This window comes from Pseudobacter sp. (genome assembly GCF_051955275.1).
In the GTDB taxonomy this organism is placed as follows: Bacteria; Bacteroidota; Bacteroidia; order Chitinophagales; family Chitinophagaceae; genus Pseudobacter.
In genome coordinates this window covers 1-42,669 of the sequence record NZ_JBQCGW010000232.1, presented here as the reverse complement: position 1 = coordinate 42,669, position 42,669 = coordinate 1, and the positions used below count along the sequence as shown (strand labels likewise).

33 protein-coding genes are annotated in these 42,669 nt (G+C 49.6%); 25 read left to right on the top strand and 8 right to left on the bottom strand.

Features of this window, described 5'->3' with window-relative positions; all coding sequences use genetic code 11:
• From ACTHMC_RS20380 to ACTHMC_RS20370, 3 genes are all read left to right on the top strand, one after another.
• A partial coding sequence (locus tag ACTHMC_RS20380; protein WP_440415906.1) for a DUF2147 domain-containing protein occupies nucleotides 1-429 on the top strand: 429 nt, incomplete at its 5' end.
• A gap of 17 nt (nucleotides 430-446) precedes the next feature.
• The gene (gene xth / locus ACTHMC_RS20375) at nucleotides 447-1,238 is read left to right on the top strand and encodes an exodeoxyribonuclease III (protein WP_440415904.1); all 792 of its coding nucleotides are present in this window, start codon (nucleotides 447-449) and stop codon (nucleotides 1,236-1,238) included.
• 43 nt (nucleotides 1,239-1,281) lie between these two features.
• Nucleotides 1,282-2,130: an NAD(P)-dependent oxidoreductase gene (locus ACTHMC_RS20370; protein ID WP_440415902.1), complete on the top strand. Its 849-nt coding sequence runs from the start codon at nucleotides 1,282-1,284 to the stop codon at nucleotides 2,128-2,130.
• A 161-nt stretch (nucleotides 2,131-2,291) separates the two neighbouring features.
• Here the strand turns inward: ACTHMC_RS20370 and ACTHMC_RS20365 are convergent, their stop codons facing one another.
• Nucleotides 2,292-2,810 (bottom strand): DsbA family protein, encoded by a 519-nt coding sequence (locus ACTHMC_RS20365; RefSeq protein ID WP_440415900.1) that lies wholly within the window; start codon nucleotides 2,808-2,810, stop codon nucleotides 2,292-2,294.
• A gap of 8 nt (nucleotides 2,811-2,818) precedes the next feature.
• Nucleotides 2,819-3,289 (bottom strand): redoxin domain-containing protein, encoded by a 471-nt coding sequence (locus tag ACTHMC_RS20360; protein WP_440415899.1) that lies wholly within the window; start codon nucleotides 3,287-3,289, stop codon nucleotides 2,819-2,821.
• A gap of 228 nt (nucleotides 3,290-3,517) precedes the next feature.
• Here ACTHMC_RS20360 and ACTHMC_RS20355 point away from each other — a divergent pair, with 228 nt between their 5' ends.
• Nucleotides 3,518-4,246, top strand: coding sequence for a hypothetical protein (locus ACTHMC_RS20355; protein ID WP_440415898.1), 729 nt, complete (start codon nucleotides 3,518-3,520; stop codon nucleotides 4,244-4,246).
• A gap of 157 nt (nucleotides 4,247-4,403) precedes the next feature.
• Here ACTHMC_RS20355 and ACTHMC_RS20350 read toward each other — a convergent pair whose 3' ends face one another.
• Nucleotides 4,404-5,039 carry a DUF4142 domain-containing protein gene (locus ACTHMC_RS20350; protein WP_440415897.1) on the bottom strand — a complete coding sequence of 212 codons (636 nt, stop codon included), beginning with the start codon at nucleotides 5,037-5,039 and terminating at the stop codon, nucleotides 4,404-4,406.
• A gap of 280 nt (nucleotides 5,040-5,319) precedes the next feature.
• Between ACTHMC_RS20350 and ACTHMC_RS20345 the strand changes: the two genes are divergently transcribed.
• The 4 genes from ACTHMC_RS20345 to ACTHMC_RS20330 all read left to right on the top strand — a co-directional run bounded on the left by ACTHMC_RS20345 (nucleotide 5,320) and on the right by ACTHMC_RS20330 (nucleotide 8,764).
• The gene (locus ACTHMC_RS20345) at nucleotides 5,320-6,012 is read left to right on the top strand and encodes a DUF421 domain-containing protein (RefSeq protein WP_440415896.1); all 693 of its coding nucleotides are present in this window, start codon (nucleotides 5,320-5,322) and stop codon (nucleotides 6,010-6,012) included.
• Nucleotides 6,009-6,692: a DUF421 domain-containing protein gene (locus tag ACTHMC_RS20340; RefSeq protein ID WP_440415895.1), complete on the top strand. Its 684-nt coding sequence runs from the start codon at nucleotides 6,009-6,011 to the stop codon at nucleotides 6,690-6,692. The genes ACTHMC_RS20345 and ACTHMC_RS20340 overlap by 4 nt, the downstream gene beginning before the upstream one ends.
• Before the next feature lie 372 nt (nucleotides 6,693-7,064).
• Nucleotides 7,065-7,760 carry a BclA C-terminal domain-containing protein gene (locus tag ACTHMC_RS20335; protein ID WP_440415894.1) on the top strand — a complete coding sequence of 232 codons (696 nt, stop codon included), beginning with the start codon at nucleotides 7,065-7,067 and terminating at the stop codon, nucleotides 7,758-7,760.
• Between the two features lie 41 nt (nucleotides 7,761-7,801).
• The gene (locus tag ACTHMC_RS20330; protein WP_440415893.1) at nucleotides 7,802-8,764 is read left to right on the top strand and encodes a T9SS type A sorting domain-containing protein; all 963 of its coding nucleotides are present in this window, start codon (nucleotides 7,802-7,804) and stop codon (nucleotides 8,762-8,764) included.
• A gap of 138 nt (nucleotides 8,765-8,902) precedes the next feature.
• Here the strand turns inward: ACTHMC_RS20330 and ACTHMC_RS20325 are convergent, their stop codons facing one another.
• The 3 genes from ACTHMC_RS20325 to ACTHMC_RS20315 all read right to left on the bottom strand — a co-directional run bounded on the left by ACTHMC_RS20325 (nucleotide 8,903) and on the right by ACTHMC_RS20315 (nucleotide 14,174).
• A complete protein-coding gene (locus tag ACTHMC_RS20325; protein WP_440415891.1) occupies nucleotides 8,903-12,118 on the bottom strand; it encodes a choice-of-anchor tandem repeat GloVer-containing protein in 3,216 nt (1,071 codons plus the stop codon).
• Between the two features lie 89 nt (nucleotides 12,119-12,207).
• The gene (locus ACTHMC_RS20320; protein WP_440415889.1) at nucleotides 12,208-12,963 is read right to left on the bottom strand and encodes a LytR/AlgR family response regulator transcription factor; all 756 of its coding nucleotides are present in this window, start codon (nucleotides 12,961-12,963) and stop codon (nucleotides 12,208-12,210) included.
• 167 nt (nucleotides 12,964-13,130) lie between these two features.
• Nucleotides 13,131-14,174, bottom strand: coding sequence for a LacI family DNA-binding transcriptional regulator (locus tag ACTHMC_RS20315; RefSeq protein ID WP_440415888.1), 1,044 nt, complete (start codon nucleotides 14,172-14,174; stop codon nucleotides 13,131-13,133).
• Nucleotides 14,175-14,440: 266 nt separating this feature from the next.
• Here ACTHMC_RS20315 and ACTHMC_RS20310 point away from each other — a divergent pair, with 266 nt between their 5' ends.
• From ACTHMC_RS20310 to ACTHMC_RS20255, 12 genes are all read left to right on the top strand, one after another.
• A complete protein-coding gene (locus ACTHMC_RS20310; RefSeq protein WP_440415887.1) occupies nucleotides 14,441-17,635 on the top strand; it encodes a SusC/RagA family TonB-linked outer membrane protein in 3,195 nt (1,064 codons plus the stop codon).
• Nucleotides 17,636-17,656: 21 nt separating this feature from the next.
• Complete coding sequence (locus tag ACTHMC_RS20305; RefSeq protein ID WP_440415886.1) at nucleotides 17,657-19,471, top strand: RagB/SusD family nutrient uptake outer membrane protein; 1,815 nt, start codon at nucleotides 17,657-17,659, stop codon at nucleotides 19,469-19,471.
• Between the two features lie 22 nt (nucleotides 19,472-19,493).
• Nucleotides 19,494-20,867, top strand: coding sequence for a pectate lyase (locus tag ACTHMC_RS20300; protein WP_440415885.1), 1,374 nt, complete (start codon nucleotides 19,494-19,496; stop codon nucleotides 20,865-20,867).
• 1 nt (nucleotide 20,868) lies between these two features.
• Nucleotides 20,869-21,627 (top strand): rhamnogalacturonan acetylesterase, encoded by a 759-nt coding sequence (locus tag ACTHMC_RS20295; RefSeq protein WP_440415883.1) that lies wholly within the window; start codon nucleotides 20,869-20,871, stop codon nucleotides 21,625-21,627.
• Nucleotides 21,628-21,629: 2 nt separating this feature from the next.
• A complete protein-coding gene (locus tag ACTHMC_RS20290; RefSeq protein ID WP_440415881.1) occupies nucleotides 21,630-22,580 on the top strand; it encodes a pectinesterase family protein in 951 nt (316 codons plus the stop codon).
• A 5-nt stretch (nucleotides 22,581-22,585) separates the two neighbouring features.
• Nucleotides 22,586-23,557 (top strand): pectinesterase family protein, encoded by a 972-nt coding sequence (locus ACTHMC_RS20285; RefSeq protein WP_440415880.1) that lies wholly within the window; start codon nucleotides 22,586-22,588, stop codon nucleotides 23,555-23,557.
• Entirely contained in the window at nucleotides 23,554-25,218 is a 1,665-nt protein-coding gene (locus tag ACTHMC_RS20280; protein WP_440415878.1) for a glycoside hydrolase family 43 protein, read from the top strand. The genes ACTHMC_RS20285 and ACTHMC_RS20280 overlap by 4 nt, the downstream gene beginning before the upstream one ends.
• The gene (locus ACTHMC_RS20275; protein WP_440415877.1) at nucleotides 25,215-27,785 is read left to right on the top strand and encodes a glycoside hydrolase family 88 protein; all 2,571 of its coding nucleotides are present in this window, start codon (nucleotides 25,215-25,217) and stop codon (nucleotides 27,783-27,785) included. Before ACTHMC_RS20280 ends, ACTHMC_RS20275 begins: the two co-directional genes overlap by 4 nt.
• Nucleotides 27,782-28,699: a hypothetical protein gene (locus ACTHMC_RS20270; protein ID WP_440415876.1), complete on the top strand. Its 918-nt coding sequence runs from the start codon at nucleotides 27,782-27,784 to the stop codon at nucleotides 28,697-28,699. The genes ACTHMC_RS20275 and ACTHMC_RS20270 overlap by 4 nt, the downstream gene beginning before the upstream one ends.
• Nucleotides 28,700-28,710: 11 nt before the next feature.
• Complete coding sequence (locus ACTHMC_RS20265) at nucleotides 28,711-30,360, top strand: UxaA family hydrolase (protein WP_440415875.1); 1,650 nt, start codon at nucleotides 28,711-28,713, stop codon at nucleotides 30,358-30,360.
• Nucleotides 30,361-30,591: 231 nt separating this feature from the next.
• The gene (locus ACTHMC_RS20260) at nucleotides 30,592-30,915 is read left to right on the top strand and encodes a hypothetical protein (RefSeq protein ID WP_440415874.1); all 324 of its coding nucleotides are present in this window, start codon (nucleotides 30,592-30,594) and stop codon (nucleotides 30,913-30,915) included.
• Nucleotides 30,916-30,942: 27 nt separating this feature from the next.
• Entirely contained in the window at nucleotides 30,943-32,031 is a 1,089-nt protein-coding gene (locus ACTHMC_RS20255) for a DUF2891 domain-containing protein (RefSeq protein ID WP_440415872.1), read from the top strand.
• Between the two features lie 183 nt (nucleotides 32,032-32,214).
• Here the strand turns inward: ACTHMC_RS20255 and ACTHMC_RS20250 are convergent, their stop codons facing one another.
• Nucleotides 32,215-32,820 carry a hypothetical protein gene (locus ACTHMC_RS20250; RefSeq protein ID WP_440415870.1) on the bottom strand — a complete coding sequence of 202 codons (606 nt, stop codon included), beginning with the start codon at nucleotides 32,818-32,820 and terminating at the stop codon, nucleotides 32,215-32,217.
• 129 nt (nucleotides 32,821-32,949) lie between these two features.
• Between ACTHMC_RS20250 and ACTHMC_RS20245 the strand changes: the two genes are divergently transcribed.
• From ACTHMC_RS20245 to ACTHMC_RS20225, 5 genes are read left to right on the top strand one after another with little or no spacing between them, the layout of a single operon-like run.
• Nucleotides 32,950-33,510: an RNA polymerase sigma factor gene (locus tag ACTHMC_RS20245; protein ID WP_440415868.1), complete on the top strand. Its 561-nt coding sequence runs from the start codon at nucleotides 32,950-32,952 to the stop codon at nucleotides 33,508-33,510.
• Nucleotides 33,511-33,552: 42 nt separating this feature from the next.
• A complete protein-coding gene (locus ACTHMC_RS20240; RefSeq protein ID WP_440415866.1) occupies nucleotides 33,553-34,587 on the top strand; it encodes a FecR family protein in 1,035 nt (344 codons plus the stop codon).
• A 19-nt stretch (nucleotides 34,588-34,606) separates the two neighbouring features.
• The gene (locus tag ACTHMC_RS20235) at nucleotides 34,607-38,149 is read left to right on the top strand and encodes a SusC/RagA family TonB-linked outer membrane protein (protein ID WP_440415865.1); all 3,543 of its coding nucleotides are present in this window, start codon (nucleotides 34,607-34,609) and stop codon (nucleotides 38,147-38,149) included.
• Nucleotides 38,150-38,167: 18 nt separating this feature from the next.
• On the top strand, nucleotides 38,168-39,553 hold the full coding sequence (locus ACTHMC_RS20230) for a RagB/SusD family nutrient uptake outer membrane protein (RefSeq protein ID WP_440415863.1): 1,386 nt from the start codon (nucleotides 38,168-38,170) through the stop codon (nucleotides 39,551-39,553).
• A 35-nt stretch (nucleotides 39,554-39,588) separates the two neighbouring features.
• Nucleotides 39,589-41,931 (top strand): amidohydrolase family protein, encoded by a 2,343-nt coding sequence (locus tag ACTHMC_RS20225; RefSeq protein ID WP_440415861.1) that lies wholly within the window; start codon nucleotides 39,589-39,591, stop codon nucleotides 41,929-41,931.
• 12 nt (nucleotides 41,932-41,943) lie between these two features.
• Here ACTHMC_RS20225 and ACTHMC_RS20220 read toward each other — a convergent pair.
• Nucleotides 41,944-42,669 (bottom strand): SusD/RagB family nutrient-binding outer membrane lipoprotein (locus ACTHMC_RS20220; RefSeq protein ID WP_440415860.1); only part of this gene is annotated, 726 nt, incomplete at its 5' end.

Below are 42,669 nucleotides of genomic sequence, written 5' to 3'. Positions count from 1 at the left end.
AAACAAATCGTGTTGCTTACCCTTACCCTGGTGTTTTCAGCGGCAGCCCGCAGCCAGCAGGCCGACCAGGTGCTGGGCCAGTGGCTCAGTGAGGACAAAGATGGAAAGATCGAGATCTATAAAACCGGCGATAAATATTTCGGCAAACTCATCTGGGCATCAAAAATGTATGAAGCAGATGGAAAGACCTCGCGTAAAGATGAAAAGAACAACGATGCTTCATTGCGCAGCAGAAATCTGAAAGACCTGGTTCTGCTGTCCAATTTTATTTACGATGATGGTGTGTATACTGATGGAAAGATCTATGATCCTAAAAGCGGCAAGACATACAGTTGTAAAATGACCTTGTCAGGCGAGAAGCTCAATATCCGTGGATATATGGGGCTCTCGATACTGGGCAGAACAACCGTGTGGAGCCGCGTTAAATAAGATAATACCTTACTGATATGAAGATCGCTACCTATAATGTGAATGGCGTGAATGGCCGCCTGCCTGTTCTCCTCCGCTGGTTGAAGGAATCACAGCCTGATATAGCCTGCCTGCAGGAACTGAAAGCACCGCAGGAGAAATTTCCATTACAGGCTGTGGAGGAACTGGGATACCAGGTGATCTGGCATGGACAGAAAAGCTGGAATGGCGTAGCCATCCTGAGCAGGGTGGGAGAGCCGAAAGAGATCAGGAAGGCGTTACCGGGAGATCCTGAGGATATGCATAGCCGGTATTTGGAAGCGGACGTGGCCGGCATCCGCATCGTATGCATTTACCTGCCCAATGGTAATCCTGCGCCGGGCCCAAAATTTGATTATAAACTCGCCTGGTTCAAAAGGCTCACCACACATGCAAAGAAATTACTGGCCGAAGATATGCCCGTGATCATCCTCGGCGATTTCAATGTGATCCCGACCGAAATGGATGCATACAAACCTGAGAGCTGGGTAAAAGATGCCCTGTTCTTTCCTGAATCCCGGCAGGCTTATGCCAAACTGGTGGCGCAGGGCTGGACGGATGCGCTCCGCACCATGCATCCGGATAAAAAGATATTTACATTCTGGGATTATTTCAGACAGGCCTATGCACGGGACGCGGGCATCCGGATCGATCACTTTCTCCTGAGCCGTCACTTCGATAAAAAGTTAGTAGCCGCAGAAGTTGATAAATACGTGCGGGGATGGGAGAAAACAAGCGACCATGCACCCGTATGGATCGAAATCAAACACAATGTAAAGAAGGGTAGCTGAATTATATTGGCAGCATTCCCTACTTTTGACCAAACTATTAATCATGATCGCATTTTTAGGGATGGGACTGCTCGGTTCCAACTTCACAAAGGCATTGCTGAAAAAAGGGCAACAGGTACAGGTTTGGAACAGAACAGCAGATAAGGCAAAAGCGCTGGAAGCTGAAGGTGCAAAAGCATTCGATTCCATCGTGGACGCGGTGAAAGGAGTGAAGCGTATCCATATCACCCTGTCGGATGACGCTGTGGTGGATGCCGTGCTGGCTCAGGCCGCACCGGGATTTGAACCCGGGGCCGTAATACTCGACCATACCACCACTTCCGTGGAAGGCGCTGAAAAACGTACCAAAGAATGGGCTGCTAAAGATATAACCTATGTGCATGTGCCCGTATTCATGGGGCCAGCCAATGCCCTCGAAGGCAGCGGTGTAATGCTGGTCTCTGGCAACCAGGAAGTAGCGGCTCAGATCCTTCCCTGGCTGGAAACCATGACGGGCAAGGTGATCAACCTGGGCGACCGTCCAGGTAAAGCAGCAGGTGTGAAACTGCTGGGTAATATGTTCCTCATTACGCTTACCGGAGGTTTCTCCGATATGCTGGCAACAGCCAAAGCCATGGACCTGCCCGGTTCCGTGATCACCGACCTCTTCAGCGAATGGAACCCCGGCGCGGCCGCTCCTGCAAGGCTGAAGCGGATCATGACGGCGGATTACGACAGCCCCAGCTGGGAGCTCCAGATGGCCCGCAAAGATGCCAGGCTGATGATGGAAGAAGCTGCAAAAGGAAATAAAACGCTCACCGTGATCCCGGCGATCGCTAAAGAGATGGACAAATGGCTGGAGAAAGGAAACCAGAATAAAGACTGGTCGATCATCGCTTCGGAGAATCTGTAAGAATTAATTTCGCAGTGTCCAGTAGCTCGCCTCCGGCGAGTTACTTATTTTTTCGCCTCTGGCAAACCAATCAGGTGTTGCACCCGGTTGGTTCGCCAGAGGCGAACTTCATAGTGGTCACTCGCGGGGACGCGGCGATTGCAGCACCCTGAGTAAATTTATCATCCCTTTAATGCAGCTGCCAGGGATTCATAGGTTTCATTATAAGTGGTCACCAGCTGCCCATTCAGAAAGAATGTAGGAGTGCCATTTACGCCGCTGCGCAGACCGCTCACAAAATCACGCTCTACCTTATTCATCAGCTCCTTATCCAGCAGGTCCTTCCCGAATCGGGCCTGGTCCATGCCCAGCTCCGCTGCAAAATCAAGGATGGCATCTGCGCTCAGTGTTTGCTGGTGCTCGAAAATGATATCATGCATCTCCCAGAACTTATCCTGTTTTGCCGCCGCTTCCGTGGCAAGTGCCGCCATCATGGCCATGGGGTGTACTTCCTGTAATGGAAAATTCCTGAAAACGAATTTGACCTCTCCTTTGAATTCCTTCAGCAGTTTTTGTACGAAGGGGTGGGCTTTTGCGCAGTGCGGGCACTGGTAATCTCCATATTCAACCAGTACTTTTTCCGCATGCAGGTCGCCGGTGATATGGTCTTTATCACCTACCGGCACTCTTAATGTTGACATACGTTGTATTATTTATTTTGGTTGTTCATTGCATCGAGGGCATCCAGTATGCCATCGGCTCCCGGGTTGATGCCATCAGGGGAGAGATAACTCCACTGTATGATGCCTTCTTCATCTATTACGAACAGGGCGCGGCGACTCTCTCCGTTCTCTTCGTTATAAGCACCGTATTTGCGGCTCACATCTCCCTTTGGCTCAAAATCGGCCAGGAGTGGGAAATGCAGCTTCCGGTTGTCTGAGAATGCCAGGTGACACCATTTGCTGTCTACTGAAATACCCAGTACTTCTGCGTTGTAGCCTCGGAAGATTTTCAGGGTTTCATTGTAGAGTGCCATCTGGTCGCTGCACACAGGGCTCCAGTCGGCCGGATAGAAAGCAAGTACCAGGCGCTTCCCCTTGAAGTCATCAAGCGATAATTTCTGATCAGGCGTTGAGAATAATGTAAAATCAGGTGCAGGTGTATTTTTCCCGAGGATCATATGATTCATGTTTATAGATTATGGAAAGATATTGGGGATCTGCGGGCAGGCAACCGGGGATAGTGTACAATTTAAGTAAACTTCCTGATTGCCGGCTCAGGTTATCAAAACTTTGTGATTGCATTCAGATTGATAAGTCAACGGTTAATACTTTATTAATGCCGCATCGCAGCCGCTGCAATTATCTTACATCAATTGATGCGTTAGCTTGGCTTCAAAATCTATACCATGCTAGCGATCATACAAACACTGGAAGCCAAAAAGAAAGAATTGTGCAATTCAGAACTTTGCAGGCTGGTCGGGGACGATAGCCTTACCCCGGAATCAAGGCTCAGCTTCACGCCCGCCATGTTATTCTTTGTGATGGGGTTCAAGGATATCCTTGCTGAAATGCAGGTGGAAGGCAGCTCCGATCCCATGCAGCAGAGCGTGAACATTCATTGTGAAGAAGACTCTTACCACTGGAAATGGTACCTGAAGGACCTGGAGCGGATCAGTTATGGAAAAGAGTTCCTGGCTATCGATCCAACAGACATGATCACGGAGATCTGGTCTGAGCCCTGGGCGGCAGTGCGCGAAGTGGTTTACAAAAGCATCCACCTGGCCAAAACATTCAACACGCCATTTTACAAACTCGTGCTCATAGAATCACTGGAAGCAACATTCGATTGTTTCAATGAACCGGTGTTCAAACTGGTACGTACAATGGGAAGAGAGGAGGAACTGGAGTATTTCGGGCAGGTACATGCGCATTCCGAAGCAAACCATGCCATGGAAAAAACTAATGAGGAGCATGAAAGCGCTTCTTACAACAATTATCAGCCATCCATCGAAGAGTCTGGCAATGCGGTGCATATCATCAATGCAGTGTTTGCTGCCTTTACAGACGCGTTCGGCGTGTGGTATCATCAGGGAAAGGCAAATATGATGAAGCAGCTCGTTACTGCTTCGGTCTAACAGAAAATCAGCACCTGTTTTCACGGGTGCTGATCCTTTACTTCCTTTCGCCCATTTTTTGCCGTCGCCTTTTGGAGGCGCCGTACAATAACACCACCACAATGATGATGATGATTGCAAGCAGGGCAATGAAAGGTATTACCATTTTAAATTGATTTTACTTCAGTGATTTCTGGATGGCTTTCGCTGAATCCAGGTGCATGCGCAATACAGGCAATGTACGGGTGGCGAAATCCTTCAGCGTATTGTCTGATGAACTGGCTGCTGCTTTTTCAAATGCCTTGATGTCTTTCTCGTGATCGCTGGTCATCATTTTCATATATGCTTTGTCAAACTCAGCGCCTTCCATTTTTGTGAGATGGTCCACATGTTTCTGATGTTCCTGCGCAAGTGTGCCCGGAAGCTGAAAGCTTTTGGCTGCTGCAATATTGCTGAGCTCCGTATTGGCTTTACTATGGTCTGATACCATCATGGCTCCGAAATCTTTCACACGCTGGTTGCTTGCTTTCTGCTGGGCAAGCTGACCGAGATTGACTTCCATCATTCCTCCCGATGCTGCTTCTGTAGCAAAGGCGCTGCTGTTCTTGTCGAGCGGCGTATTGTCAATGGACTGCGCGCTCATGTCTGTATTGGGCTGCTGTCCTGAAGAAGCAGTGGTGTCGTTATTGGAATTTTCCACAGGCGCCGTTGCCAGGTTACCGGTGCTGTCCATCTTATTGTCTGCTGTGGTGTTTGAATCATTACAGCTGCAGATGATTACTGCGGCTATTGCAAGGATCGATAAATGTTTCATAGTATGCTTATTGATTGATAAGATATAGTTTATAATTACCATGCCAGCAGAACTGAGCCTTTAGAGCTTTGCGTTTTGTACAGCAGGTTCAACAGGGGAGTTGCAATCAGTGATTTTGCCCTTAAAGCTCCCCGGGACAAGACTTTGACTACTTAGTTCCACCATGCCCGATATTGACGCTTATCTGCAATTGCCTCATTTAAAGCTGCTACATTTAACAGACCGGAGGAAAGGTGGCAGCGGTATGTTTTTTATACATACATTATTCCAATCAGGGAATATGGACAAATCATCTATCAAGCTCTCAGACTGGCAGCGAATCCTGTTTGGTGAAGCGCCGCCTGCATTTCTTCTCGAAGCACTGGTCCGGACAGTCATAATTTATTGCATACTATTGTTTGTGATCCGTCTTTCAGGCAAGCGGATGAGCGGGCAACTGACCAGTACAGAAATGGCAGTGATGCTGGTGTTGGGCGCTATCGTTTCTGCCGCCATGCAGTCGCCCGACCGCGGCATCATCCAGGGGATCTTTTTGCTTTTCCTCATTCTTGGCTTTCAGCAGTTGCTGAGCAACTGGATGCGCAGAAACGAAAAAGTTGAAGCGGTAGTGCTGGGGAAAACAGTCATTCTTGTAAAGGATGGGGTTCTTCAGCTGGATGTGATGGATAATGAAAGTGTATCGCGTGAACAATTATTTACTGCGCTCAGAAATGAAGGCATTTATAACCTGGGAGAAGTGAAACGGTTGTACCTGGAAGCAACCGGCAGCTTCAATATTTATAAAATGGAAAACGCCAGGTCTGGACTTGATCTGCTGCCCGATGCGGATTTTTCTATTCATAGTATACAACTTAGAACCCAATCGCAGGTATGTCATACCTGTGGTAACAGCAGTATCCGGCAACATGCAAATGGTTACTGTGCTGTTTGTGGCGACCATAACTGGGTGCCTTCTGTAAATAAAGTTGTATGAAGAAGGAATCAATATATCTGGACGACCTGATGCGGATCCTCCGTGGAAATGTGCCCTGGGAGTTTTATATAGAACTGATCATTCGCTCGCTGGCGGTTTACCTGATTCTTGTATTTGCGTTCAGGCTGATGGGCAAGCGATTGTCATCAAGACTGACACGTACTGAACTGGCAGCCGTTGCTTCGCTGGCTGCGGCCATCGGGATTCCTTTGCAGCAACCGGACAGGGGATTATTGCCGGGATTACTGGTGGCGGTCATTGTAGTTATTATACAAAGATTTGTATCGTCCCGTGCAGCAAAGAGCCGCACATTTGAAAAAGCAACGCAGGGAACGATGAGCATACTGGTGAAAGATGGAAAACTTCAACTGGAAGCATTGAAACGCTGCCATATGAGCCGTGAACGGATCTTCTGCCGCCTTCGCAGCCATAGTATCAGGCATCTCGGAGAAGTGAAGCGGCTTTACCTGGAGGCTAATGGTTCCTTTACTGTGATCAATGAGACCGGACCTGGCCCCGGTCTCTGCATTCTCCCCGAAGTTGACCAGGACTTTATCAACGAACTTCCGCTCTCCGCTGTTGAAGTATGCAGTTATTGCGGCAATGCCAGACAGCAGCATGAGGTTCACTGCCGGTCATGCCACCACGAAGAATGGGTCAATGCCAGAGGCAGGGCCTGAAAAGTTACAGATTACCCGGTATGCAGGCAGATAAATTGCATGAGAATCTCCGGTTTATGATCATTGAAAATGCTGCAGCAGTCCTTTCAGCATCATGTATTTGAGTAGTTTTACTTTTATAAACGTATAAGCTATAAAACACTGACCTGATGCGGGTATTAGCTGATTTTGTTGCTTATATTTCTGTTCTTTATCAAAGTTACTCTGTATATTTATCGCGTTATTTTCTGATGAGCAGAACTGGTTCATCGGTCCCTCCAAAATATCATGGTTTCTGCAAGTAGCAAAAGTTCAGGTACACGTATGCCTTGACAGTAATGGTCTTTACACAACCATTCTGTATCTGTATTTTTTAACCATTTGATATTTGCTATGAAAAAACAACTATGCATCCTCGTGACATTGTTTATGGCAACAATTGTCAACCTGAATGCCCAGGTGGGTATCGGAACTACTTCACCAGCGGCAAGTTCTATTTTAGATGTGACTTCAACAACCAAGGGCGTTCTCGTACCCAGAATGACACAGGCTCAGCGTACTGCAATCGGCACACCTGATGAAGGTCTGATGGTGTATCAGACAAATGCTCCTATCGGTCTCTGGATGTACATCAATGGTGCGTGGACCAGGCTGGCTTCCACGCTGGATATCAATTTCAACGGAGCAAGTACAGGTTATGCTGCAAGCACCGCCGGTCAGGTCATCGCAGTAGTACTTGGTGGTACGGCTGTTCCTCTTCCCGATTTCCAGAACCTTGGTACGAATGTTACTACCAACGGTGCCAGTAACCTTTTTACTGTTAGCCAGGCAGGCCGCTATCGTATCGCGTACAGGGTGAATACTACTGCAGCGCTGCTTATGTCGAGCCGCATTTCGGTCAATGGTATTCCAAGCGTTCCGCTGACTGTTACACCTGCACTTTCTGTCAGCACTTTCGCTGCCGAAGCGGTGGTGACCCTTACAGCAGGGGCTACTGTTCAATTGCAATTGTTCGGTCTGCTCGGAGCTGCCGTATTATTGAACAATGCTCAAGGCGCAGCATTGACCATTGAAAGAGTTGGTGACTAATTGTCTTTAATAAACAATTTATTTCACCAAAAATTCTGACAATGCGATACCTATTACTTTTAATATGCAGCGCGTTGCTTTGGCTGCCTGGGCAATCCCAGTTGAGTGTAGGGCCAACGGATCAGTTGTTCATAGGAAGCGGTACAACCTTCTTTGTGGACAGCCTGGTGCTGATACCCTCCGCCAATACTACGGTCAGCAACACAAATCTCACAAAGAGCTATACGTCCATTACCGGACCAGGTGGCGCTCAGAGTATCACCAGGGTATACAATTTCTCCAATCCCCTTCCTACGTACAATGGCACGGTAGGTATCATTTATGATGATGCCGAACTGGCCGGTAACCCGGAAGGAATGTTGCAGGTTGCATACCGTACAGGGCCTACCTGGACCACCACTGCCACCAGCACGGTTGACCCCGTTGCCAACTTCGTGTCTTACACAGCTACCGGACAGATCTACAGCCAGATCACCGCTACACAGGCAGGAGCTATTCTGCCCGTTACCTTCACCCGTTTCTCTGCTGACCTGAAAGGCAATTATGTGCAGCTGAACTGGTCAATGGGAGATATTGAAGGGCTTACTGACTTTGATGTTCAGTATAGCGACAATGGCAGGAACTGGACTTCCGTCGGCACCGTACCCGGAATTGCCAACACCCGTGATTACAGCTATCAGCATAATGATGCGAATTTCACCAATCGTTTCTACCGCATAATGGCGAACGAACTGAGTGGCGTACGCACCTACAGCAAGCTGGCAGCCGTTCGTAAAGGAGAAGAAACCACTTCCATGAGCATTATCCGTAAGGGTAGTGGTGTTGTGCTCTTCTTCAACGGCAAAACGCCAAACCTAATCCAGGTGTTTGATGTGAACGGCCGCATGCTGATGAGCCGCAACGTTCAACAGCAACAGGTTGAGATCAATGGCATCGCTTCAGGAGCTTACATCATCCACTACGTGGTTGATGGTAAGAAGAACTCGAAGATGATCCAGTTATAATACCATTCCTCCAATTGGGATAAAATAACAATCCCCGGCAAATCGCCGGGGATCGTTATTTTATCATACTATTACGCTGTGCTTTTTTGTTTGTTCCTGCAATATTATTCAATCACCTTTTGGGAGTTGTGATATTGTTTATTGTTTTACAAACCTGCTGCTCTGCCGGCCCTTCTCATCCTGCAATATCAGTTGATACATCCCCGCGGGGATTCCTGCAATATCCACTGTTAACTGCTGAACTCCTTTCTGTACTGCTATATTCCTCTGAAACAGGCTTCTGCCCTGCATATCGTATATTGATAACCGGTAGTTTGATTTTGCAGGCGCCGATACCTCCACCGTCATCACCGGTCCTCTCACCGGGTTAGGCAGTACCCTCACTTCCAGGCTACCAGGTACAGAACGGTTCAACTCGATGATGGATGAATACTCCGGTGCAACATTCGGCTCCTGCATCTGCAACCTGTACCAGGCCTTTCCTGCAACAGGGTGTTCATCCTTGAACTGGAAAGGAAGACTGCAATCCGCCTGCGTGGCCATTGCCAGTCCAATAGCCGTGAAATGGACCCCGTCCGTGCTTCTTTCAACAGAGAAGTTCACATCATTGGTACAGGATCCTTTCCATTGCAACAGGTTGTGATCCGTTTTTACAGAACCTTTGAAATATTCCAGCTTTACCGGTAAGGCAGTGTATGCCTTGCTGGCAAAGTAAAAAGAAGAGAAGCTGCTCACCTGAAGAGTATACACATAATCCAGCCCCCAGAATGCCGCTGTGCTGCTGACAGGGAAGGCATTGGCGGTAACCTTTTCCGCGCAGGCTTCCTCGTTCTTGAAAAGCGTGATATCCGTGTGGTTATTGATACCTGAGCCTGCAGTGGCTTTCAGCTTGTTGAACTCCGCTGTGCGGACATACAGGCGAAGGCTCACCGGTGTGGCAGGCTGTTGGTCCACATTGATGGTGATATTGCGGTCCAGGTACAACCTGCCCGCCGCATCCTTCCTCGTTTCACCATTATGCGTATAGAAACTGATGCTTACATTCCCCAGTACATTACCGTTGGCATTGATCTCTGCCACGGCATTGCCTGCTTCATCCGTAAATGCCACCCATTCATTGGCATTGGCTGCCATGATACTGGTGGTGGCTACGGGTACGCAGGAGCCGGGTGTGCCTGGTGCAACCAGGGCGGGAAGACTTAACAATTGCCCGCTTTGCGGATGACGTCCGTTCAATCCTGTGAAGCTGGCTTTATTGGTGAACTGGGCAGTTACCGGATTGTATTCGAAGAGGCTGCCACCATCATCTCCTGCATCACCTCCCCATTTGGTCATTCCATATAGCTTGTTGTTGAGCACTGTGAGACTGTTGAAAGGCATATAATTGTCCGGGTGCTTGAAAGTATGCAATTTGCTGAAGGTGAAACTTGCCGGATCGTAACTGAAAAGAGAGCCCTGGAGGCCAATCCCGTTGCCGCCCTGGTTGGCCATTCCATATAGCTTGTCGTTCAGCACCGTCAGGTTATTGGAGCTGTGATTCCCGCTGTTCACATCAAAATGATATCGCACGATATAACCATTGGCGTCAGGGTTGTACTCGAATAAGGTGCCGCCGTCGGAATTACCGCCATAAGTGGTGCAGCCATACAGCCTGTTCTTATAAAGCGTCATCTGGCTTCTTGGTTTTGTTCCGAAGCTGGGGCCTAAATGCACCTTTACTGCATAGGTACTGCTCGCCAGGTCATACTCGTAAATAACTCCATTGTCTGTATTCCCTCCACGGTGTGTGGTGCCATACAGTTTGCCATTGTATACAGTAGGAAGGCCAACCGGGCCACTGCCTGTGGTTGTGGAAAATGTATGTCTGACCGTATACTGATCATTATTGGGATTGAATTCAAAAAGAACACCGGTACTTCCATCCGGTTCTCCGAAGGCAACACCATAAATTCGGTTGTTGTAAAGCATCAGGTGATTGTCCGGGATAGTTGCGCCTGTAGCAGGTTGCATATGGTAGCGGATGGCGAACTGGCCGGTTGCCAGATCGTAGGAATAGATCCCGCCTCTTCCGTTATTGCCGGCTTCCTGGGCCAGACCATAGATCTTTCCAAGGTGATATACATGCCTGCCTGTGGGCTTGTAGAAGCCGTTACCCAGATCAAGTTTTTTTACCAGGCTGCTGCTGGCCGGTGTATATTCGAATATAGTTCCGTGATCATGTTTCCCTCCACTCTGGCAATTGCCATAGATCTTACCGCCGAGTATTGCAAAATCGCCTGTGGTTGTTGCTCCCAGCATGCCTCCAAAACTTCCCTTGTCGAGTATGGTATTGGTAGCCGGATTGTATTCATACATAACGCCCTTTCCGTTAGCACCTCCGGTTGCACTTCCGTAAAACCTGTTATTGTACACCACCACAGCACTGCCGGGGCCGCTTCCACCTACAGTGGTGAACGTGGCTTTGTTGACGGTTGTGTTCAGTGCCGGATCATACTCATAGATCCTGCCAAAGTCATTATTTACATCGTCCTTTGTGAAGCCATAGATCTTATTATTATAAAGTGTGAGATTGGTGGAAGACGGTATACCCGTTACATTGGCCAGTGTGTTTTTGATGATGAAGTTATTGTTGGAAGGATCGAATTCCATCATATGATCCCCCGATCCGTAAAGTTTGTTGTTGTACACCAGAAGGTCTGTAGTGATCACCTTACCCGCCGCAGCATCAAATGAAATGAGCCCTGCCGGATGATAGTTGGTGAGATCAAAAGAATAGATGAGGCCGTCATTGTTGTTGCCTCCTCTGTCTGACCAGCCATACAGTTTACCATTGTAGTAAGTGAGGTTCGACATGGTAGAGGAACTGACGAAATCAGCAAAATGGAAAAGAACGGTCAGGGCTCCTGAAGCCGGATCGAACTCGTACAATTGGGCGGTACTGCCGTCATTGGAAGGCGGCTTCATCACACCGTACATTTTATTTCCCACAACAGTAAGGTCAGTTGAAAAGCCTGCCTTGGTTATGGTTGAGAAGTCGGCTTTTTTAGTGATGGTATTGGCGGCCGGATCATACTCTGTGATGCCCCCTTTTCCCAGAAAGCCGAAGAACGCGTTGACCCGGTAGAACTTGCCATTATAGGCGGTAAATCCACTGCCATAGGCAAATGGCGTTTCTAATTCAAAAGTTTTCCTGGTTGTAATACCCGTGCCATCAAATCTGGCAGAGAACAGCACGCCCTGATCGTTGTCCCCGCCAAGCGGCGTTGCGCCCCAGAACTGGTAAATGCCCTGTGCGTCAGCTTCTGCAACCATCAGGGTAAGCAGTAGAAAGAATAGAGTGTATAACTTTTTCATAGCACCTGTTTAATTGAGCCGCAAAATAGACAGCTCCAGCAGGCCCATGAGGTACCCTTTAATGGATGGGGGATTTGAGTTAACGGAAATTACAGCGCCCGGGCTGAAAGTAATTGCAGAAAGGCTTCCTTCTTTTTGGGTGAGATGGCCAGCTGTGTGTCATCATTCATTACAGCATAACCTCCGTCGGTCCTGAGGTATTTCTTTACTTCCTTCAGGTTCACTATATGAGAGTTCTGAATGCGGAAGAACCCATGTTCGCCCAGCAGGTTTTCATATTCCTTTAAGTTCCGGCTCACCATGATGGTACGCCCATCCTTCAGATGAAAAATGGTGTAAGCTCCATTGGCTTCCAGCCGGAGTACAGCAGCAACAGGTATAAATTCAAGCCCCTCAGCGGTTGACAGACTGATGGTATAGTCCTGTTGCTTTTTTACCAGGTTCTGTAATAATAATTGCAAAGATTGCTGCGGTTGGTGATGGCTCAGTTGTTGAATGGCCCTTTGCACCGCAGATTGCAGTTCCTGCACGTCGATGGGTTTAAGCAGGTAATCCAGTGCACTGAATTTGATAGCCTTGATGGCATAATGATCATAAGCCGTGGTGAAGATCACCTGGAAGTGGATCTCAGCCGTTCTTTGCAGGATATCGAAGCCGGTGCCGGGATGCAGCTCTATGTCCAGGAAAAGCACCTGCGGTTTCGTCAGGTGAATGGCTTTTATCGCTTCTTCCACAGAAGAGGCGCTGCCAACCACCTGTAAGGCAGGACAATATTCCTCCAGCAGGTTCTGCAGGAGCTCGCGGCTGCGTGTTTCATCTTCAACAATGAATGCAGTGAATTTCATTAGCGCAAACTAAAGATTTTTTGCGAAACAGGGGGCAGTCGCTCGCCTCCCGGCGAGTGACTTTTACTCTGTTGCCTCTGTTGACACGGTGTTCGCCGGAGGCGAACAAATATAGATCACTCGCCGGGAGGCGGGCGATTGGTGCAGCCTGCGTATAGTCATTGGCGTTATTTCAACTTCTTTTTTGGAGCGGAGGAATCTCCGATGAGCAACTGAGGCGAGAGCACTCTCTTTTCTAACTGCTTCACCGGTCGCTTGCTTTCGATGAGCTGCAGCAGCAGCTCGGTGGCAGCCTGGCCGATCTCGTAAGCAGGTTGGCGGATCACGGTGAGGGAGGGATTGAGCAGTTCTGCAATATCCGTATTGGAAAACCCCACCACGGCAATATCTTCCGGAACGCGGATACCACGCCTCCTGAACGTTTTGAGTAAACCTGTGGTGAGCTTGTCACTGGTCGCAAAAATGGCATCAGGTCTTTGTTTCAGGGTGAAGAGGCGGTTAACCGCATCCTCGATCTCGGAGAAGATCATGCCGCCATAGAAGCAATGTTTGATATAGGTGTCGCTGGGCTTGAGGCCGTTCTTTACCAGGGCTTCGCGGTAGCCGCCCAGCCTTTCGCTGGTGATGCTGAGGAACTCAGAATTGGCAATGGCCGCAATCCGGCGGTAGCCATTCTTCACCAGATGTTCCGTGGCCTCATAGGCACCCTTGAAATTGTCCACAATAACGCTATGCGTTTTGATCTCTTCCGTGATCCGGTCGAAGAATACGATCGGCAGGCCGCGCTCATGGAGGGCCCTGATATGGCTGTAATCATTTGTCTCGGTGGAAACGGAGATCAGCAGGCCATCCACGGACCGGGACGAGAGATACCGCAGATCTATCACTTCCCGTTCGTAGCTTTCATGACTCTGGGAAATGATCACATTATATCCCTTGCTGTAGGAGATGGACTCGATGCCATTGATGATCTGGGAGAAGAAATTATTGGCCACTTCGCAAACCACTACCCCGATGGAGCGGCTTCTTTTCTCTTTCAGGCTGAGCGCAATGGGATTGGGCTGGTAATTGAGCTTTTCCGCACAGTCAAGTACCAGCTGCTTGGTCTCCTGGCTGATCTCATAACTGTCACGCAACGCCCTGGATACCGTTGAGGTGCTTAATCCCAGTGCCCTGGCGATATCTTTTATAGTTACTGCTTCAAATTTCATAATCGGTCGGGATGCGTTGCAATCAGTTTTACAGAGGCTAAATATACACTTTTTAGCCACTGGTAAGTTAGTAAGTTATCCGTCTCCCGCCCCAGGCCAGCAACTGGCATCGTTGCCGGGAACGATTGCGTAAATAAAATGCGGAAAGCCCCGGATTATTAAGAAATATCTGACTAGCATTGAAGAGAGAAATAACTGTATAACGGACACTTATACAGTTAAATACTGACTGTTTATTTACGTTTGCTCAATATAAAAAAAGCCATATGAAGCACCTTTCTCTGCTGTTGCTCCTGGTAACAGGGATGCAGATCATTTCTTTGGCGCAGACTGCTCAGATCAAAGGCCGGGTCACTGACGACAGTACCGGCACTGCGTTAACGGATGTTTCTGTAAGCCTCTCCGGTACTGCTGCCGGAACCAAAACAAATGCTCAGGGGGAGTTCGTTCTGAACGTCCCTGCCAATGCCCCTAAAAAATTATCGCTGAATGTATCAGCACTCGGTTACGCCTCACAGGTAGTGAGTGTGGAAGCCGGCCGCACCATCAACGTTCAACTCAGACGGACTGCTACCGAACTGGAAGACGTTGTGGTGATCGGTTACGGTACTGTCCGCAGAAGGAACCTCACAGGCTCCGTTTCTTCCGTGAACTCAAAGCAACTCAGAGATGTGCCGCTTTCTTCCGCTGCAGAAGCCCTCGCCGGCCGCCTTGCCGGTGTGCAGGTAACTACCACGGAAGGTGCGCCCGGCGCTGATGTACTGATCCGCATCCGCGGAGGCGGCTCCATCACACAGGATAATTCACCCATCTACATCGTGGATGGTATCCAGGTGGAAAATGCGCTCTCTTATATCGCGCCACAGGATATCGCCAGCATCGATGTACTGAAAGATGCCGCTACCACCGCCATCTATGGCGCACGTGGCGCCAACGGCGTTGTGATCATCACCACCAAATCTGGGAGGGTAGGCAAGACCAATGTTTCCTACAACGGCTCATTCGGATGGAGGGAGATCTCCAAAAAAATGGACGTGCTCAATCCCTACGATTTTGTGATGTGGCAATATGAAAGAAATAAACTCATCGGTGATACCAGCTTCAACCGCAACTATGGTTCTACCTGGGATACACTGAATGTGTACAAGAATATCAAGGGAATCGACTGGCAGGAAGAAGTGTTCGGCAGAAAGGCCGGTTACCAGAACCACAACGTTTCTGTAAGTGGAGGTAACGAGAAAACAACATTCAACCTCAGTCTGACCAGCAATACAGAAGATGGGATCCTGCTGGAAAGCGGATTCGACAGGAAACTGGTGAACTTCAAACTGGACCATAAAGTGTCCAATAAGGTAAAGATCGGTCTGACCGCCCGTTACCAGGACCAGATCGTCAGCGGCGCAGGTACCACCAACAGCGGAACACGTACCACTAACCGCCTTCGTAATGCCATCCAGTACAGGCCCTTCGAAACGGCCACCTCTCCGGGCATAGACGTATTTGATGACGAGCTTTACAGGAACGCTGCCAACCAGACCAATCCCGTTCTGATGACACAGGCCGAGTACCGCAAACAGTTCACAAAAGCGGTTAACCTCAGTGGCTATTTCCAGTTCAACCTCCTGAAGAACCTCGCATTCAGATCAACGCTTGGATATGATAACAATAATATGCGCACCGATCTCTTCTGGAGCAAGATCACCAATACAGCCCGCAACAATGCTTCACTGCCGGTTGCCAGAATAGATCAGCAGAATTCAACCACTTTCAATATCTCAAACACATTACAGTATACGCTGCCCAAGTTCGGAGATCATGCTATCGATATCCTGGTTGGACAGGAGATCTATGAAACAAAGGCAAAGTCAAATACCATGGAGACCAGGTTCTTTCCGGCTGATATCTCAGCCGATAAAGCGCTTGCCAATATGGGACTTGGTTCACCTCCCTCCGGATTCCAGCAACCCAGGAACGTGAGCAATGAAACGCCACCCAGCAGGATCTTCTCGCTGTTCGGAAGGGCCAGTTACGACTGGAACAACAAAGTGATCGCACAGTTCACCATGCGGGCAGACAGGTCCAGCAAATTCAAGTATGACAATGGCCTGCTCATCTTCCCTTCTGGCTCCATCGCTTACCGCTTCATCGAGGAAACATGGTTCAGCAATATCAGCTGGCTTACAGATGCCAAGATCCGCGCAGGTTACGGTATTGCCGGCAACAACCGTATAGGAGACCTGCTGTACCTGCAACTTTATGGTGTAACGGGTGAGTATGCGCTCAATCACAGCATCCTTCCCGGTTTTGCTCCGTCGGCCCTGGCCAACGAGGACCTGAAATGGGAAAAAACAATTTCAAGAAGTGTGGGTCTCGACCTGGGTTTTGTGAACAACCGCATCCAGTTCTCTGCCGACTATTATCATAATAAAGGAAATGACCTCCTGCTCTCCGTAGCCATTCCTCCAACCAATGGTTATCCTTTCCAATTGCAGAATGTCGGCTCCACTTCCAACAGGGGATGGGAATTCCAGATCAATGCCATTCCTGTACAACGCAAGGATTTCAACTGGAACTCCAGTTTCAATATCTCTTTCAACAAGAACAGGGTGGAGAACCTGGGTGGCCTCAAACAGCAGACACGCAGTGCCGGCTGGCAGGGGTCTGATGGCGCCGATGATTATCTCGTGAGAGTGGGAGATCCCATCGGACTGATGTACGGATATGTGACTGACGGTATGTTCCAGGTATCCGACTTCGATTACAATAGCGGTACAGGCGCTTACACGCTCAAAGCAGGTGTTCCCAATCCCAATGCCATCACCGGTCTGGTAAGGCCTGGCACCATGCGCATCAAAGATATCAATGGAGATGGAAGGATCACCAGCGACAGTGACCGTGTAGTCATCGGCAATGCCAACCCCAAATTCACCGGCGGCTGGAACAACCAGTTCTCTTACAAGAACTGGGACCTCAGCGTATTCGTGAACTTTGTGGTTGGGAATGATGTGTACAATGCCAATAAGATCGAATGGACTGACGGCAGCTTCCCGCACCTCAACATGCTGTCCGTAATGAAAGACCGCTGGAGGAATATCGATGACAACGGTAACCTGGTGACAGATCCCAATGAACTGGCGAAAATGAATACCAATGCAAAGATCTGGACACCCAACAATGCCAACCGTTTCTTCCTCACTTCTTATGCCATCGAAGACGGATCATTCCTGAGAGTGAACAATATCACCCTGGGGTATACGCTGCCGAAACGTCTTACCACCAAAGCGTATATCTCTAATCTTCGGGTATACGCTACTGTTAATAACCTGTATACCTGGACCAACTACACTGGTTATGATCCGGAGGTTACGGCCAGGAGATCGGATCCGCTCACACCTGGTGTAGACTTTGCGGCTTATCCCCGCGCCACCACCTGGGTATTCGGACTGAACTTAACTTTTTAATACTATTAAACTGCTTTTTATATGAAAACCCGATTTTATCACTTCAAGGTATTGCACCTGCTGCTGGCCGTCATCACGCTGGCTGGTGGATGTAAGAAATACATGGACGTGAAGCCGGTTTCACAATCCGATCTTGGTCAGGCATTCTCCGATGTGTCCAATGCCACCACCGCCCTGATCGGTGTGTACGATGAGCTGATGGGAGATAACGGATACGGGATCCGTATCAACCTGTATTATCCTTACGACTCTGATGATTTCATGACCTCAGGTGGTCTGGATAACGGACGCCGTGGCATCGGAAGGTACCAGCTGCTTTTCTCCAACAGTGAGATCCGCAACCCCTTCCTGCAACTCTACCGTGGTGTTGAAAAAGCGAACCTCTGCATTGAGCAGATCCCGCTGATGAAACAATATAATACAGGTACTGATGCGGAGAAAAGAGACCTTAGAAGGCTGCATGCGGAAGCGCTTACTTTACGCGCACAATTCCTCTATGAGCTTATCAGGAACTGGGGCGATGTACCTGCACCGATGGAGCCTGCCTATAAACGGACTGACCTGTATGTGCCACGCGCCAACAGAGATTCCACGTACGATAAACTGATAGCAGACCTGAAGACTGCCATCGACATGCTTCCCTGGCGTACAGAAGTGGCCAGGAATGAACGCATCACCAAAGGTGCCGCCAAGGCCCTGCGGGCCAAACTGGCCCTGTTCCGCGGTGGTTATTCGCTTCGCAATGAAACGAAGACCATGGAGCGCCGCGCAGACTATCTCGACTTCTACAAGATCGCCCGCGATGAGTGTGCCGATATCATGGCCAGGAGAGATCAGCACGACCTGAACCCCAACTTCACCAGTATCTGGAAAACCCTCAGCTCCTTTGCATACGATCCGCAGGGAGAGATCATCTTTGAAGCGGGAGCAGGCGGAGGAAACAGTAACTCGGACAGTCGCATGGCCAACTATGACGGCGTGCGTACGGATGCTGCCTCCCGATATGGTCCCGGTGGCGGCGGTATCACTGCTCTGCCAACCTATTTCTATGCATTTGATTCTGTAGATACCAGGCTTGAAGCTACTTTCGGTATTTACCAGGTACAGTCTACCAACGTGAAAAGGCCGCAGGCCCTCACATCCGTTACCAATGGAAAGTACAGGAGGGACTGGCGCAATCCGCTGCTGCCCGGCTCCGCACTCAACGTAGGGTACAACTGGAGCTTCATCCGCTTCTCCGATGTATTGCTGATGTATGCAGAAGCGGTGAATGAGATCAACGGCGCGCCTACTGCTGAGGCCATCAGTGCCTTTGAAGAGGTGCGCAAGCGCGCCTACAGGGGCAATACGGATAAGATCGGCACCACACCGGTTGATAAGGCAGGCTTCTTCGATGCAATTGTGAACGAGCGACTGCTGGAGTTCGGCGGCGAAGGGATCCGCAAATACGATCTTATCCGCTGGAACCTGATCAACGCAAAACTGAATCCCACTACCGGTCAGATCCGCACAGACCTGCGTGATCTCCAGGCCGGCAACGGTAAATATGCAAATGTGCCTACGCTGATCTATTACAGGAACAGCGGGGAAGAGTATACCATTTTCGGATCTTTGTACAAACCCGTGGTTACACCGGCGCCTTCCGGATTTACATCCGTGAACTGGCGGCAGGATATTATCAGAACAAACAATACCCTGAACGTAGGAACATCCACTGTACACTATATCGATGCCATTGCTTATTTCTTTTCGCCCAACAAGAGCGAGCTCTTTCCATTCGACCAGGCTACGCTGGATTCATACCAGGGTAAACTGGGGCAGAATCCGGGTTACTAACGTTGATGCTTAATTGAAGATAATGATGAAGTACCATGTGAGGAAAACGATATACACGCTCTGCTGCCTTGCAACTGTGATCAGTTGCAGGGCGCAGCGGCCGGCCGAAGGATCAGCACGGCCGGGAAAGCAGGTGCTGGCTTTTCCCGGTGCTGAAGGATACGGGAAATTCACCAGCGGCGGCAGGGGAGGGAAAGTGATCCTGGTCACCAACCTGGAAGATGACGGGCCGGGCAGCCTGCGCGCCGCCATCGATGAGAAAGTACCACGCACCATCCTCTTCACGGTTTCGGGAACGATAGCACTGAAATCACCCCTTAAGATCAGATATGGCAACGTCACCATCGCCGGGCAATCAGCGCCCGGTGATGGTATCTGCCTTAAAAACTATGTTACCAGTATTTCCGCAGACAACGTGATCGTACGTTATCTGCGTTTCCGTTTGGGAGATATGACCAGACAGGCGGATGATTCGTTCAATGGAACCGGGCACAAAGACATCATTATCGATCATTGCTCCATGAGCTGGGCGGTGGACGAGAATGCCTCTTTTTATAACAATGAGCATTTCACCATGCAATGGTGCATCATTGCGGAGAGCCTGCACCAGAGCGTGCATTTCAAGGGAGCACATGGTTATGGCGGCATCTGGGGCGGTAAAAGCGCCACTTTTCACCACAATTTGCTGGCCCATAATACCAGCCGCAATCCACGTTTCAACGGGCAGCGCTTTCTGGAAACAGAGAAGCCAGAGGCTGTCGATTTCAGGAATAATGCCATTGTGAACTGGAGCTTCAACAGCTCATATGGGGGAGAGGGCGGCAACCACAATATGGTGAACAATTATTACGAGGCGGGCCCGGCTACCCGCAAAACTGTTGCCAACAGGATCGTCAATCCTGCTGATACCCCCAGTGGAAAATTCTATGTCACGGGTAATTTTGTAAAAGGATTCCCCGCGATTTCAGAAAACAACTGGGCCGGTGGGGTACAGGGCAATCATTGGGAAGATGCCAGAACGGATCAGCCTGTTCCTTTTGTTCCCATTGAAGAACAATCCGCCACTGCTGCGTTCAAACTGGTACTGGAGCATGCAGGAGCAAGCCTGCACCGCGATGCCGTTGACACCAGGATCATCGAAGGCATCAGGAATGGGAAAATGAATGATGGCCCGGAGAAAAACGGTATCATCAATTCGCAGACCGATGTAGGGGGGTGGCCCGAACTGAGATCATTGCCTGCACCATTGGATACAGATGGAGATGGGATGCCGGATGAATGGGAAAAAATGAATAAACTTGATCCTGCGGACCCTAAGGATGCTGTATTGAACACATTGGACAGGCAATTTACCAATATAGAAATATACCTCAATCAACTGGTGAAAAGTAAATAGCATGCGAGCACGAAAATTATTGTTGCCCTGCGTATTCCTGCTGATGGCCTTCTCGCTCCAACAGGAAAAAAAGAAGATCACCATCTTCCTGGCAGGGGATAGCACCATCGCCATCAAAGAGCCGAAGGTATTCCCGGAAACAGGCTGGGGCATGCCCTTCGTGTATTTCTTCGATACAACGGTCTCGGTGAGCAACCGCGCAAAGAATGGAAGAAGCACGCGTACCTTCATATCCGAAGGATTATGGCAGCAACTGATCGATGATGTGAAAGCCGGAGACTATGTACTGATCCAGTTCGGTCATAATGATGAAGCCAAAGAAAAAACAGACAGGTACACCACACCCGATGAATACAGAACAAACCTCACAAGGTTCATCAGTGAAACCCGCAAGAAGGGCGGAAAACCAATCCTGATCACGCCGGTATCGCGCCGACGTTTTGATACTACAGGTAATGCCATTCCAACGCATGAGATCTATTCTGCGCTGGTGAAGGAAACGGCACAGGCACAACAGGTACCATTGATTGACCTGGATACAAAAAGCCGTGCGCTCTACCAGCAGTTCGGAGAAGAGCATTCAAAATGGTTATTCCTGCAACTCAATGCCGGCGAACATCCCAACTATCCGGACGGAAGAAATGATAATACACATTTCAGTGAACTCGGGGCCAGGCTGGTAGCGCAACTGGTATTGCAGGACCTGAAAACGCTGGAGCCGGAACTGGCTTCGCGCATCGTAATATCCAAAATAAAGTAAGCATGAGGCAGATCCTACTGGGTGCAATAATATTGTTGATGGCGCAGATAGCCGCTGCGCAGAAAAAGCTGGTGGTTGCCACCGATGGATCGGGCAAATACAGATCAGTGCAGGCTGCCCTGGATGCTGTGCCTTCCCATAACAAAGAGAAAACAATCATCTATGTGAAGAATGGAATTTATAAAGAAAGGATTGTGGTGGACGCCAGTAAGTCAAATATCACACTTAGGGGAGAAGATAAGCAAAAGACCATTCTCACTTTCGATAACCATGCGGGAACACGCCTGGAGAATGGAGATACGCTCAATACCTGGACCTGCGCTTCTTTCTTTGTGTATGCCGATGATTTCACGGCAGAGAATATCAGTTTTCAGAACAATGCAGGATTCAATGCGGGTCAGGCAGTAGCGCTGCGGGTGGAAGGGAATCGTGCTGCCTTCCGGAACTGCCGCATGCTGGGCTTCCAGGATGTGCTCTTTCTCAGCGGCTCCGGTGTGAAGCATTATTTCAGGGATTGTTATATCGAAGGCACTACAGATTTTATTTTTGGAGCAGCCACTGCTGTGTTCAAAGATTGTGCTATTCATAGCAAAAAGAACAGTCATGTTACCGCCGCCAGCACCAATAGCATCATTCCATACGGCTTTGTATTCTTCAATTGCAAACTCACTTCAGACAGCGCCGTTAATAAGGTGTCACTCGGCAGGCCCTGGAGCCCTACAGCCAGTGTCACTTATATCGATTGCTGGCTGGGCCAACATATCCTGCCCGAAGGCTGGAATAACTGGAAACGGCAAAGCAATGAAGCTACGGCCCGTTACGCTGAGTATAACAGCAGCGGCCCCGGCGCCAATCCCGCTGCACGCGTACCCTGGAGCAAACAGCTGACAGCGGATGAAACAAAGCAGTTCACCATTGAAAAAATACTCGGTACCTGGAACCCGGAAAAATAACTGATATGAGATTGATATTTCGAATATTCCTGCCTGTTATATTTTTTGTCAGCTGTGTTGCAGTAAAAGCGCAGCCAAAAAAATATGATTTCATTGTGGCTAAAGATGGATCAGGGAATTTCAAAACCATCCAGGAAGCTATCGATGCCGTTCCTGACATGCGTAAGAATGTGACCACTATTTTTATAAAGAAAGGTGTGTACAAGGAGAAGCTGGTGCTGGCCGATTCAAAGAGCTTCGTGCATATGATCGGCGAGAGCAAGGATAGTACCATTCTTACCTGGGATGATTATGCCAGTAAGAAGAATGTCTTCGGGGAAGAAGTAGGTACTTCCGGTTCCGCGAGTTTCTATCTCTATGGAAAGGATTTTACTGCCGAGAACCTGACGTTTGAGAATAGCTCCGGACCTGTAGGGCAGGCAGTAGCCGTATTTGCGGGCGGAGACCGCACGCGATTCATCAATTGCCGCTTTCTTGGTTTCCAGGATACCCTGTATACATATGGCCATGAAAGCAGACAGCTTTATGAGAACTGTTATATCGAAGGCACCGTGGATTTTATCTTCGGTTCATCCACCGCTGTGTTCACCGGTTGCCATATTTATTGCAAGAAGGGAGGTTATGTGACGGCCGCTTCCACTCCCGAAGGAAAAAAGTTCGGCTATGTGTTCTTCCGTTGTAAGATAGATGGAGATGCTGCTCCCGGAACCTATTACCTGGGCAGACCCTGGAGGCCCTTCGCAAAAACCGCCTTCATTGAGTGCGTGCTGGGTGATCTGATCAAGCCTGAAGGCTGGCATAACTGGAACAAGCCGGATGCAGAAAAAACAAGTTATTATGCAGAATACAATAACAGCGGGCCCGGCGCGGCTTCCGGAAAGCGCGTGGCCTGGAGCCATCAGCTGACAAAGGAAGAAGCAGCCGCTTTTACATGGGAGAATATTTTCGGAGATTGGAAGATAACTCAGACAAAATGAAGAACGCCCTGATTGTAGTATTGATGGCTTTGCCCTTTGCGGCGCTTGCACAGATCGCTGATACCAGCGGGAGTTCCCGCGTGCACTGGGGAGAAGGAGGGCATGGGGATTATTACAATCCGGTACTTCATGCAGATTACTCGGACCCTGATGCCGTTCGGGTTGGAGAAGATTATTATATGACCAGCTCCAGCTTCAATGCAGTGCCAGGCTTGCCTATTCTGCATTCGAGAGACCTGGTGAACTGGCAGCTGATCGGGCATGCCTTACCCATGCAGCCACCATTTGATGTATTCAGTAAGCCACAGCATGGAAATGGCGTCTGGGCGCCTGCTATCCGGTATCATAACAATGAATTCTATATCTATTACCCCGATCCTGATTTCGGGATCTACCTGGTAAAAGCAAAACATCCTTCCGGTCCCTGGTCGGAGCCCGTAATGGTGGAAGCTGGTAAAGGATTGATCGATCCCTGTCCGCTCTGGGATGATGATGGACAGGTCTACCTGGTGCATGCTTATGCCGGTAGTCGCGCTGGCATCAAAAGCATCCTGGTGGTAAAGAAGATGAATGCCGAAGGAACAAAAACACTGGATGCAGGAAGACTGGTATATGATGGTCATGAATCAGATCCTACTATCGAAGGCCCCAAGTTCTACAAGCGCAATGGCTACTACTATATTTTCGCCCCCGCGGGTGGTGTCTCAACGGGCTGGCAGCTGGCACTTCGTTCTAAAAATATTTACGGCCCATACGAAAGGAAGGTTGTGATGGATCAGGGAAAGTCAACCGTGAACGGACCACACCAGGGAGCCTGGGTGGATGATGTGAAAGGGCATGACTGGTTCCTTCATTTCCAGGACAAGGATGCCTACGGCCGCATTGTACACCTGCAACCCATGCAATGGGTCAACGATTGGCCTGTGATCGGAAAGGACAATGATAAAGATGGAAAAGGCGAGCCTGTTGCCAGTCACCGGAAACCTGCTTTTTCCGGCGCTGTCAGAAAACTGACGCCGCCGGATGGTGATGAATTCAATGAATCGTCCCTGGGGCTGCAATGGCAGTGGCAGGCGAATCCCCGCGCCACCTGGTGTTTCCCGGATGCTGAGAAAGGCGGACTGCGTTTGTATTCCGTTCAGCAACCTGACAGTGCAAAGAACTACTGGGACCTTCCCAATTTATTGCTGCAGAAATTTCCGGCAGAGGCTTTCGTGGTAACTACCAAACTCAGTTTTAATCCTTCCGCAAAACCTCTGAAAGAAAAGACTGGTCTTGTGATCATGGGCCTGAGTTATACAGCTATCGAACTGCAGGCCAGACCCGGTGGAATTCATATCGCACATATCGTTTGTGAAGATGCAGACAAAAGAAAAGCTCCTGTGGAAACTGATCTTGGACTGCTGACTGCAAAAGACTGTTTCCTCCGCGTGGAAGTGGGGCTGAAAGCCGTTTGCCGGTTCAGTTACAGCACCGATGGAATCAATTTCAAAAAGATAGAAACGAGTTTCACCGCCCGGCCAGGTAAATGGGTGGGAGCAAAAGTAGGCATCTATTGCACCCGGGAATCCTCTGCTAACGATGCCGGATATGCGCAGTATGATTGGTTCAGGGTGCATCCAAACGAAAACGCTTACCCCAAAAAAGGAATTACTAAATGAAAACAAGATTTGTAACGCTGATACTGTTGATACTGGCCGGTGGAGGAATGGTGCAGGGGCAGGAATTTCCTGTAATACAGGCTGCCAGCTTCCCGAAGGATACGGTATATATCACTGCGTATGGCGCTAAGGCCGATGGGCATAGCCTGAACACCAAAGCCATCAACAGCGCCATCGATGCTGTTGCAGCCAAAGGCGGTGGCGTAGTGGTGATCCCGGCCGGTCTCTGGATGACAGGTCCCGTAACACTGAAGAGCAATGTAAATCTCCATCTGCAACAGAATGCATTATTGCAGTTTACATCCGACTTCGATCAGTACCCACTGGTGGAAGGGAACTGGGAAGGGCTTCCGCAAATGCGCAATCAAAGCCCCCTTTCAGCTACAGGCCAGCAGAATATTGCCATCACCGGAAAGGGGATCATTGATGGCGGTGGTGATGCCTGGCGCATGGTGAAGCGGGATAAACTAACGGAAAGCCAGTGGAAAAGCCTGGTCAGTTCCGGAGGAATGCTTAGTGACGACAAACGTACCTGGTATCCCAGTATCAAAGCATTTAAAGGTGCGGCCATGAAGAATCCCGGGGTGATCGAGCCTGGCAAGACACCTGAGTTTTATAACAGCATCAAAGATTTTCTTCGTCCCAATTTATTGGTGCTCACCAATTGTAAACGTATTCTGCTGGAAGGTGTGATCATACAGAACTCACCCGCCTGGTGTATGCACCCGCTGATGAGCGAGCATATCACCGTTCGCGATATCACCGTGCGCAATCCCTGGTACGCACAGAACGGGGATGGCATCGATGTAGAGAGCTGCAAAAATGTACTGATCGAAAACTCTGTCTTCGATGTGGGGGATGATGCCCTCTGCATGAAGAGCGGCAGGGACGAGGCCGGCAGGAAACGCGGCATCCCAACACAGGATATGATCATCCGCAACTGCGTGGTGTATCACGCCCATGGAGGGTTTGTTGTAGGCAGCGAAATGAGCGGTGGCGTAAAGAATATCTACGTCAGCAACTGTACTTTCATCGGAACCGATATCGGGCTTCGCTTCAAATCAGCCCGCGGCCGCGGCGGCGTAGTAGAGAATATTTATATAACGGATATCACTATGCGCGATATTGCAGGCGAAGCCATTCTCTTTGATATGTATTATATGGCAAAAGACCCAGTGCCCCTGGCCGGTGAAAAACGCGAAGCTCCTAAAGCAGAATTGTTGCCTGTAAATGAAGGCACGCCTGTATTTCAGAATATCGCCATCAATAATGTTGTGGTGAACGGAGCGGCTAAAGCCATCTTCCTGCGCGGTCTCCCGGAAATGCCTGTAAAGAATATCGCACTCATGAATATGAACCTGGTCTCCAACAAATACCTGGAAGCTGTTGATACCAGTGGCATTGTGCTGCAGAATATCAGATGGCAATCTTCGCAGGCCGAAGCTGATACCTGGGGAGAAAAGATGAGCCGGACGGCCATGAACATTTATAAAGATTCCTTTGCACTGGAGAACGATAAAACAGCCAAATGGCGGTACGATATGGGCGTGGTGCTGAAAGGCGTGGAAGCTGTCTGGCAGCAGAACCAGCAACAGGAATATTTCAATTATATCAAGAGGCTGATCGATTTTTATGTGGATGGCAGCGGTAATATCAAAGGATACAGGAAGGATGAGTTCAATATCGATCACCTGAACAACGGGAAGAATATCCTCTTCCTCTATGAGCAGACAGGCAGTGAGAAATACAAAAAAGCAGCTGCATTGCTGAGAGACCAGTTGCGCCATCATCCACGCACCAAGTCAGGTGGCTTCTGGCACAAAAAGATCTACCCCTGGCAGATGTGGCTGGATGGCCTGTACATGGGACAACCCTTTTATGCACAGTATGCAAAACTCTTCAATGAACCTGAAGACTTCAATGATATCACCCGCCAGTTTGTACTGATGGAGCAATACGGCCGGGACAAGAAAACAGGATTGCTCTACCACGGATGGGACGAGAGCCGCGAGCAACGATGGGCCAACAAAAAAACAGGGCAGTCGCCCAATTTCTGGAGCCGGGCCCTCGGCTGGTATGGCATGGCCATGGTGGATGCGCTGGATTATTTCCCGGCTGATCACCCGGGCAGGGATTCCATTACCGGCATACTGAACCGTTATGCCAAAGCAGTTGTTAATTATCAGGACCCCTCCAGCGGCACCTGGTGGGATGTGACGGATAAAAAGAATGCCCCGGGCAATTACCATGAAGCATCTGCCAGCGCCATGATCACTTACACGCTGGCAAAAGGTGTGAGAATGAAATACCTGCCAGCAGTTTATGAAAAGGCCGCACAGAAAGGTTTTGAGGGTATCATCAAAGAGTTCATTGAAAAAGACAATAACGGAGGGATCAACCTGAAAGGGACCGTGGCGGTATCCGGACTGGGCGGCAATCCTTATCGCGACGGCAGTTATGATTATTACATCAAAGAGCCTGTGATCACCAATGACCCGAAAGGGATCGGCGCATTCATCAAATGCGCAGCGGAGATGGAACTGAGGCAGAGAGGAGGGAAACCATGAGTGGGAAAAAGCCGATACCATTTGCGCTGAACAGGCGCAACCTCAAAAAGATCCGGTCCACAGCCATTGCTGTACCCAACGCATCCTTGTTTGAACTGCCGGAAAGAATACTGCAGTTCGGAACCGGTCCATTGCTGCGTGCACTACCTGCCTGGTGCATTCAGAAAGCTAATATTCAAGGGCTGTTCAATGGAAGGATCCTGGCAGTGACCGGTGATCAGCATGAAGAAGTCCTCCGCTTTAACCGGCAGGATGCACTCTTCACCATCTGCGAAAGGAACTCAAACGGAAAGCAGACCACCGCTTCATTAAGTATCAATGCCGCCATCAGCAGGGTGCTTAATGAAAGCCTGCACTGGGACCAGATCCTGCGCTCCGTGACCAACCCTGAGATGCAGGTCCTGATTGCACATACCAGCGGAACGGAGGTGGTGCTGAAAAAAGACAATGTGCACTTGCAGCCACCCAAATCATTTCCCGGTAAACTGCTGGCCGTGCTCTATCACCGGTTCAGAAGTTTCAATGGCGATCCCAACAGCGGCATGGTGATCGTTCACGTGAGTGAAGGTCCGGGAGGAGGCAGGGGGCTGGATGCCATTGTGCTGGAACTGGCCCACCAGAACGGGCTCGAGATTGCCTTTCTCGATTGGCTGGAAACCTGCAACCATTTCTGTAATTCGATAGCAGACAGACTGGTATTGGCTTCCGTTACACAGCAACAACAGCAGGAACTGGAAAGGATCACAGGATATAAAGATGAACTGCTGCTCATCACGGAAGCCTATAAAAGCTGGCGCATAGAAACGGCCAGTAAGAAAGTACAGAAAATATTATCATTCAGTCAGGCCGGAACGGGCGTGGTATTATCCCCCCAGCTCTCCTCATTCGGCAATATGAAATTGATCAGGGGATAAAAGGAGAAATCATGAAGCAGAAAGTATTGAAAATACACCCGAAAGACAATGTGCTGGTAGCCCTTCAGGACCTCAGCAAGGGAGATATGATAGTTTATAACGGTATCGGTTATACGCTTATTGACGATGTGCCCGCCAAACATAAATTCACTACGGAGCCTCTTGAAAAAGGTGCTCCTGTTACTATGTATGGGGTACTGGTGGGCAAAACAACCGACGCGTTGCAGCCCGGCTCCCGCATCACTACCAGCAACCTGAAACATGCGGCAGCTCCTTATGCACTTTCTGAATTCAGAAAGGAGATCCATACCAAAGTGGAGGATGCGGCTGTATGGAAAAATAAAACCTTCAATGGTTTCCACCGCTCGGATGGTAGTGTGGGTACAGCCAACTACTGGCTGGTTGTGCCATTGGTGTTCTGTGAGAACAGGAATGTGGAAGTGTTGAAAGATGCATTGCTGGAAGAACTGGGTTATGCGCACCCGCCTAAATACCGCGCCATGACCAAACAACTGATCGCGGCTATGGAAGCAGGCCTTGATATTGAAACTATCAGTCTGCATGAACCGGCACAGACGGTTGCGAAAAATCCCGTGTTCAAAAATGTGGATGGCATCAAGTTCCTGTCGCACACCGGTGGCTGTGGCGGTATCCGTCAGGATGCACAAACGCTCTGCGGCCTGCTGGCAGGGTATATCACACATCCCAATGTGGCGGGCGCTACCGTGCTGAGCCTGGGCTGTCAGAATGCGCAGGTGGCCATGTTACAGGAAGAAATTGCCAGACGTTCACCCCATTTCGATAAACCATTGTTTGTACTGGAGCAACAGACTGTAGGTAAAGAAACAGACCTGATAGAATTTGCGATGAAACGCACTTTCGAAGGGCTCATCATCGCCAATAAACAGGAGCGCAAGCCGGCCCCGATCAGCAAACTGGTGATCGGTCTTGAATGCGGAGGCTCCGATGGTTTCTCCGGCATCTCCGCCAATCCGGCCGTGGGTCATACTTCCGACCTGCTGGTGAGTGCGGGAGGTTCCGTGATCCTCTCCGAATTCCCCGAGCTCTGCGGGGTGGAGCAGGAGATAAGCGACCGCTGTGCAGATGTACGCGATGCAGAACGCTTCATCGATCTCATGCGAGCCTATGCCGCCAGTGCGGTGGCCGTAGGCTCCGGTTTCGATATGAATCCTTCTCCCGGAAATATCAAGGATGGTCTCATCACCGATGCCATCAAATCCGCCGGTGCCGCCAGGAAGGGCGGTAATTCCGCTGTGGTGGCCGTGCTGGATTATCCTGAACAGGTGAGCAAGCCAGGCCTCAACCTGCTGTGCACACCCGGCAATGACGTGGAAAGCACCACTGCCGAAGTGGGCGCAGGCGCTACCGTTGTGCTCTTCACCACCGGTTTGGGTACACCCACCGGTAACCCGATAGCTCCCGTTGTGAAAATTGCCACCAATACTGCCCTCTACAACCGGATGCCCGATATCATCGATATCAATGCAGGCACCATCATAGAAGGAGAGGAAACCATCGAAGAATGTGGTGAGCGCATACTCGACTATGTGATCCGTGTAGCCAGTGGTGAAACAATGGTGAATGCGGTACGTTTGTCGCAGGACGATTTCATCCCCTGGAAAAGAGGCATCAGCTTATAACGCCAAATTTCGCAATGCCCCGTCGTTCGCTCCCGCGAGTGACTTCTATTCCGTCGCCTCCCGGCAACACGGTGTTCGCCGGAGGCGAACAAATATGGGGCACTCGCGGCGACGCGAGCGACAGGCGGCTCCCCGTCAATTCCTGAAGTTTCCCTTTTGCGAAACCCGTTTTTCCCGTTTCAGGCAAACAGGCTGCCCATTCTTTGCCACCTTTAAAAGAAAAAGGAAAGCATGTGCAATTTCAGAATGTGGTACAAGGCGGAGGATGATGTGTATGTATTGCAATGTGTACAGTGCAATACATACCAGGTAAGGGTCCGTAATTCGGCTTTTATGTTCGATACCTTCACTTACACGCTCTTCTGCGAAGTAGTGGCAGATCTTTATTTAAAATCCTCAAATAATACATCGGGTGATCCCATCAAAGTACCCACCTTCAACCAGGGAATAGAACTGTCCATGGAAAGGTCCGCACTCCGCGAGCTCTTCTGCCTGCTGGATGGCGCTGATACTGAAATGAAGGCGGCACAAATGACCAGCCTGTTTTATTACTGATTAACCCCCAATCCTTATTTTTACCGGATGAAATTCCAAAAGCTCATCCTGGCAGTGGCCATACTGCTGCATGCGCAGGCGTATGCACAAACTGGCAACAAGAATCTATTCAGTAAGGAAGTGGCAGCAAAACTGGCGGCATTGCCCCTGCATTGCATCCCCAACGAATGGCCCAACAAAACCAGCCATACTTCCGATTCTGCTACCGATCACGTATTGCTTCCGCATGAACTGCACCCGGTATTCTATGGGTGCTTCGACTGGCACTCCTGTGTACACGGTCACTGGATGCTGGTGAAACTGCTCAAGACCTTCCCCGATATGCCGGACCGCGATAAGATCATCGCCACCCTCAACAATAGCTTCAACCTCGATAAGATGAAAGAGGAAGCAGCCTATTTCTCCAAATACAAAGTCACTTCTTCCTGGGAGCGTACCTATGGATGGGCCTGGCTGCTCAAACTGGATGAAGAACTCTTCACCTGGAACGATCCCCTCGGTAAACAATGGTATGCCAGCCTGCAACCGCTTACGCAGACCATTAAAGAACTCTGGACCAAATATCTTCCCAAGCAGACCTATCCCAACAGGACCGGTGTGCATCCTAATACAGCATTCGGACTGGTGTTTGCGCTCGACTGGGCCAATGCGCTCAATCAGACTGAATTTGCAGCACTGATCAAACAAAGGAGCAGGGACTATTATTTCAACAACAAACAAACGCCCGCGAACCTGGAGCCGGATGGTACCGACTTCCTTTCTCCTTCACTGGAAATAGCAGACCTCATGCGCAGGGTGCTGCCACAGGCTGAATTCCTGAAATGGTTCAATACATTCTATACCAAAGAAGGGATCACCAATATCACCAGCATGCCGCATGTGAGCGATCGTACGGATTACCAGATCGTGCACCTGGATGGGCTCAGCCTCAGCAGGGCCTGGTGTATGAAAGGCATCGCCAAAACATTCCCCGCCAATCACCCTTATAAGAAGCTGTTCACCAGTACTGCGGAGAAATTCCTGCAACAGACATTGCCGCATGTTACTTCCGGTAACTATGGTGGTGATCACTGGCTGGCTTCCTTTGCGGTGTACGCGATTTTTGAAGATCGTTAATACTTCGGGTGTGCAGTAGCGTGCTGCTAAATTTGCTTGTTACTTATACTTCGGGCGTGCCCAATAGCTCCCGTCCCCGCGAGTTACAGCTATTCCGTTGCCTCTGGCGACACGGTGTTCGCAGGGAGGCGAACAAATATAAGTAACTCGCCAGAGGCGGGCTACTGGGGCACACCCGAACTATTACTTCTCTTTTTTTCCCAGCCAGATCCCTAATCCCAGGTTGACAGGGAAATTCAGCTTTGAATAAGTTTCGGTTCCGATCGTTCCGCCATCTCCGGGGTAGGAGGCCTTCGTCCACAGAAAACCAACTCCCGCACTGAAGTTCAGACTGAATCTTCCTGGCATATTGCGTTGCATTCCCCAAAGCATGGCAATATTGTTTACAGGCCGGCGGGAATCCTCTTCATAATAAAATGATTTCATCCTCATTTTGGAAAAAGTGGTCCCTGCTTCCACGGCAAAATAATTGGCGCTGTTCTTATCCGTGCGTGCGTTCTTATATAAACGCTTTTCAAAATTATAATAGAAGCGGTACTGCGCTGTAACGGCCGGATCGAAATAAACATTGAACTCTTCACCCATACTGCTGCTGGAACTGAAGGAGGCGCTGAGGCTCATGTACGCGCTGACATGCAGGGTCTGGTACCTGGCGGTTTTCATCTCATAGCTGATTCCCGGATGCAGGAAGGTGAGGGCAGGCACATTTTCCGTGGATTCCGATTGCGCCTTTGATACAAATGGAATGGTTGCCATAGCCAGGGCTATGAAGGTTGTCAGGGATTTCATGGGCCAAAAATAGGGTGGTGATGTCCTATAATGATGCTAAAGCATACCGGGCTGCAGTATTATCAGGCTGAACTGCATGCTCCTGATATTCAATTTTCTTTTTACATTTAGCCCCCGTTCGGGACTTGCATGTACGATCACCAGAACAATATCTCCCGCTGGGCTGCTTTCTGTGAGGGCGACCAGACTGCTTTTCTTCATTTGTATGAAGAGCATTACAACCTGTTGTATGCATGGGCACACCGGTGGGTGCAGCAGGATTCAGCCTGGATCCAGGACCAGTTGCAGGATTTCTTCGTTTACCTCTGGGAGCACCGCCAGAATCTATCCAGGGATGTAAACCCCCGCACTTACCTGCTCACTGCCTTCAAGCGCCAACTTTACAATAATGCGGCAAAAGACAAACTGAAACCCAGGCCGATAGAGGACCTGGACCTGCCTGATGCCGATACTGCCTCTGCCGATGCAGCGTTCTTTACCGAACAATTCGGGAAAGTGGAGCAGGCCATGCAGTTACTCAGCCCGGCGCAGAAGGAAGTGGTGGAATTAAGATACCTGAAAAATCTGAGCCTTCAGGAGATCGCCGATCAGAAGAGATCCAGTCTGAGAACGGTTTACAACCTCATGCACAGGGCGCTGGTCCACCTCAAATCAGAATTGCTGAAAAAAAAGTTTTTATTCATGTGGTAAATCCGGTAACGGATTGCCTCTGTTCAATATCAGAAGCCGACAATGGAAAAGATCACAGTGGAATATTTGCTTCGCCAGGAATCCTTTCTCCGGTATTGTTTACACAACGATGCCGAAGCGGTAAAGTATTGGAACAACTGGCAGGAGCAGCACCCTGAACATGCTGCTGAAATCAGTGAGGCATCGTTACTGGCAACAAACAGTTCTTTGTATCTGCAGGCAGAGGCCGTGAAACCTGCAGCCATGGTCCGGATGCAGGAATACCTGCAGGCGGGTCCGGTTAAAGCTCCGGTCCGGCAGTTGAACTGGAAAAAGATCACCGCCGCAGCCGCTGTGCTCCTGGTTGCATCTCTTATCAGTATCTGGTTGATGCAGAGAAAGAATGAAGCGGAAGGTACCTTGAGGCCCCTGGCGAGTATTATGAAGGCAGGCGAAGAAAAGTACAGTATCCCTGCCAGGAAGCTGCTGAACCTGGCTGATGGCAGTTTTGTGTTGTTGGACAGTGGCGCTTCCTTACGCATCGATGAAGCCTTCGGCAGTGAAGAAAGAAATGTGTACCTCAGCGGTACTGCCTGGTTCAAAGTGGCGAAAGACCAGCAACATCCTTTCAGGGTGATCACCGGAAATATCCGAACTACCGCGCTGGGAACGGCTTTCAGGGTTGAAGCACCCGCAGGCAGCAACCAGGTGCAGGTGGAGCTGGAAGAAGGGAAAGTGGCAGTGGAAAGAAAATTGAAAAACGGCCATGAACTGATTGCCACCCTGATGCCTTCCGAAACCATCACCCTGCACCAGCAGGATGATGTAAAAACAGAAAAGAAACAATTTGCAGTCAACGGATTACAGGCATGGAAAGCGCAGGAAATCATCTTTGATGATGCACCGCTTACCGATGTGATCAGCCAGCTGCAGGTTCTATACGATCAACCTATCCTGCTCGAAGATGATCAGCTGATGAATGCAACATTCACCGGAAGATTCCGGAATGATTCCCTGAGCACAGTGCTGGATATGCTCTGCTTCTCGCTCAACAGGAAATACCGCACCACCGCTGATAACAAGATCCTGATTTATTAGTCTCTAAACCATCACTGCTATGATTGCAACTCTGTATGCAAACAGGATTCGTATGTTCGTATCCGTAAGTATGCATCGCTATTGTTTTATGCTGCTTCTCACAGGTCTCCTGCTGGGAACCACCACCGCCGTGTCTGCCCAGGCCAGCCGAAAAGTGGAAATGGAGAATATGCCGGTGGAAAAAGTGCTTACCAGTCTCGAGAAACTCTTTAATGTAAGATTCTTCTATTCCCGTTCAGTGATCAATCAAACTGAAAAGATCAGCATCCCTGCCAAAGAAAGAACGTTGGAAGAAGTGCTAAGCCTGCTGGATACCAGGTATAACCTGCTGTTCAGGAAAGATGGCAATATGATTGCCGTCAGTAAAAAGAACAGCACACCAACTAACAAGAGCAATGCCGATCTCCGGGAGATCCGCGGAAGGGTAGGACTATCCGAATCCGGAAGGATCTATTATGCCGGTGGCATTACCGTATTTGTGGAAGGGGAAAAGAACGGAACCGTTACTGATGATAAAGGTTACTTCAGCATCAAAACCGGCAAACAGGAAGCCAGCCTGGTGATCTCCTTTGTTGGTTATGAAACCAGCCATACCGATGTTACAGGAAATACATTCGTATCTGTTACCCTGAAGCCCGCTGCCACAGTGCTCTCGGAAGTGGCCGTTGTAAGTTCCGGTTATCAGTCGCTCACCAAGAAGAATACCACCGGTTCCTACGGCACCATCTCCGCCAAAGAAGTGGAACGCCGCAGCAGCCAGAGCCTCGACAGGATCCTGGAAGGCGCCGTGCCCGGTCTGACAGTATACAATGGTTATACCGGCACCAGAACTTCCAGATCTCAGGGCGTGGACATTCAGATCCGCGGTGGCAGCACCATCCAGGCGGAACGCAATGCGCCACTCATCATTGTGGACGGTTTTGAAGTCACCCGCCTCCCGGATAATATGAACGAAGTGGAAAAGATCGATATTCTCAAAGATGCCGCCGCCAGCAGCATCTGGGGTTCCAAGGCCGCCAACGGCGTAATTGTGATCACCACCAAAAGAGGTAAGGAAGGCAAACTGAATATCGGTTATGCCAGCAATTTATATTTCACGGAAAGACCCGACTATTCCGATCTCAAAAGAGCCACCGCCAAAGATATGACCGAATGGGATAAGGAAGCCTTTGATAAAGGCTGGCTCACTTCCGCTATTTTCAAGAACTCTTCAAGCGGCTACACACCTATCTATGATGCTATCTTCCAGTTTGAAGACGGACTGATCGGCGAAGATGTGATGAACCGAAAGCTGGATTCCATAGGCGGGATGAGTAACAGGAGCCAGGTGCGTGACCTGCTCATGCGCACCGGTGTTCGCCAGAACCATTACCTTTCGCTCTCCGGCGGCGGTCCCAAATACAGGTTCTTTCTTTCATCATCCTTTGATGACGATAAAACAAATTTCATCGGTGAGAAATCACAATCCGTTCAACTCAATACCCGCAATGATTATGAGCTCACTTCCTGGCTCCGCCTGCGAGGTGATATCAATGTGGCATTCGATAAGGACAATGCAGGGATCGGCCTCCGCTCGGAGCTCCTGAACCTGGCGCCCTACCAGCTGCTCCTCGATCAAAATGGTAATTTCCTGAATGATTACAATTATTTCAACAAGACGGAAAACGACAGGCTGGTGAAGCTCGGCTTCTATGATAATGGAAAGAACCTCCTGAACGAAGCCGGTCTGGCCAATAATGTCCGTAAGAATTTTGGTGTGCGCACCCGCCTCGGCTTTGAAGTGAAACTGGCAAAGGGGCTTACGTTCAGCAATGATTTCATGTATGATAAGTTCAAGGCCTCTAACAAAAATGTCATCAGTAAAAATTCCTTCGAGAACCGCAACTATATAAACCAGTTCATCACGCTGGGGGCAGGCGATGTACCTACTTACAATATTCCCCGTGGAGATATCCTCAGCCTCAATGAATCAACCACCACCAACTGGGCCAACCGCTTTCAGGTGAGCTATTCCAATATCTTCAATGGCGTACATTACCTGAACCTCTTTGGTGGCGCAGAGATCCGAAAGACCATCACCGAATCTTTCAGCAACCGGAAATTCGGATATGACGATGACCTGCTGAGCTGGCAACCCATCCTCAACCAGGCGCAACTGCTCAATGGCGGTCTTACCTGGTGGAACGGAAGAGCGTTGCCAAGGTTCGATGCTACCGCCTATGATCTGTTTACGTATGTGGATAACCGGTATCTTTCGTATTTCTCCACCGCCGCTTACACCTTTGATGAACGATATACCCTTACAGGCAGCCTCCGTTTTGATGAATCCAATCTCTTCGGCACAGACGCAAAATACAGGCGCACACCGCTCTGGTCTATCGGTGGCAGCTGGAATATCAACCATGAATCTTTCTTCCATTCCGATGCCATCAATACCCTCAAGCTGAGGGGTACGTATGGTCTCGGCGGAAATGTGGATAATAGCGGCACACCATTCCTGGTGGCCAGCAAAACCTACCAGGCACTGTTCAATGATTATCGTCTCCGTCAGATCTCTTACAATCCCAAACTGCGCTGGGAACGGACGGAAACAGTGAATATCGGGATCGACCTGGCCATGTGGAACAACAGGCTGCAGCTTACGGTGGATGCCTATCGCAAGAAGGGATCCGACCTGCTGGGTACTTTCGTGATCGACCCCACCAATGGGTTCACTTCTTCCCGTATCAATGCGGCGACTATGACCAACAATGGCTTTGAAGCAGTGATCACAGGTAATATCATCGATCAGAAAGAATTCAAATGGACCAGCCGCCTGGTCTTCGGTTACAACAAGAACAAAGTGACGAGCAATAAAGTAAGTGATGGCAACCCGGAGATCAACCGGGTGTCAGGCACTACCCAATATGTGGAAGGCTATGCGCGCGAAACCCTCTGGAGTTACCAGTGGGCCGGCCTCGATGAGCGTGGTAATCCGCAGGTGTTCAATGGCAAGGGAGAGAAAGTAAAGATCGCAGACATCAGCTCGCTGGTTGCCAGCGGTACTTACAGACCTCCATACTCCGGCGGGTTCACCAATACCGTTACCTGGAAAGGCTGGTTTGCCAGTGTGTTCATTGTATACAATTTCGGCAATGTGATCCGTCGTGAAATGCCATCCATGAACCCATACGATTTCAGCACTTCTCTCAACTACCAGGTGGCCAAACGCTGGAAACAGGCAGGGGATGAGGCATCCACGGATATTCCGGGTATGCCGCTCTCTTTCGATCCGGGTGATTTTTATGATGGCCGTGAAAGACTGGCGCAGTACTCCACCAACAGTGTGATGCCGGCAGATTTTATCAGGTTGCGCGAGATCCAGCTTGGTTACACCTTGCCTGCCAACCTGCTGAAGAAAACACCATTCAGGCATGTACAGATCATTGCTCAGATGAATAATGTGGCGCTCTGGAAAAAGAACAGTTATGGCATCGATCCTGAATTTGCAGATCCGATGTCCGGATCATTGTACCTGCCACAATCACGCGTGCAAACATTAAGCCTTCGGGTAGACCTGTAAAACTTAAAAGCTGCAATCATGAAACGATTAAATATATATTCCTTCTTTGCCCTTGTGTTACTGGCTGCCGGCTGCAGCAAATTCACGGATGTTGCGCCGAAGGGTAAGCTTATTCCCAGGACAGTCACCGATTATGAAGGCTTCATGAATGATATCGTGCTGGCCGATGCTGCCTATCTCTATTCCGAATATATGAGTGATGACCTACAGCTCACAGATGCAGCAGCTGCTTCGCAGGCTGCCAACAGGACCGGCAAGTCCTATTTCTGGGATAAGGAATTGTTGAAGTCAACGGAAGATGATGCTGAATGGAATACCCCTTACAACCGGATCTACTATTGCAACCTGGTGCTGGATAATATAGGCAACGCCACGGAAGGCACAGAGGCTGATAAGAACCGCATCAGGGCCGAGGCGATGATCCACAGGGCTTATTACCTGTTCAACCTGGCAAACCTGTACGGAAAAGATTACCAGGAAACAACGGCCGCTACAGACCTCGCCGTGCCTGTCATGCTGAAAGCAGACCTTGAAGCGAAGTCTACACGAGCTTCCGTAAAAGAAGTATACGATAAAGTGATCACTGATCTTACTGCTGCATTGAATACACCAGAGCTGCCTGACTTTGGCAGGAATTATGTACATCCCGGAAAAGCTGGCGCACTGGCTATCCTGGCGCGTGTTTATTTCCTGAAAGGGGATCTCAAAACAGCAGCAGAGTATGCAGACAAGGCGCTTGCCAAAAGGAGCACCCTGCTCGATTACAATACTTTAGAGTTCATCAATCCTGCACGACCTTTTTCAGGAGTGAAGAACAAGCCAACGCCGGAGGCTAATCCGGAAAACCTGTTCAGCAGAACCAACAGCAGTTCAGGCATTTTCGTCCGCTTCATGATCAGTCCTGATCTGCATACGATGTTAGGTGAAAAGGATTTGCGTTTTGTGTTCAACTTCACCAGGCTCACTACTACCGGCGCTGTCAGCGCTAACCCGCTCCCTGATTATCTGAATGGCGCACCCAACTTCAGTATCGGTGTGCCGGAAATGATGCTGATAAAGGCTGAGTACCTGGCAAAACAGGGCCAGATCAATGATGCGCTTACACTGCTCAATAATTTAAGATTGAGCAGATTCAAGCCTGCTGATTATACAGCGTTGACCGCTGCAACACCTGAAGAGGCGCTGGTGAAGGTTCTGGAAGAAAGAAGAAGAGAGCTCTTCTATCACGGCACCCGCTGGTTTGATCTGAAAAGGCTGAACAGGACCGATGCTTTCAAAAAGACACTCACCCGCAGCCATAACGGAAGGGTAGAGACCCTGCAACCCAATTCACCCCGCTACCTGATGCAGATAGCGCCAAAGATCCTGGGCATCAATCCAGGCATCCTGCCCAATGAAAGATGATTGGTAACGATATAGTATAGCCGAAACATAAAAAAATGAAACAAGCGATCCGCTCAGGCATTTTATTGCCCCTGGTTTTCTCTGCCCTCTCCTTGATAGCCCAGCAAAAGACCCGTATAACCCTTCAATCCGGAAAACTGCCTGAAGGCGTGAAAGTGAGCCTCAGGAAAGAATGGCCTGTGCGTAAGCTGGTGGATACGGGTTTTATTAAAAATGGAAATCTTGTTTTTACTGTTACTGATTCCCTTCCTGCTGTGTACAGCCTGAATACCAGGAATCCGTGGATGAACGCCGCCATCTTACTGGAGGGACCGGATGTTACTGTAAAGTTTGATCAGCCGGAACCCATAGTGGAAGCAGGCCCCAGCCAGCAGGCATTGAGTGGGTTTCTTGCCTCCATCAAACCCTTTGAAGAGCAGTGGAGGGAGATCGGCAACCGATATAGTGCTGCAAAAGACATGGAGGAGAAACTTACAATCAGTAAGGAGATGGATGTTCCTGCTGAGAAAGTAATGGGCGGCCGTGAACGGTTTGTGATAGAGCATGCCGGTGACCTGGCAGGTATCTGGATGGCCCATGAACAACTGAACCTCTGGCGCGAACCAGCTTTGGTAAAGATGATCCCGCTGTTTCGCAGCCAGACACGTACTGCCGCGCTTGCCAGTCAGTTGCAGGGGAAGCTGGATGAGCTCAATACCAGGAGAATGACCGGTAATAAAGCGCCGTTTTTCAGACTGCCTGATATCAAAGGCAATGAAGTGGAACTGGATAGTGTCATTCGCCGCAACAAATACGTACTCATCGATATCTGGGCCAGCTGGTGTGCTCCCTGCAGGGCCACCAACCGTAAACTGGCTCCGGAATATGCCGCGCTGAAACAGGCAGGTATCGAGGTGATTTCCATTTCTGTTGATGAAAAAAAGAGCGAATGGGAAAAAGCAGTGGCGGTGGATATGATCCCCTGGACGCAACTGATCTCACCTGAAGGCATGAAAAGCAAGGTGGTGGCTGATTATAAAGTACAGTCGTTACCTGCTACATTTCTGATAGATCAGCAGGGAAATATCATCCGGCAACATGTTAGTATTGAGGAATTGAAATCACCCGGTGGCATGGTGGAAACTACATCTATCCTGCTCAGCAATGGCATTATCATCGATGGTGACGCTGCTGTGAAGCCACGCAAGGGATCTGTGCTCATCGAGAACGGTGTCATTACCAGGATCAGTTATGGCAAAACCATTCCCGTTTCAAACGATGTTCACACTGTCGATTGTACAGGCAAATACATTACACCCGGAATGATGGATGCGCATGTTCATCTTGGCACATCCGATCTCAGTGACCCGGTGAAGGCGCGCAGGGTAACTGACAGTATATTATACAATATGGTCCGCCACGGCATCACTACCGTGCGAGATATGGCAGGTGATGCACGTTTTCTCAAACAACTGCGCACAGCTGCCGTAACCACTAACCTGTATTCACCTGAAATATATTATGCCGCTCAGTTTGCCGGCCCAGAATATTTCAGGATGATGAGCAATGGCAGAAAAGGGCAGGATGAAGGTGGCAACTTTCCATGGGCCCGCAGCATTGCCGATACTTCGGATCTTCCCAAAGCCATTGCAGAAGCGAAAGCCTGGGGAGCGACCGGTATCAAGATCTATGCGGAGCTCAGCGCCGCATTGGTTACAAACATCACTAAAGAGGCGTATAAACAGGGACTGCTGGCCTGGAGCCATGCCTCGGTAAACCCTGCCTTACCAGCGGATATTGCCGCGGCAGCTGTCAACAGTATGAGCCATGCAAACGACCTGGTATTTCAGCAATTCCCCGCAGGCACTTCCTTGTCTGAGGTTTGGGAAGCCATCTACAAAGGGTTGAAAGCTGATTCGGTGCTCATGCGGCCGATATTGGTAACGATGAAGAACAACCGCATTTATTTCGATCCAACGCTGTTCCATGGTGCAAGCAACAATATGAAGAATGCGGCAGTGATAGCCCGATGGGCGCACAGGACCGGTGTATTGTTTGTGGCAGGTACGGACTGGATCTATCCTTCCACAAATGCAGCAGTGCCATTGCTGGATGAAATGAAACACCTGGTGTCTGATGCAGGTCTCAGTAATGCAGAGGCCATTCAGGCTGCCACCATGAATGCGGCTGCAGTAACAGGGCTTAAAGATCGCGGGCTTGTAAGAAAAGGAATGCAGGCCGATCTGCTGATCCTGAATGCCGATCCGCTGAAAGCACTCGATGCGCTCTTCGTTCCGCAAACTGTGATCCGCAAAGGGCAGATCCTTCATTTCGCAGGTAAATTCAAACCAGATAGCAACGAAAAGGCTGCCCCCGGAGAGGCAGCCTTTTTACCATAACCAGGTCCTGGTCTAGTTCTTATCCCAGAACAATTTTACATCCACCTTATCGCCACCGATGGCTGCGGATGCTGTAGTGTAATTCTTGTTGTTGAGTGATTGTTCATTGGTTGGATAGGTGAAGCGGGTAGGATAACCTGATTTCGGGCTGCTGGGAGCTGCCAGCACCGGAAAGTCGAGCCTCCTTACTTCCGTCCAGGTTTCAAATCCCCGGTTGTACAACGCGATCCATTTCTGCGTACCGATCTTTTGCTTCCAGTTGCCTGCTGCTGTAGCATAAGCCACATCTGCCCTCGCAAGGTAGGTGTCTGCTTCGGCATCCGTACCGCCCCAGAATTTGATGCTCGCGCGGATGGCATTGTTGTAATGCTCTGCCGCTGTTCCTGCAACAGTGAATCCCCGCTCGATGGCTTCGGCGCGGTAGAATTCTGCTTCCACATAATCCAGCAAAAGTGAAGGCGCATCGATGGCGATCAGTTTTGAACTGGCCCTTGCATAAGAAGAGTAGGTATTGGTAGAACCGTTTGCTCCGCCAACATATACGCCATTGTCGTTGGGTGCGAAGTATTGCTTCAGCCTGGGATCACTCAGCGAATTCAGCTTTTCCACCAGTGTGGTGCTGGCGATGAAATCCTGCCGTTTGCTCTGCACCAGGTCCGCCCAGATAGGATTGTTATTCGGCGTAGCACTCTGATACTTGAAAACAGCATTGTCTGCCGCACTACTGAAAGCCTTTGT

Coding starts and splice junctions, on each gene's coding strand:
- ACTHMC_RS20275 (WP_440415877.1), top strand. CDS start 25,215: ATGAAAACAAGATTTGTAACGCTGATACTGTTGATACTGGCCGGTGGA.
- ACTHMC_RS20305 (WP_440415886.1), top strand. CDS start 17,657: ATGAAAACCCGATTTTATCACTTCAAGGTATTGCACCTGCTGCTGGCC.
- ACTHMC_RS20225 (WP_440415861.1), top strand. CDS start 39,589: ATGAAACAAGCGATCCGCTCAGGCATTTTATTGCCCCTGGTTTTCTCT.
- ACTHMC_RS20265 (WP_440415875.1), top strand. CDS start 28,711: ATGAAGCAGAAAGTATTGAAAATACACCCGAAAGACAATGTGCTGGTA.
- ACTHMC_RS20370 (WP_440415902.1), top strand. CDS start 1,282: ATGATCGCATTTTTAGGGATGGGACTGCTCGGTTCCAACTTCACAAAG.
- ACTHMC_RS20235 (WP_440415865.1), top strand. CDS start 34,607: ATGATTGCAACTCTGTATGCAAACAGGATTCGTATGTTCGTATCCGTA.
- ACTHMC_RS20345 (WP_440415896.1), top strand. CDS start 5,320: ATGGACAAATCATCTATCAAGCTCTCAGACTGGCAGCGAATCCTGTTT.
- ACTHMC_RS20315 (WP_440415888.1), bottom strand. CDS start 14,174: ATGAAATTTGAAGCAGTAACTATAAAAGATATCGCCAGGGCACTGGGA.
- ACTHMC_RS20260 (WP_440415874.1), top strand. CDS start 30,592: ATGTGCAATTTCAGAATGTGGTACAAGGCGGAGGATGATGTGTATGTA.
- ACTHMC_RS20255 (WP_440415872.1), top strand. CDS start 30,943: ATGAAATTCCAAAAGCTCATCCTGGCAGTGGCCATACTGCTGCATGCG.
- ACTHMC_RS20285 (WP_440415880.1), top strand. CDS start 22,586: ATGAGATTGATATTTCGAATATTCCTGCCTGTTATATTTTTTGTCAGC.
- ACTHMC_RS20300 (WP_440415885.1), top strand. CDS start 19,494: ATGATGAAGTACCATGTGAGGAAAACGATATACACGCTCTGCTGCCTT.
- ACTHMC_RS20245 (WP_440415868.1), top strand. CDS start 32,950: ATGTACGATCACCAGAACAATATCTCCCGCTGGGCTGCTTTCTGTGAG.
- ACTHMC_RS20270 (WP_440415876.1), top strand. CDS start 27,782: ATGAGTGGGAAAAAGCCGATACCATTTGCGCTGAACAGGCGCAACCTC.
- ACTHMC_RS20335 (WP_440415894.1), top strand. CDS start 7,065: ATGAAAAAACAACTATGCATCCTCGTGACATTGTTTATGGCAACAATT.
- ACTHMC_RS20240 (WP_440415866.1), top strand. CDS start 33,553: ATGGAAAAGATCACAGTGGAATATTTGCTTCGCCAGGAATCCTTTCTC.
- ACTHMC_RS20325 (WP_440415891.1), bottom strand. CDS start 12,118: ATGAAAAAGTTATACACTCTATTCTTTCTACTGCTTACCCTGATGGTT.
- ACTHMC_RS20355 (WP_440415898.1), top strand. CDS start 3,518: ATGCTAGCGATCATACAAACACTGGAAGCCAAAAAGAAAGAATTGTGC.
- ACTHMC_RS20290 (WP_440415881.1), top strand. CDS start 21,630: ATGAGGCAGATCCTACTGGGTGCAATAATATTGTTGATGGCGCAGATA.
- ACTHMC_RS20250 (WP_440415870.1), bottom strand. CDS start 32,820: ATGAAATCCCTGACAACCTTCATAGCCCTGGCTATGGCAACCATTCCA.
- ACTHMC_RS20320 (WP_440415889.1), bottom strand. CDS start 12,963: ATGAAATTCACTGCATTCATTGTTGAAGATGAAACACGCAGCCGCGAG.
- ACTHMC_RS20310 (WP_440415887.1), top strand. CDS start 14,441: ATGAAGCACCTTTCTCTGCTGTTGCTCCTGGTAACAGGGATGCAGATC.
- ACTHMC_RS20350 (WP_440415897.1), bottom strand. CDS start 5,039: ATGAAACATTTATCGATCCTTGCAATAGCCGCAGTAATCATCTGCAGC.
- xth (WP_440415904.1), top strand. CDS start 447: ATGAAGATCGCTACCTATAATGTGAATGGCGTGAATGGCCGCCTGCCT.
- ACTHMC_RS20365 (WP_440415900.1), bottom strand. CDS start 2,810: ATGTCAACATTAAGAGTGCCGGTAGGTGATAAAGACCATATCACCGGC.
- ACTHMC_RS20230 (WP_440415863.1), top strand. CDS start 38,168: ATGAAACGATTAAATATATATTCCTTCTTTGCCCTTGTGTTACTGGCT.
- ACTHMC_RS20330 (WP_440415893.1), top strand. CDS start 7,802: ATGCGATACCTATTACTTTTAATATGCAGCGCGTTGCTTTGGCTGCCT.
- ACTHMC_RS20340 (WP_440415895.1), top strand. CDS start 6,009: ATGAAGAAGGAATCAATATATCTGGACGACCTGATGCGGATCCTCCGT.
- ACTHMC_RS20295 (WP_440415883.1), top strand. CDS start 20,869: ATGCGAGCACGAAAATTATTGTTGCCCTGCGTATTCCTGCTGATGGCC.
- ACTHMC_RS20360 (WP_440415899.1), bottom strand. CDS start 3,289: ATGATCCTCGGGAAAAATACACCTGCACCTGATTTTACATTATTCTCA.
- ACTHMC_RS20280 (WP_440415878.1), top strand. CDS start 23,554: ATGAAGAACGCCCTGATTGTAGTATTGATGGCTTTGCCCTTTGCGGCG.